51 protein-coding genes and 1 pseudogene (1 of these 52 only partly in view) are annotated in these 56,184 nt (G+C 73.9%); 33 read left to right on the top strand and 19 right to left on the bottom strand.

The features are described 5' to 3' along the window. Window positions 1–112: 112 nt before the first annotated feature. Window positions 113–2,230: an MMPL family transporter gene (locus AB0K00_RS41565; protein WP_363533013.1), complete on the bottom strand. Its 2,118-nt coding sequence runs from the start codon at window positions 2,228–2,230 to the stop codon at window positions 113–115. A 144-nt stretch (window positions 2,231–2,374) separates the two neighbouring features. Between AB0K00_RS41565 and AB0K00_RS41570 the strand changes: the two genes are divergently transcribed. Beyond that, window positions 2,375–3,730, top strand: a complete 1,356-nt coding sequence (locus AB0K00_RS41570; protein ID WP_363533016.1) for a sensor domain-containing protein — start codon at window positions 2,375–2,377, stop codon at window positions 3,728–3,730. Beyond that, window positions 3,682–4,326, top strand: a complete 645-nt coding sequence (locus AB0K00_RS41575; RefSeq protein WP_363533018.1) for a response regulator transcription factor — start codon at window positions 3,682–3,684, stop codon at window positions 4,324–4,326. Before AB0K00_RS41570 ends, AB0K00_RS41575 begins: the two co-directional genes overlap by 49 nt. Here the strand turns inward: AB0K00_RS41575 and AB0K00_RS41580 are convergent. Beyond that, window positions 4,307–5,212: an SDR family oxidoreductase gene (locus tag AB0K00_RS41580; RefSeq protein WP_363533021.1), complete on the bottom strand. Its 906-nt coding sequence runs from the start codon at window positions 5,210–5,212 to the stop codon at window positions 4,307–4,309. The genes AB0K00_RS41575 and AB0K00_RS41580 overlap by 20 nt on opposite strands. Before the next feature lie 84 nt (window positions 5,213–5,296). On the opposite strand from AB0K00_RS41580, the gene AB0K00_RS41585 reads away from it, so the two are divergent. Next, window positions 5,297–5,863 carry a TetR family transcriptional regulator gene (locus AB0K00_RS41585; RefSeq protein ID WP_363533024.1) on the top strand — a complete coding sequence of 189 codons (567 nt, stop codon included), beginning with the start codon at window positions 5,297–5,299 and terminating at the stop codon, window positions 5,861–5,863. 54 nt (window positions 5,864–5,917) lie between these two features. On the opposite strand, the gene AB0K00_RS41590 is transcribed toward AB0K00_RS41585, so the two are convergent. After that, on the bottom strand, window positions 5,918–6,766 hold the full coding sequence (locus tag AB0K00_RS41590; RefSeq protein WP_363533027.1) for a LysR family transcriptional regulator: 849 nt from the start codon (window positions 6,764–6,766) through the stop codon (window positions 5,918–5,920). 80 nt (window positions 6,767–6,846) lie between these two features. Here AB0K00_RS41590 and AB0K00_RS41595 point away from each other — a divergent pair, with 80 nt between their 5' ends. Then, window positions 6,847–7,581, top strand: coding sequence for an SDR family oxidoreductase (locus tag AB0K00_RS41595; RefSeq protein ID WP_363533030.1), 735 nt, complete (start codon window positions 6,847–6,849; stop codon window positions 7,579–7,581). Window positions 7,582–7,584: 3 nt separating this feature from the next. On the opposite strand, the gene AB0K00_RS41600 is transcribed toward AB0K00_RS41595, so the two are convergent. After that, window positions 7,585–8,496 carry an NAD-dependent epimerase/dehydratase family protein gene (locus AB0K00_RS41600; RefSeq protein WP_363533033.1) on the bottom strand — a complete coding sequence of 304 codons (912 nt, stop codon included), beginning with the start codon at window positions 8,494–8,496 and terminating at the stop codon, window positions 7,585–7,587. An 89-nt stretch (window positions 8,497–8,585) separates the two neighbouring features. Between AB0K00_RS41600 and AB0K00_RS41605 the strand changes: the two genes are divergently transcribed. The 12 genes and pseudogenes from AB0K00_RS41605 to AB0K00_RS41660 all read left to right on the top strand — a co-directional run bounded on the left by AB0K00_RS41605 (window position 8,586) and on the right by AB0K00_RS41660 (window position 16,329). Further along, the gene (locus AB0K00_RS41605; protein WP_363533036.1) at window positions 8,586–9,584 is read left to right on the top strand and encodes a hypothetical protein; all 999 of its coding nucleotides are present in this window, start codon (window positions 8,586–8,588) and stop codon (window positions 9,582–9,584) included. A gap of 69 nt (window positions 9,585–9,653) precedes the next feature. After that, window positions 9,654–10,727 (top strand): serine hydrolase domain-containing protein, encoded by a 1,074-nt coding sequence (locus AB0K00_RS41610; protein WP_363533039.1) that lies wholly within the window; start codon window positions 9,654–9,656, stop codon window positions 10,725–10,727. A 197-nt stretch (window positions 10,728–10,924) separates the two neighbouring features. Continuing rightward, entirely contained in the window at window positions 10,925–11,617 is a 693-nt protein-coding gene (locus tag AB0K00_RS41615) for a hypothetical protein (RefSeq protein WP_363533041.1), read from the top strand. A 5-nt stretch (window positions 11,618–11,622) separates the two neighbouring features. Further along, the gene (locus AB0K00_RS41620) at window positions 11,623–12,726 is read left to right on the top strand and encodes an SRPBCC family protein (RefSeq protein ID WP_363533044.1); all 1,104 of its coding nucleotides are present in this window, start codon (window positions 11,623–11,625) and stop codon (window positions 12,724–12,726) included. A gap of 56 nt (window positions 12,727–12,782) precedes the next feature. Next, window positions 12,783–13,193 (top strand): gas vesicle protein GvpJ, encoded by a 411-nt coding sequence (gene gvpJ / locus AB0K00_RS41625; RefSeq protein ID WP_363533047.1) that lies wholly within the window; start codon window positions 12,783–12,785, stop codon window positions 13,191–13,193. 1 nt (window position 13,194) lies between these two features. Beyond that, the gene (locus AB0K00_RS41630; RefSeq protein WP_363533050.1) at window positions 13,195–13,956 is read left to right on the top strand and encodes a GvpL/GvpF family gas vesicle protein; all 762 of its coding nucleotides are present in this window, start codon (window positions 13,195–13,197) and stop codon (window positions 13,954–13,956) included. A gap of 2 nt (window positions 13,957–13,958) precedes the next feature. Beyond that, window positions 13,959–14,228, top strand: coding sequence for a gas vesicle protein GvpG (locus AB0K00_RS41635; RefSeq protein ID WP_363533053.1), 270 nt, complete (start codon window positions 13,959–13,961; stop codon window positions 14,226–14,228). 10 nt (window positions 14,229–14,238) lie between these two features. Beyond that, window positions 14,239–14,670 carry a gas vesicle protein GvpO gene (gene gvpO / locus AB0K00_RS41640; protein ID WP_363533056.1) on the top strand — a complete coding sequence of 144 codons (432 nt, stop codon included), beginning with the start codon at window positions 14,239–14,241 and terminating at the stop codon, window positions 14,668–14,670. 1 nt (window position 14,671) lies between these two features. Continuing rightward, window positions 14,672–14,857, top strand: a pseudogene (gene gvpJ, locus AB0K00_RS41645) (gas vesicle protein GvpJ); the annotation flags it as partial. Between the two features lie 115 nt (window positions 14,858–14,972). Continuing rightward, a complete protein-coding gene (locus tag AB0K00_RS41650; protein WP_363533059.1) occupies window positions 14,973–15,752 on the top strand; it encodes a GvpL/GvpF family gas vesicle protein in 780 nt (259 codons plus the stop codon). 50 nt (window positions 15,753–15,802) lie between these two features. Continuing rightward, window positions 15,803–16,012, top strand: a complete 210-nt coding sequence (locus AB0K00_RS41655; RefSeq protein ID WP_363533062.1) for a gas vesicle protein — start codon at window positions 15,803–15,805, stop codon at window positions 16,010–16,012. After that, the gene (locus tag AB0K00_RS41660) at window positions 16,009–16,329 is read left to right on the top strand and encodes a gas vesicle protein K (protein WP_363533064.1); all 321 of its coding nucleotides are present in this window, start codon (window positions 16,009–16,011) and stop codon (window positions 16,327–16,329) included. Before AB0K00_RS41655 ends, AB0K00_RS41660 begins: the two co-directional genes overlap by 4 nt. 23 nt (window positions 16,330–16,352) lie before the next feature. Here the strand turns inward: AB0K00_RS41660 and AB0K00_RS41665 are convergent, their stop codons facing one another. Continuing rightward, complete coding sequence (locus tag AB0K00_RS41665) at window positions 16,353–17,240, bottom strand: NAD(P)H-binding protein (RefSeq protein ID WP_363533067.1); 888 nt, start codon at window positions 17,238–17,240, stop codon at window positions 16,353–16,355. Then, on the bottom strand, window positions 17,237–18,625 hold the full coding sequence (locus AB0K00_RS41670; protein WP_363533070.1) for an FAD-binding oxidoreductase: 1,389 nt from the start codon (window positions 18,623–18,625) through the stop codon (window positions 17,237–17,239). The genes AB0K00_RS41665 and AB0K00_RS41670 overlap by 4 nt, the downstream gene beginning before the upstream one ends. A 79-nt stretch (window positions 18,626–18,704) precedes the next feature. On the opposite strand from AB0K00_RS41670, the gene AB0K00_RS41675 reads away from it, so the two are divergent. Further along, window positions 18,705–20,429, top strand: a complete 1,725-nt coding sequence (locus AB0K00_RS41675; RefSeq protein ID WP_363533073.1) for an alpha/beta fold hydrolase — start codon at window positions 18,705–18,707, stop codon at window positions 20,427–20,429. 134 nt (window positions 20,430–20,563) lie between these two features. On the opposite strand, the gene AB0K00_RS41680 is transcribed toward AB0K00_RS41675, so the two are convergent. After that, window positions 20,564–20,890 carry a CU044_2847 family protein gene (locus AB0K00_RS41680; protein ID WP_363533076.1) on the bottom strand — a complete coding sequence of 109 codons (327 nt, stop codon included), beginning with the start codon at window positions 20,888–20,890 and terminating at the stop codon, window positions 20,564–20,566. Between the two features lie 248 nt (window positions 20,891–21,138). Between AB0K00_RS41680 and AB0K00_RS41685 the strand changes: the two genes are divergently transcribed. Both AB0K00_RS41685 and AB0K00_RS41690 read left to right on the top strand, forming a co-directional pair. Continuing rightward, a complete protein-coding gene (locus tag AB0K00_RS41685; protein ID WP_363533080.1) occupies window positions 21,139–24,210 on the top strand; it encodes a trypsin-like peptidase domain-containing protein in 3,072 nt (1,023 codons plus the stop codon). A gap of 50 nt (window positions 24,211–24,260) precedes the next feature. Beyond that, a complete protein-coding gene (locus AB0K00_RS41690) occupies window positions 24,261–27,404 on the top strand; it encodes a hypothetical protein (RefSeq protein WP_363533083.1) in 3,144 nt (1,047 codons plus the stop codon). 17 nt (window positions 27,405–27,421) lie between these two features. Here the strand turns inward: AB0K00_RS41690 and AB0K00_RS41695 are convergent, their stop codons facing one another. Next, on the bottom strand, window positions 27,422–28,471 hold the full coding sequence (locus AB0K00_RS41695; RefSeq protein WP_363533086.1) for an aldo/keto reductase: 1,050 nt from the start codon (window positions 28,469–28,471) through the stop codon (window positions 27,422–27,424). Between the two features lie 78 nt (window positions 28,472–28,549). Between AB0K00_RS41695 and AB0K00_RS41700 the strand changes: the two genes are divergently transcribed. Both AB0K00_RS41700 and AB0K00_RS41705 read left to right on the top strand, forming a co-directional pair. Further along, window positions 28,550–28,939, top strand: coding sequence for a MerR family transcriptional regulator (locus tag AB0K00_RS41700; RefSeq protein ID WP_363533089.1), 390 nt, complete (start codon window positions 28,550–28,552; stop codon window positions 28,937–28,939). Window positions 28,940–28,948: 9 nt separating this feature from the next. Next, window positions 28,949–29,446, top strand: a complete 498-nt coding sequence (locus AB0K00_RS41705; RefSeq protein WP_363533092.1) for a pyridoxamine 5'-phosphate oxidase family protein — start codon at window positions 28,949–28,951, stop codon at window positions 29,444–29,446. A 12-nt stretch (window positions 29,447–29,458) separates the two neighbouring features. Here the strand turns inward: AB0K00_RS41705 and AB0K00_RS41710 are convergent, their stop codons facing one another. Further along, on the bottom strand, window positions 29,459–30,058 hold the full coding sequence (locus AB0K00_RS41710; protein ID WP_363533094.1) for a hypothetical protein: 600 nt from the start codon (window positions 30,056–30,058) through the stop codon (window positions 29,459–29,461). A 183-nt stretch (window positions 30,059–30,241) separates the two neighbouring features. Between AB0K00_RS41710 and AB0K00_RS41715 the strand changes: the two genes are divergently transcribed. The 3 genes from AB0K00_RS41715 to AB0K00_RS41725 are packed head-to-tail and all read left to right on the top strand — an operon-like array spanning window position 30,242 to window position 32,869. Beyond that, window positions 30,242–30,859: a sigma-70 family RNA polymerase sigma factor gene (locus AB0K00_RS41715; RefSeq protein WP_363533200.1), complete on the top strand. Its 618-nt coding sequence runs from the start codon at window positions 30,242–30,244 to the stop codon at window positions 30,857–30,859. Continuing rightward, entirely contained in the window at window positions 30,856–31,317 is a 462-nt protein-coding gene (locus tag AB0K00_RS41720) for a hypothetical protein (protein ID WP_363533097.1), read from the top strand. The genes AB0K00_RS41715 and AB0K00_RS41720 overlap by 4 nt, the downstream gene beginning before the upstream one ends. A 25-nt stretch (window positions 31,318–31,342) precedes the next feature. Next, the gene (locus AB0K00_RS41725; protein ID WP_363533100.1) at window positions 31,343–32,869 is read left to right on the top strand and encodes a S8/S53 family peptidase; all 1,527 of its coding nucleotides are present in this window, start codon (window positions 31,343–31,345) and stop codon (window positions 32,867–32,869) included. 23 nt (window positions 32,870–32,892) lie between these two features. Here AB0K00_RS41725 and AB0K00_RS41730 read toward each other — a convergent pair whose 3' ends face one another. From AB0K00_RS41730 to AB0K00_RS41740, 3 genes are read right to left on the bottom strand one after another with little or no spacing between them, the layout of a single operon-like run. Next, a complete protein-coding gene (locus tag AB0K00_RS41730) occupies window positions 32,893–34,077 on the bottom strand; it encodes an RNA polymerase sigma factor (protein ID WP_363533103.1) in 1,185 nt (394 codons plus the stop codon). An 11-nt stretch (window positions 34,078–34,088) separates the two neighbouring features. Next, window positions 34,089–34,442: a YciI family protein gene (locus AB0K00_RS41735; protein WP_363533106.1), complete on the bottom strand. Its 354-nt coding sequence runs from the start codon at window positions 34,440–34,442 to the stop codon at window positions 34,089–34,091. 51 nt (window positions 34,443–34,493) lie between these two features. Then, a complete protein-coding gene (locus AB0K00_RS41740) occupies window positions 34,494–34,934 on the bottom strand; it encodes a DUF6069 family protein (protein ID WP_363533109.1) in 441 nt (146 codons plus the stop codon). A 388-nt stretch (window positions 34,935–35,322) separates the two neighbouring features. Here AB0K00_RS41740 and AB0K00_RS41745 point away from each other — a divergent pair, with 388 nt between their 5' ends. The 4 genes from AB0K00_RS41745 (at window position 35,323) to AB0K00_RS41760 (ending at window position 40,764) form a co-directional block, all read left to right on the top strand. Further along, complete coding sequence (locus AB0K00_RS41745) at window positions 35,323–36,921, top strand: TROVE domain-containing protein (protein ID WP_363533112.1); 1,599 nt, start codon at window positions 35,323–35,325, stop codon at window positions 36,919–36,921. A gap of 69 nt (window positions 36,922–36,990) precedes the next feature. Next, complete coding sequence (locus tag AB0K00_RS41750) at window positions 36,991–39,498, top strand: CHAT domain-containing protein (protein ID WP_363533114.1); 2,508 nt, start codon at window positions 36,991–36,993, stop codon at window positions 39,496–39,498. Window positions 39,499–39,586: 88 nt separating this feature from the next. After that, the gene (locus tag AB0K00_RS41755; RefSeq protein WP_363533117.1) at window positions 39,587–40,258 is read left to right on the top strand and encodes an FCD domain-containing protein; all 672 of its coding nucleotides are present in this window, start codon (window positions 39,587–39,589) and stop codon (window positions 40,256–40,258) included. A 62-nt stretch (window positions 40,259–40,320) separates the two neighbouring features. Beyond that, window positions 40,321–40,764, top strand: a complete 444-nt coding sequence (locus tag AB0K00_RS41760) for a DUF1622 domain-containing protein (RefSeq protein ID WP_363533119.1) — start codon at window positions 40,321–40,323, stop codon at window positions 40,762–40,764. Between the two features lie 10 nt (window positions 40,765–40,774). Here AB0K00_RS41760 and AB0K00_RS41765 read toward each other — a convergent pair whose 3' ends face one another. Beyond that, window positions 40,775–41,398, bottom strand: coding sequence for a helix-turn-helix domain-containing protein (locus AB0K00_RS41765; RefSeq protein WP_363533122.1), 624 nt, complete (start codon window positions 41,396–41,398; stop codon window positions 40,775–40,777). Between the two features lie 49 nt (window positions 41,399–41,447). Between AB0K00_RS41765 and AB0K00_RS41770 the strand changes: the two genes are divergently transcribed. The 4 genes from AB0K00_RS41770 to AB0K00_RS41785 all read left to right on the top strand — a co-directional run bounded on the left by AB0K00_RS41770 (window position 41,448) and on the right by AB0K00_RS41785 (window position 49,527). Beyond that, window positions 41,448–42,395 carry an NADP-dependent oxidoreductase gene (locus AB0K00_RS41770; protein WP_363533125.1) on the top strand — a complete coding sequence of 316 codons (948 nt, stop codon included), beginning with the start codon at window positions 41,448–41,450 and terminating at the stop codon, window positions 42,393–42,395. 345 nt (window positions 42,396–42,740) lie between these two features. Beyond that, window positions 42,741–43,805, top strand: coding sequence for a hypothetical protein (locus AB0K00_RS41775; RefSeq protein WP_363533127.1), 1,065 nt, complete (start codon window positions 42,741–42,743; stop codon window positions 43,803–43,805). Between the two features lie 98 nt (window positions 43,806–43,903). Beyond that, window positions 43,904–46,651: an AAA family ATPase gene (locus AB0K00_RS41780; protein WP_363533130.1), complete on the top strand. Its 2,748-nt coding sequence runs from the start codon at window positions 43,904–43,906 to the stop codon at window positions 46,649–46,651. A 50-nt stretch (window positions 46,652–46,701) separates the two neighbouring features. Further along, a complete protein-coding gene (locus AB0K00_RS41785) occupies window positions 46,702–49,527 on the top strand; it encodes a BTAD domain-containing putative transcriptional regulator (RefSeq protein WP_363533133.1) in 2,826 nt (941 codons plus the stop codon). Between the two features lies 1 nt (window position 49,528). Here the strand turns inward: AB0K00_RS41785 and AB0K00_RS41790 are convergent, their stop codons facing one another. From AB0K00_RS41790 to AB0K00_RS41810, 5 genes are all read right to left on the bottom strand, one after another. Further along, complete coding sequence (locus tag AB0K00_RS41790; RefSeq protein ID WP_363533136.1) at window positions 49,529–50,311, bottom strand: oxidoreductase; 783 nt, start codon at window positions 50,309–50,311, stop codon at window positions 49,529–49,531. An 11-nt stretch (window positions 50,312–50,322) separates the two neighbouring features. Then, window positions 50,323–51,120, bottom strand: coding sequence for an alpha/beta hydrolase (locus tag AB0K00_RS41795; RefSeq protein ID WP_363533139.1), 798 nt, complete (start codon window positions 51,118–51,120; stop codon window positions 50,323–50,325). 9 nt (window positions 51,121–51,129) lie between these two features. Beyond that, window positions 51,130–52,095: an alpha/beta hydrolase gene (locus tag AB0K00_RS41800; RefSeq protein ID WP_363533142.1), complete on the bottom strand. Its 966-nt coding sequence runs from the start codon at window positions 52,093–52,095 to the stop codon at window positions 51,130–51,132. Then, complete coding sequence (locus AB0K00_RS41805) at window positions 52,085–52,882, bottom strand: alpha/beta hydrolase (protein ID WP_363533145.1); 798 nt, start codon at window positions 52,880–52,882, stop codon at window positions 52,085–52,087. The genes AB0K00_RS41800 and AB0K00_RS41805 overlap by 11 nt, the downstream gene beginning before the upstream one ends. A gap of 151 nt (window positions 52,883–53,033) precedes the next feature. Beyond that, entirely contained in the window at window positions 53,034–53,456 is a 423-nt protein-coding gene (locus tag AB0K00_RS41810) for a hypothetical protein (protein WP_363533148.1), read from the bottom strand. An 87-nt stretch (window positions 53,457–53,543) separates the two neighbouring features. Here AB0K00_RS41810 and AB0K00_RS41815 point away from each other — a divergent pair, with 87 nt between their 5' ends. Then, window positions 53,544–54,116 (top strand): TetR/AcrR family transcriptional regulator, encoded by a 573-nt coding sequence (locus tag AB0K00_RS41815; protein ID WP_363533151.1) that lies wholly within the window; start codon window positions 53,544–53,546, stop codon window positions 54,114–54,116. Window positions 54,117–54,123: 7 nt separating this feature from the next. Here the strand turns inward: AB0K00_RS41815 and AB0K00_RS41820 are convergent, their stop codons facing one another. Then, window positions 54,124–56,184 carry the 3' portion of an EAL domain-containing protein gene (locus AB0K00_RS41820; protein ID WP_363533154.1) on the bottom strand. It continues 360 nt past the right edge of the window, so the window shows 2,061 of its 2,421 coding nt (coding positions 361–2,421); the start codon falls outside the window, past its right edge; its stop codon occupies window positions 54,124–54,126.

A 56,184-nucleotide genomic window follows, 5' to 3' on the forward strand; every position in this document is an offset into this window, starting at 1 on the left:
AACCATCTCACCGGGCGCGCCTAATCCCCCGCCTGGGGGACCTGGGCGGCGGGGCGGGGTTTGCTTCACCCCGCGCCGCGCGGCGTCACCCGGCGGAAAACCTGCTGTGCGGTCACCTGACCGTGGCGACCCGTTCCGTTTCCGCGGGGACCTCGGGGTGGGACACGGCGCGCGACAGCCGGCCCGGCCACCACGCGGCCCGTCCGATGTGGACGGCCAGGGCCGGGACCAGCAGGCTGCGCACCAGCAGCGTGTCGACCAGCACCCCGGCGGTCACGATGACGCCGATCTGCATCGACGGCACCATCGGCAGGACGGTCAGCGCCGCGAACGTGGCCGCGAGGACCACCCCCGCGCTGGTGATGACGCCGCCGGTCACGGTCAGCGCGTGCAGCACGCCCTCGCGGTGACCGAGCTGGGCGGCCTCCTCCCGGGCCCTGGTCATCAGGAAGATCGTGTAGTCGACGCCGAGGGCCACGATGAACAGGAACGTCTGCAGCGGCACCGCGCTCCACAGCCGCGGGTGACCCATGGCGTCCAGGAGGAACCCGGCCGCGCCGAGCGCCGCAGCGTAGGACAGCACGACGCTGGCCAGCAGCACCAGCGGCGCGACGAGCGCCCGCAGCAGACCCATCAGGACCACCAGGATGACGGCCAGCACGAGGGGGATGACGACGAGGTTGTCGCGGCTGGTGACCGCGTCGCCGTCGACCTCGAACGCGGTGTCGCCACCGACGAGCGCCTGCGAGTCCGGCACGCCGCGCACCGCGTCGCGGAGGCGTTGCAGCGCCTGCTGGGCGGCGGGGCCGGTCGGTTCGGAGGTGAAGGTGGCCTCGATGCGCACCCACCGCCCGTCCGCGGAGCGTTGCGGCTCGCCGACGGTCGCCACCCCGTCGACCGTGCGGGCCGCGTCGGCGACGGGCGTGGCGGTGCCGGCGGTGGCGATGACGAAGGCCGGGGCGAGGGTGCCGCCGGGGTAGTGCCGCTCGATGAGCCGCTGCCCGGTGACCGTGCCGACCTCCTTGGTGAACGTCTCGTCGCCGGGCAGGCCGACGCTGAGGTTGGTGACGCCGAAGGTGAGCGCGGCGAGGACGGCGGCGGTCGCGAGCCAGACGGTGCGCGGGCGGCTGCCGACGAGGCGGGCGATGCGGGCCCACACCCCGTGGTCGGCGGCGACGTCCTGCCCCTCGATGCCCGGGGTGTACCGGGGGACGAACGGCCAGAACACCCACCGGCCGAACAGCACCAGTACCGCGGGCAGCAGCGTCGTCATCGCGGTGAACGTCGCCACGACAGCGATCGCGCCGACGGGGCCGAGGCCATGCGTGGCGGGCTGGTCGGCGGCGAGCAGGCACAGCAGGCCGATCGCGACGGTCGCCGCCGACGCGCAGATCGCCGGGAACGAGCGGCGCAACGCGATCGCCATCGCCTCGTGCCGGTCCTCGTGGCGGCGCAGTTCTTCACGGTACCGGGCGACGATGAGCAGCGCGTAGTCGACGCCGACGCCGATCGACAGGATCGTCAGGATGTTCTGGCTCTGCAGGTCGACGGCCAGCCCGGTGTGCTTGGCGAGCAGGTAGACGATGCCACCGGCGACCTGGCTCGCGACCGCCGCGGTGAGCAGCGGGATCAGCCACAGCACGGGGCTGCGGTACGTCAGCAGCAGCAGAATGGCGACGGCCGCGACGGTCGCCAGCAGCAGGGTGATGTCGAGCCCGGCGAACGCGTCGTTGAGGTCGTCCTCGGCGCCCGCCGAGCCGGTCAGCGCCGTCCGCAGCCCGTCAGGGGTCTGCGCGGCGAGCCGGTCCTTGACGGGGCCGACGGCCGCCGCCTGCTCGTCGTCGTCGCCGGCGAGCTGGAACGACAGCAGCAGCGCCTTGCCGTCCGCGGCGGGCACCGGCGCCGGGACCGTCCCGCCGGCGGCGTGGGCGGCGAACGCGGCGCGGTCGGCGTCGACCTTCGCCCGGTCGGCGTCGGTGAGCCCTGATTCACGCACGTACACGGCGACCGCGACGAGCGCGTCCGGCTCGGGGAACGCGGCCTCCGCCCGCGCCGCGGCCCGGCTGGCCTCCGCACCGGCGGGCAGCGACCCGAGGCTGTCGTTGTTCTGCACGTCGCTGAGCTTGAGCGCGAGCGGGCCCATCACGGCGGCGATGACAACCCACAGGGCCAGCATCGCCAGTTTGGTACGGCGGCCGGACGGCAGCCCGGACAGTCGGTGCCTGGACATCGCGTGTTCCTCCCTGGAACGGTGATGTGGTCGATGCCTTCGATCCAACGCAACCCGGGCGCAAGGGGCAGGAGTGTCATGTCCCGAACCGTGGTGGTGCTATCACCACCGCCGTGACGGCCCGGCGCGGGTGAGAATGGGTCCGTGGCCCAACCGAATCCGCTCCCGGCGTGGCTGCCGGAGCCCGTGCGTTCAGCGCTGATCCCGGTGCTGACCCCGGCGGTGCGCGCGTGGCTGTCGCGCGGGCTGCTCGCCGGGCTGCGTGGCGTGCTGCTGGCGGTCGGCACGCTGTCGACGAACATCACCCTGTTCGTGCTGTTCGTGGTGTCGGTCGTGCTGAGCGTCGCCGGCGTCGGCATCTTCCTGGTGCCCCTGGCCGCCCTCGGGGTCCGCGCGGTCGCCGACCTCGACCGGCGGCTGCTGTCGCAGTGGACCGGGGTCGCGATCCCGAGCCCGTACCGGGAACGCCCCGAACACCTCGGCATCTGGGGCCTGTACCGGTGGGTGGTCACCGACCCGGCCACCTGGCGTGACCTGGCCTGGCTGGTGCTGTCCATCCAGTTCGTGGGGCCGTTGCTGATCGTGCCCGCCGCCCTGGTCGCCTACGGCGTCGAAGGCATCCTCGGCGTGCCGGTGCTGCTGCACTTCGTGCTCGACTGGTACGGCTACGGCGTCTTCTGGCCCATGGACAACGTCGCCAAGGCGCTGCTGAGCTGGCCGCAGGCCGCCGTGATCCTGCCCGCCGGGCTGACGCTCGCGCCGCACGCCCTGCGCTGGTATGCGCTGTTCACCCGGTGGCTGCTGGCACCGACCCGGGCGGCCGGGCTCGCGCAGCGGGTGGACCGGCTCACCCGTACCAGGACGGAGACCGTCGACGCACAGGCCACCGAGCTGCGGCGGATCGAACGCGACCTGCACGACGGCGCCCAGGCGCGGCTCGTCGCGGTCAGCATGAAGATCGGGCTCGCCGAGGAGCTCATGGCCCGCGACCCGGAGGCGGCGCTGCGGCTGATGGCGCAGGCCCGCGAGCACAGCGGCCTCGCCCTGGCCGAGCTGCGCGACCTGGTCCGCGGCATCCACCCGCCGGTGCTCGCCGAACGCGGCCTCGACGGCGCAGTGCGGGCCCTCGCGCTGACCGTGCCGCTGCCCGTCGACGTCGACATCGACCTGCCCGGCCGGCCCCTGGCGCCGGTGGAGTCCGCGGCGTACTTCGCCGTCGCCGAGGCCGTCACCAACACCGCGAAACACGCGCACGCGACGCACGTGTGGATCCGGTTGGCGTATCAGCAGGACCGCCTGGTCATCGTCGTGCGCGACGACGGCCGCGGCGGCGCCGACCCGGCCGCGGGTGGCGGCCTGCGGGGGATCGAACGACGCCTCGCCGCGTTTGATGGCACCATGTCCGTGGCCAGTCCGCCCGGCGGACCCACCACCGTGACGATGGAGCTGCCGTGCGCGTTGTCATCGCCGAGGACCTCGCCCTCCTCCGGGACGGCCTGATCCACATCCTGCAGGCGTTCGACTTCGAGGTCGTGGCGTCCGTCGACAACGGCCCGGCGCTGCTGCCGGCCCTGCTCGGCCACCGGCCCGACGTGGCCGTCGTCGACGTCCGGCTGCCACCCACGTTCACCGACGAGGGCCTGCAGGCCGCGATCGCCGCCCGCGCCGAGGTCCCCGGCCTGCCGGTCCTGGTGCTGTCCCAGCACGTCGAGCAGCTCTACGCCCGGGAGCTCCTCGCGGCCGGCGTCGGCGGCATCGGCTACCTGCTCAAGGACCGCGTCTCCCACGTCGGCCAGTTCATCGACGCGGTCCGCCGCGTCGCCGACGGCGGCACCGTCATGGACCCCGAGGTCATCGCGCTGCTGCTGGCCCGGCGCCCCGGCGCCGGCCCGCTCGACGCGCTCACCGCCCGCGAACGCGAGGTCCTCGGCCTCATGGCGGAGGGGCGCTCCAACGCCGCGATCGCCGGCCGGCTGTTCGTGTCGGAGAAGGCCGTCAGCAAACACATCAACAGCATCTTCAGCAAGCTCGGCCTGCCCCCGTCCAGCGACGACAACCGCCGCGTGATGGCCGTCCTCACCTACCTGGATCAGTGACGCCGAAGTAGTGGCCGGCGTCGAGGTCGGCGATGAGACCCGGCCGCGTGGGCTGCCAGCCGAGCAGGTCCCGGGTCACTGAGCTGGACGCGCGGCCGTCCGTACCGAAGAACCGCCCCATCCACCCGAAGTGCTCCGCGGCCTTGTCGGCGGGGACGGAGACGACCGGCAGGTCCAGCCCGCGCCCGATCGCCTCGGCTATCGCCCGCGTCGGCACGCCCTCCTCGGCGGTGGCGTGCAGCGCCGCACCGGCCGGCGCTCCGTCCACGGCGAGCCGCACCAGGCCCGCGGCGTCGAGGCGGTGCACCGCCGACCACTGGTTGTCGCCGTCGCCGATGTACGCCGAGCAGCCCCGCTCCCGTGCGATGCCGACCAGGACGGCGACGAAGCCGTGGTCGCCGGCGCCGTGGACGGTGGGTGCGAAGCGCACCGACGACACCCGGACCCCGCGCTCGGCGAACGCCATCGCCGCCTGGACGCCGGCGATCCGCGGGTGCAGGGCCGGGTCGGGCAGGTCCGCCTCGGTCGCGACCCGCCCGGACGTGAGCCCGAGCACCCCGGAGGCGACCACGAACGGCCGGCCGGTGCCCTCCAGCTGCTCGCCGAGCGCGGTGACCGCGGCCAGCTCGGTGCGCGCCGCCGCCTCCATGCGGGTGAAGTCATGGCTGTATCCGAGATGGACCACGCCGTCGGCCTCGGCCGCGCCACCGCGCAGGCTGTCGAGGTCGTCCAGGTCGCCGCGCCGCACGTCGGCGCCGAGCGCGGCGACCCGCGCCGCGGCCGCGTCGGACCGGGCCAGGCCGAGCACCTGATGCCCGGCGTCGAGCAGTTCGGGGACGACGGCGGAGCCGATCCAGCCGGATGCCCCGGTGACGAAGATGCGCATGCGGTACTCCCACAGTTGATGTCACTTGATGACATGGCGACGGTACCAGATGATGTCACGAAGTGACATGACTAGACTCGTGCCGTGGTGCGGTGGGAGGCAGACGCGGGCGGCCGGCTCCGCGAGGCGGCGATGCAGCTCTACGTCGAGCGCGGCTTCGAGCAGACGACCGTGGCCGAGATCGCCGCCCGGGCCGGGCTCACCGCCAGGACGTTCTTCCGCCACTTCGCTGACAAGCGCGAGGTGCTCTTCGCCGGCTCGGCCGACCTGGAGGCACACCTGGTGCAGGCCCTCGAGGCGGCCCCGCACCCCGCCACCCCGATGCAGGCCGTCGCGGCCGCCCTGGACGCCGCCGCCACCGCGCTCGGGCAGCACCACGAGCGGTCCCGGCTGCGCCAGTCGGTCATCAACGCCAACCCGGACCTGCGCGAACGCGAACTCATCAAGCTGGCGTCCCTGGGCGCCGCGCTCAGCGACGCCCTGCGCCGCCGCGGCGTCCCCGACCCGGACGCGAGCCTGGCCGCCGAGGCGGGCATCGTCGTGCTGCGGATCGCGTTCGAACGCTGGCTCAGCGACCCGCCCGGCCCCGACCTGTCAGCCCACATGCACGCCGCCCTCGACCGCCTGAAGACCGTCACCACCGACGACTGACCGCCCGGCGTGTCGACGCCTGACGGGCGGGTTGCACCGAGAACGCGTTCGGCGCTACAGGCGGGTGGCGGCGCGGACCAGGCCGGCGAGGGCGCGGGAGCGGCTGTGCGGCGGCCAGGCGATCACCGTCGTCACCGGCGGCGCGTCCAGGACCGGCACGGCGGTGAGGTCGCGGCGCAGGTGGGTGCGGCACGAGTCCGGCAGGATCGCCGTCGCCCGGCGCAGCGCGATCAGCTGGAACAGCTGCACGTTGTCGCGGACCTCCGGGCCCGGGCCCTCCGGGTAGGTGCCGTCGCGGCACGGCCAGCGGGGCAGCGGCAGGTCCGGCAGCGCGGCGACGTCGGCGGTCAGCAGGCTGGTCCGGGTGGTCAGCGGGTGCCCGGACGGCAGGACCGCGACCTGTCCCTCCGTGGACAGCTCCTCGACGTCGAACCCGGACGTCGAGTCGAACGGCCGGTGCAGCAGCGCCACGTCGGCGCGCCCGTCGCGCAGCAGTGGTTCCTGCTCGCCGATGCCGCACAGCACGACGTCGACGGTGACCGCGCCGGGTTCCGCGGCGTACGCATCGAGCAGCTTCGCCAGCAGCTCGCTGGACGCGCCGGCCTTGGTGACGAGGACCAGCCCGGGCTCGCCGGTCGCGGCGAGGGCGGCGCGGCGGGTCCGGCGGTCGGCGGCGTCGACCGCGTCGAGGGCGGCGCGGCCCTCCCGCAGCAGCACCGACCCTGCCTCCGTCAGCGTCACCGAGCGGCTGGTGCGGGCCAGCAGCTCGACCCCGAGCCGCCGCTCCAGCTGGCGGATCGCCCGCGACAGCGGCGGCTGCGCGATGCCGAGCCGTTTCGCGGCCCGCCCGAAGTGCAGCTCCTCGGCGACCGCGACGAAATACCGCAGCTCCCGCGTCTCCATGCCCGAAACGATACCCGGCGGGTATCGCCGGCCACCCAGACGGTGTTGGTCCGCCCGGGGGCCGCGGACAGGATCGGGGCATGAGCGAATCGAAGATCGCGCTGGTGACCGGCGCGAACAAGGGGATCGGATACGAGATCGCGGCCGGCCTGGGCGCCCTCGGCTGGAGCGTCGGCGTCGGCGCCCGCGACGAGCAGCGCCGGGAGGCGGCCGTGGAGAAGCTGCGGGCCGCCGGCGTCGACGCGTTCGGCGTGCCGCTGGACGTCACCGACGACGCGAGCGTGAGCGCCGCCGCCCAGCAGATCGAGCGGTACGCGGGACGCCTCGACGCACTCGTCAACAACGCCGGCGTGACCGGTGGCATGCCGCAGTCGCCCACCACCGTCGGCATCGACACCATGCGCACGGCGGTGGAGACCAACGTCTTCGGCGTCATCCGGGTCACCAACGCGCTGCTGCCGCTCCTGCGCCGCGCCCCGTCGCCGCGGATCGTGAACATGTCCAGCGGCGTCGGCTCCCTCGCCCGGCAGACCGACCCGTCCGCGTCGGAGGGCACGGTCGGCCCGCTGTCCGCCGCCTACTCGCCGTCCAAGACGTTCCTCAACGCCGTCACCGTCCAGTACGCCAAGGAACTGCGCGGCACGAACATCCTGATCAACGCGGCCTGCCCCGGTTACGTCGCGACCGACCTCAACGGCTTCCGCGGCTACCGCACCCCGGAGCAGGGCGCGGCCGTGGCGATCCGGCTCGCGACCCTGCCCGACGACGGCCCGACCGGCTCGTTCTTCGAGGACGCCGGGGTGGTGCCCTGGTAGCGCTCAGCCCTGGGCGAACGTCTCGCTGACCGCGGCGCCGAGGGGACGGCCGGTGGTCGGCTCGATGAACAGCTCGGCCAGCAGCAGGTCCGCGATGTGGCTCGGGTTGACCCCCGACTCCTTGCGCCCGAGGGCCTGCAGCGCACCGCCGAGCCGCGTCGAGGCGCGCACCGCGGCGGCGGGCATCCGGCGTACCCGCCGGGTCCGCCCGACCGCCGCCGCGATGCGCGCCAGCATCTCGTCCCACGTGAGGTTCTCGTCGGCGACGGGGATGTCCTCGCCGCTGGCGCTGTCGAGCGCGTCGACCGCGACCATGGCCACGCTGCGCGCCGACACCGCCGCCGACCCGCCGATCGGCGCGAGCAGCGGCGACCGCGACCTCGCCCACCGGTCCAGCGGCCCGGCCCAGTTCGGCAACCGGTCACCGGCCCGCCCGAACACGAACGGCAACTCGAGCACGGCGACCGGCAGCCCGGCACCGGCCGCCGTGCGTGCCTCCTGCGCCTGTTCGACCCGGCAGCGGATGTACGTGTGCCGCTCCGTGAGCCGCAGCTTCGGGTGCAGCCGGTCGTAGTACGTGTAGTAGGAACCCATGACGACCCCGCGGGTCAACCCTTCGAGGCGGGCCGCCGTGAACAGCCGCACCACCGGCTCGACCAGGTCGTCCCGGAACACCGGGTAGATCGGCTTGCGCAGCGCCTGCTGCTCGTCGGTGCGGGCGGCGTACACCACCCCGTCATGCCCGGCGAGCAACTGTCGCAACCCGTCGACGTCGGCCTTCTCCAGGTCGAGCAGGTGATCGATGCCCGGCTGGGCGGTCCGCGCCGTCGCGGTCGCCTCATGCCCCCGCTCCCGCAGCACCTCGACGACGTGCGCCCCGATCAGACCACTGCCACCCACCACAAGAATTCTCACGCCGCATCGTCCACATTGGAACCACCCCTTTGTCAAGGCACGATTCAACCGGCCACGGCGGCGGCGACGGGACCGCCTAGGATCAGCCGATGTCTGTGCGCCGGGTGCTGCGGTGGTTGCGACGCCTGGTCGCGGTCGTTGTCAGCCTGTGCGCGCTGGTCGGGGCGGTCCGGCTGGTCGTGCCCGCGACGGCGGGCCCGACCGGTGAGCCTCCCGGGGTCCGGCGGCAGCTGGCGTTCCTGCGGGCGGCGCTGGACGACGGTGCCGCCGACGCGGCGCAGGAGCTGTACCCGGAGGGGTACTTCTTCCTGCCCGCGTTGTACGGGTTGACCTGGGTGGAGCTCGGCCAGCGGGCACCGGCGGGCGACCGGGCCACGGCGCTGCGGGAGGCGCGGTGGGCGTGGCAGCACCTGGACTCGCCGGCCGGGCGCGCCCCGTTCAGTGCGGACCTGTCCCCGCCGTACGGCGTCTTCTACCGGGGGTGGAGCAACTGGCTGCTCGGCGGGCTGCTGAGCCTGCAACCGGTGGGGCAGCGCGATCCCGGCGAGCTGGACCGGTTCGCCGCCGACTCGGGCGCGCTCGGCCGGGCCTTCGACGAATCCGCGTCGCCATACCTGACGGCGTACCCGGGCCAGGCGTGGCCGGTGGACTCGACGGTTGCGGTGGCGTCGCTGCGGCTGCACGAGACGCTGTTGCCGCCGGCGTTCACCGGGACCGTGCGGCGGTGGCTCGGTGGGGTACGCGAGCGGCTCGACCCACGCACGGGGCTGCTGCCGCACCGCGTCGATCCGGAGACCGGCGCACCCGTGGAAGTGGCCAGGGGCCTGCTGCCGATCGGTGACGCGTTTCTGGCCTGGTCGAAGACCGCCCGGCCATGGGTCGCCGCGACCCCGTCGGTGCCGCCGGCGGGAATCCGGTGGTGGTGGCGGATGCCCCTGCTGTCGCTGCTCGTGCTCCTCGGGGCCGTGGCGTGGTTGCCCGCAACCGTGCGCCGTCACAGGCGCCGGCCGGCCGCGGTCGGTGGCGCGGGTGGGCCGGCGACGGTCGGGCCGGGCGTGACCGTCGAGCCGACCGGTCGCAAGGACTGACTGTTCCCACCGTCCCTGTGACGACGCTGACGTGGTCTGGGCTGCGCGCACCGGACCAGAATGACGGGCATGACTGAAGCACGGGGGCACGTTGCTGCAGGGTTCGAGGCGGTCCGCGAGGAGTTCGCCGCCTTCCTCGCCGACGAGCCGGCCGGGACCGGTTCCCAACTCGCGGTCTACCACCACGGTGTGCAGGTCGTCGACCTCTGGGGCGACGACACCGACGGCGACGCGCTGACCGGCGTCTACTCCGTGACCAAGGGCGCCGCGCACCTCGTCGCCGCGCTGCTGGCTCAGGAGGGCGTGCTGGACCTGGACGCGCAGGCGCGGAGCCTGCCGTTCCCGCTCACCGTGCGCGAACTGCTCGGGCACCGCTCCGGGCTGATCGGCGTCGACGGAGGCTTCACCATCGCCGAGGCGGCGGACGACGAGGTCGTCGCGGCCCGGCTCGCCGGCCAGAGGCCGTTCTGGGAGCCGGGCACCGCCTACGGGTATCACGCCGTGACGATGGGGGCGCTGCTGGACGCGGAGCTGCGCGTGGTCACCGGCCGGTCGGTGCGGCAGTGGTACGCGGAGCGGCTGCGGGAGCCGTACGGGCTCGAACTGTGGCTGGGGCTGCCCGAGGCGCTGGAGCCACGGTTCCGCCCGCTCCTGCCGGCGCTGGGACCGGGGTTCACGCCGGACCCGGCGTCGCTGCTGGCGATCGCGTTCAACACCTCGTTCGACCTGCTCGACTTCGGCAACAGCCGGCAGGTCCGCGCGCTCGGCCAGGCGTCCGCGGGCGGGGTCGGCAACGCCCGCGGCGTCGCCAGGATGTATGCGGCGGCCATCGGCCCCCTCGACGGGCGGCCGGCGCTGCTGCGCGAAGACACGATCACGCAGTTCGCCACGCCGTACTCGCTCGGCGTGGACCTGGTCACCGATCAGGCCGAGCATTTCGCGCTCGGCTTCGAGAACCTGCCGGCCGACCATCCGTATCTCGGGCGGCGCAGCATCGGGCACACCGGCGCGACCGGCTCGCTCGGCTGGGCCGACGCGGACGCCGGGGTGGCGTATGGCTATGTGCGGCGCCGGTTCGGTTATCCAGGCCCGGAGAACCAGCGCCTCGGCGCGGCCGTCCTCGCCGCCGCGGCAGCGTCCTGAAGGACGCAGAACCGTCCTGAAATAGGGATGTGGCTTCCGCCGGAGATCTGTTTCGTGGCTGGCACGCCGGGTAGGCGAGCGACTCCCGAGGAAGTTCTGTCCTGCCACGGATGCGGTCCACAACCCCACCGGCGACAGTGCTGTTCGGTTGCCGGACGGGCGCCTGGGCGCGATGGTCGTGGCGGAAGCGAGGAATCATGAACTGCAGAACACAGGTCATTGTCGCTGCCGGGATCGGTTACCTGCTGGGACGGCAGCGCAAGTTGCGCTGGGGGCTGACGTTGGCGGCTGCGGCCGCGGCCGGCCGGATCAGCGGGCCGGGCGACATTCTGCAACGCGGCGTGAAGGCATTGGCGTCGTCGCCCGGGCTGGGCGGGCTCACCGGCCTCGGTGCCCCGCTGGTCGCGGCAGGAAAGGACGCCGCCAAGGCCGCAGTCACCGGCCAGATCGACTCGGTGACCGGCCGGCTGCGCGACCGGGCCGAGGGACTGCGCCGCCCCGGAGGCAGGCGGAAGGAACCGGACGAGCAGCCCGACGAGGAGCCCGACGAGCGCCGGCGCAGGCCCCCGGCGACGCGGCGCGACGACGAGCGCCCGCCGGAACGGCCCCGCCGCAGGCCCCGCGCGGCCCGCGAGGAGCGCGACGACGTGTACGAGGAGGAGGCGGAGCCCTCCCGCCGCCGGCCGCCGGCTGCGGAGCGCGACGACGAGGATCGTGACGAGAGGCGCGACGTGTCGGCGCGCGACGAGGCAGACGACGAGGCAGACGACGAGCCGGACGACGAGGAGTACGACGAGCCGCCGGAGGAGGAAGCCGCATCGCTGTCAGGCGTGGGGCGGTCCCGTCCGGACGTCGGGTCGCGCTCGCCCGTCCACCGGCGAGGGAGGTAGCCGCCATGACCACGCACGCGCAGGATCGCGCCACCGGCATCGGAGGGAAGCTGGCCCAGCTCCTCCGCGAGGGCGTCGGTGGCCTTGCCAGTGCCGCCGGTGAGCGGGTGTCGGCCACGGTGGGCAAGAAGGTCGGCTCGGTGACGGAGCGGCTGACGCAGTACACCGAGGGCGGCGGCAGCCCGGGCCTCAAGGCGGCGGCGACCGGCGCGAAGAAGATGGCCGAGGGCGATTCGCCGGCGAAGGCGATGGCCGGCGGCGGGTTCGCCGGCATCAAGGAGAAGGTGAAGGGGCTCTTCGGCAAGGGCGGCGGCAAAGGCGCGGACAAGAACTTCAACCGCAAGGTCACCAACATCGTGGAGACGATCGACGTCGGCGTCCCGATCCGCGTCGCCTACAACCAGTGGACGCAGTTCGAGGACTTCCCGAGCTTCACGAAGAAGGTCGAGAGCGTCAAACGCGAAAGTGACGAGAAGAGCAGCTGGAAGGCGCAGGTCTGGTGGTCGCACCGCAGCTGGGAGGCGACCATCGTCCAGCAGGTGCCGGACTCCTGCATCATATGGCGTTCCAAGGGGCAGAAGGGCCGCGTCGACGGCACGGTGACGTTCCACGAGCTGGCTCCCGAGCTGACCCGCATCCTGGTCGTCCTCGAGTACCACCCACAGGGCCTGTTCGAGCAGACCGGCAATCTGTGGCGGGCGCAAGGACGCCGGGCCCGGCTGGAGATCAAGCATTTCCGCCGGCACGTCATGACCCGCACGATCCTGAAGCCGGACGAGGTCGAGGGTTGGCGCGGTGAGATCCGCGACGGCGAGGTCGTCAAGGACCACGAGACGGCCCTTGAAGAAGAGGAGCAGGCGCAACACCGCGACGAGCCGGCCGAGGACGCCGGTGACGACAACGGTGACGAGACGCCGGACGAGGCGGACGAACCAGAGCCCGACGAGGAAGACGAGGAAGCGGAACCGGACGCGGAAGCGGAACCAGAGCCGGACGCAGAAGCGGAGCCCGACGACAAGCCGCAGCGAGACCGGCGGCCGCCGGCGCGACCGCGGCAGGCGTCGCAACGGACGAACCGGCCCGCGGGGCGGGCACGCGAAGACGCGTAGCCGGCCAGCCGGCCAACCGGCCGGCGGCGGCTCGGTAGCAAGCGAGGGGTGAGGCCATGACCACGGCTGTGCAGCAGGCAGGCGGCGCGGTCGACCGTCCGTCGTCGAGTTCGCTCGCCGACGTCGTCGACACGATCCTCGACAAGGGGCTGGTGATCGACGCGTACGTGCGGGTCTCGCTGGTCGGCATCGAACTGCTGACCATCGACGCGCGGATCGTGGTGGCGAGCGTCGACACATACCTGCGGTTCGCGGAGGCGGTGAACCGGCTGGACATCTCGCAGGAAAAGGCGGGCCTGCCCGAACTCGTGGGCGACGTGGAACAGGGCGGCGCCAAGCACAAGACGAAGGGCGCCGTCCAGGGCGTACTGGAGGCCGCCGGGGACACCGTGCAGGACCTGGTCGGCGACCGCCGGGAACCCGAACGGGTCCCCCGCCGCCGGCACCGGGACGAGGAGGTGGACTGAGATGGCGACCGCGACCGCCGGGGTCTACATGTTCGGCATCGTGCCGGCCGATGTGGACCTGGACCCCGAGGCCCGTGGCATCGGCGACGATCCCGCGCCGGTGCAGCTCGTGCGCCACGGCGACATCGCCGCGATGGTGAGCGAGATCAACGTCGACCGTCCGCTCGGCAGGCCGCAGGACCTGCTGGCCCATGAGCGGCTCCTGGACGCCACGGTGGCCGAGGTACCGGTGCTCCCGATCCGGTTCGGCGCGATCCTGACCGGCACGGACGCGGTCGTCGACGAACTGCTGGCACCCAACCACGACGAGCTGCTGGCCGCGCTGCGGGATCTCGACGGCAAGGCGCAGTACGTCGTGAAGAGCCGCTACGTCGAAGCGGCGGTGCTCGGCGAGATCCTTGCCGAACAGCCGGAGGCGGGACGCCTGCGCGAGGCGATCCGCGGCACGTCGCCGGACGCGACCCGCGCCGAACGCGTCCGGCTCGGCGAGCTCATCACCCGTGGCATCGAGGCGAAGCGGGAGGCGGACATCCGCAAGCTGGTTGCGGTGTGCGAGCCGTTCAGCGACGCGATGGACGTGCGCGAGCCGGCGCACGAGCTCGACGCCGCGAACGTGGCCGTGCTCGCGGAAACCGCCAGGGAGAAGGAGTTCGTGCGGGCGCTGGACGACCTGGCAGAGGAGTGGGACGGCCGGGTCACGATCCGTCTCCTGGGTCCGCTGGCGCCGTACGACTTCGTCACGGACCTCAGACCGGAGGCGTAGCCGTGGGCCTGATCAGCGGAATCCTGACCCTGCCGCTCGCGCCGGTGCGCGTGGTGTTCTGGCTCGGCGACGTGCTGCGCGAGCAGGCCGAGCACCAGCTGTACGACCCGGGCGTGATCCGGCGTCAGCTCGAGGACCTGGAGGACGCCCGCGCTGCGGGCCGGGTCGGCGAGGAGGAGGCCGACCGCCAGGAGCAGGAGCTGCTCGACCGGCTGTTCCGGTCGCCGACCGCCGCGAGCCGACCGGCGCCGGGTGCGGATGGAGGCGGTTGAGGTGCCGGCCGTGCGCAGAGCCCACCACCCACGTTCCGACCAGGCGTACGACGACGAGGCCTATGAGCGCCTGGCCGACCGCCTGGAGGAACGCGGGGACGAACCCAGGGACGAACGGGGGGACGAACGGGGGGACGAACGCAGGGAACAACGCAGGGACCAACGTAGACGGGAAACGCTGCCGCCGGTCGACATCGCCAAGACCGCCATGCGGCGGGTCACCGAACTCACCGGCCGGCAACCGTCGGGGGTCACGCGACTGGAGCCGGCCGACGACGGCTGGGCGGTCGAGGCCGAGGTCGTCGAGGACCGCCGGATCCCGTCGTCCGGCGACATCCTGGCCGTCTACCGGATCGGGCTGCGGCCGGACGGGTCACTGGTGTCGCTGCGCCGGGTCCGGCGGTACCCGCGCGGCAAGGCCGACAGCGGCGAGGTGACATGACATGAGCATCACGCGACAGTCGTCCCTGCCCCAGAGCTCCGCCGGCCACGAGCCGGCGAACCTCGGCGACATCCTCGAACGGGTGCTCGACCGGGGCATCGTGATCGTCGGCGACATCCGGGTGAGCCTGCTCGACATCGAACTGCTCACGATCAAGCTGCGGCTGGTGATCGCGTCCGTCGACACGGCCCGGCAGATGGGCATCGACTGGTGGGAGCACGACCCGTGGCTGTCGTCGTCCGCGCGGGCGGAGCTGCCGCAGGGTGCCCACCCGGATGGGCGCGAGCTGGAGACCGGCGAGCATGGCTGATCCCCCCGGCGTGTGGCTGCACGCCGTGACCCGCGACCCGCCTCCGGCCGGCCTTGCCGGACTCACCGGCGTGGGCGGTCAGCCGGTGCGCGCCGTCGAGGCCGCCGGCCTGGTCGCCGTCGTGAGCTCCGTGGACCTCGACGAGTTCGGCGCGGAGCCGATGCGGCACAACCTTGAGGACCTGGCCTGGCTGGAGTCGGTGGCGCGGGCGCATCACGCCGTCGTCGACGCCGCCGGCCGCCATGGGAGCGCCGTCCCGGCCCAGCTGGGCACGGTGTACCGGGACGACTCGCGGGTGCGGACCGTGCTGAGCGAGCGACGCGACGACTTCACCGCGGTGCTGCACCGGGTCGCCGGGCGCGATGAGTGGGGCGTCAAGGCGTTCGCCGCCGATGCGGCACCGCTGCCCGAGCCGGCGGGGCAGCCGGTCGGCGGTGGCCCCGGAGCGGCGTACCTGCGCCGGCGGCGCGCCGAGCTCGGCGCCGCCGAACGGCAACGGCAGGCCGCGCTGGACAGCGCCGAGGAGGTGCACGCGGCGCTCACCGAACACGCCGAGCGGGCCCGCCGGCACCCGCCGCAGGACCGCAGCCTCTCCGGCCGGCGGGACGTGATGGTGCTCAACGGCGCGTATCTGGTCGGCGCGGCGGACGCGGACCAGTTCGCCGCCGCCGTCGCGGCGCTGACCGGCCGGCTTCCCGCGCTCCGCCTGCAGCTGACGGGGCCGTGGCCGCCGTACTCGTTCGTCGCCGTGGACGAGGAGCCGCCGCCATGACACCCAGGAGCACCATGACACCCGGGAACACCGTGACATCCAGGGACACCGTGACATCCAGGGACACCGCGATGCCGGTGTCCGCGGCGGTCGCGCCCGACCGGCTGGCCCTGGTCGACCTCCTCGACCGGGTGCTCGCGACCGGTGTCGTCATCAGCGGCGAGGTGACGCTGTCGATCGCCGACGTCGACCTGGTGACCATCTCACTGCGGGCGCTGGTGTCCTCGGTGGGCACCCTCAGCGAGGACGCTCCGCCATGAGCACCCCCGAGGACCGCACGGGACCGGCGCCGCCGGCCAGGCCCAGGCAACGGATCGAGGTCGACCGGGACAAGCTCGAACGCGGCTTCGCCGGCCTCGTCCTCACGATCGTCGAGCTGTTGCGCCAGTTGATGGAACGGCAGGCGCTGCGCAGGGTCGACGTGGGCGACCTCACCGACGAGCAGATCGAGCAGATCGGCATCACGCTGATGGCGCTCGAGGACCAGATGGCCGAGTTGTGCGAGCACTTCGGCGTGTCCCCCGAGGACCTCAACATCGACCTCGGCCCGCTCGGCCCGCTGCTGCCCCGCCGCTGAAGCGCTGCCCCGCCGGCGGTGCGTTACCCCGGCTGGCCGGTCGGCACCGCCGCAGGGGTGAACGCGGCGGCGAAGTCGCGGGCGAAGCCGGTGATGTCGCGGGCCGGATGGCCCGTGATCCGCTCGACGTCGTCGGTGGCGGACTCGAAGCCGCCGGCACGGATGACACCGAAGACACCGGCCAGGTGGATGGCGAGCCAGTCCGGCAGGCCCGCACCCTCGAAGCGCGGCCGCGCCTCCTCCTCGGTGAGGTCGACCGAGCGGACCGGATGACCGGTCGCGTCCGCGAGCGCCGCCGCGACATCCGCGAACGTGATCGGCGCCGGGCCCGTGAGCTCGTACGTGCGCCCCGCGTGCCCCTCGCCGAGCAGCGTGACCGCCGCGACCGCGGCCACGTCGCGGATGTCGATCATCGCGATCCGGCGGCCGGCGGTTGGCCCGTGCAGCATGCCGGTGTGCGCGACGCCGCCGGCGACCATGAGCAGGTTGGCCATGAAGAACGCGGGCCGCAGCAGCACCGAAGGGACCTCCGAGCGGCGCAGGTGCGCGTCGATCTCGCCGTGCCAGCGGAAGACGTGCAGCGGCGACGCGGGGTCGGCGTGCATCGCGGAGAGCCGCACGATCCGCTCGACACCCACCTCGGTGGCGGCGTCGATCACCGCGGTCTCGTGCACGACCTTGCGCGGGCCGTCCGCGGCGCTGACGTACACGCGGTCGACCCCGATCAGCGCGCGCCGCAGCGACGCCGGATCGTCGAAGTCGCCCAGGGCGAGCTCGACGTCGCCGAGTTTCGCCGCGGCCGCCCGCGGGTCACGGACGAAGGCTCGCACCTGCGCCCCGCGGCCCCGCAGTTCATGGACGACGTTGGCGCCGACGGTACCGGTGGCGCCGGTGACAAGGATGCGGCTCATGGGGTTGCCTTTCGATCGGGTGCCGGTGGGATGTTGTGACCGAGGTGGAAGACGTTGGCGGGGTCCCAGGCGCGTTTGACGGCGGCCAGGCGGGCGTAGTTGTCGGCGGTGAACGCGGTGCGGGTCTTCGTGTGGTCCGTCAGCAGCGTGAGGAAGGAACCGCCGGTCGCGTGCTGGCGCAGCCGGCCGACCAGGCGGTCGAGGGTCGCGTCGGCGGCGGAACGGTCGGGGGACAGGTACGGGGCGACGGCCATGACCGAGAACGGCACGTCGCGGTGGCCGGCGGGACCGGCATCCGGGCCGGGCTCGGCCATCGCGCCGCCCCAGTGCCGCACCTCGACGAACGCGAGCGGGGAGTCCGCGGCGCCGGCCTCGACGACGGCGTGCAGCACGTCGTCCGGGAGGGCGCGGAACAGCTCGATCTCCTGCCGGTTGGCCATCGGTGGCGCGTCCGGGCCGTTCGTGGCGTCGCTGGCGGCCGGGAACGGGCGCATCCCGAACGCGTCGACCAGCGGCGGGCCGGCGGCCGCGAGGAGCGGGGCGAGGACCCGGTCGCCGTCGTCGCCGTGGTGGAACGCCCGGATCGCCAGGACCCGCCGGCCCCGCAGCGGCTCGGGGATCAGCGGCGACGGTGGCAGGCGGATCAGCAGGACCGCCGTGTTCATGGCCGCGGGCTCGTCGAGGGCCCAGTCCCGGTAGGCGGCGAGCGTGTCGAACGCGCGCTCCAGCGGGTAGAAGGACATGCCGGAGTACACGCGCGGCACCTGGTGCAGCCGGAACTCCAGCGACGTGACGACGCCGAAGTTGCCGCCGCCGCCGCGCAACGCCCAGAACAGGTCGGGGTGCTGCCGTGCGGTCGCGGTCAGCGCGACCCCGTCCGCGGTCACGACGTCCGCGCTCACGACGCTGTCGGCGGCGAACCCGAAGGTCCGCGACAGCCATGACTGCCCGCCGCCGAGGGTGTACCCGGTCACCCCCACCGTGCTGCAGCGGCCCGCGAGCCCGGCGAGGCCGAACCGGGCGGCGGCGCGGTTCACGTCCGCCCATACCGCGCCCGGGCCGACGCGGGCGACCCGGCGATGCGGGTCGATCTCGACGCTGTTCAGCGCGGTCGTCTTGAGCAGCAGCGCGCCGTCGGCGGGGACGACGGCGCCGTGGCCGGTCGCCTGCACCGCGAGCGGCAGGTCGTGCTCCCGGGCGGCCAGCACCGCCGTCCGCACGTCGGCGGCGGTCGCGGCGGCCGCGACGAGCGCCGGATGGGACTCGAACGTCCGATGCCAACCGAGCCGGTGCTCGTCGTACCCGGCGTCGCCCGGCCGGAAGAGCGCGCCGCTGAACCGGCGCTCCAGACCCGCGCCGGCGAGCCCGATGTCGTACTTCGTCATGCGGCCGAAGCTATGCGGCACGCCGCCGGGGACGGATGTGGTGTGGATGTGGTCCGGCTGTGGTCCTACGCTGGGCACCGTGATCGTGCGGGTGCTGGGGACGGCGGGCGTCCACGTCCCGACCGGTTCGACGCCCCGGCTGGAGCGTAAGGCACGTGAGCTGCTGAGCGTCCTGACTGTCCGCGCCCCGGCCGCGGTCACCCTCGACGAGCTCGCCCGGCTGCTCTGGGACGACCCGCCGCCCTCGGCGGTCAAGACGCTGCGCGCCCACCTGTCCCGCATCCGGGCCGCGCTCCAGGCCGCCGGCCCCGGCGCCGACGTCGAGCGGGTCGGCCGCGACGGGTACCGGCTGGCGCTCGCGCCCTCGTCCGCGCAGTCCGACGTCGGGCTCGTCGCCGCCGCGCGGATCCGGGCCCGCCTCCTGCTCGCCGACGGCCGCCCGGATGGCGCCGCCGCCGTGCTGGCCGAGGCCCGCGCACTGTGGCGCGGCGAGCCCGAGCTGCCGGACACGGTCGCGGCGGCGGCGCTGCGGCAGGGCTGGCGCCAGGAGCGGCGGCTCCTCGTGCAGGAGCACCTCGGCTGCCTCGCGGCCGGCGCCGACCCCGGCTCGGCCCTCGGCGAGCTGGAGCAGCTCACCGCCGCCGACCCCCTCGATGAGCCGATGTGGGTGCACTATGTGCACGCCCTGCACCGGGCCGGCCGGCAGACCGAGGCGCTGCGGGCTGTCGCCGCCGCCCGCGCCGCGCTCGTCGAGGTCGGCCTGGATCCGTCGCCCGCACTGCGCGACGCCCAGGCCGCCGTGCTGCGCCCGTCCCCGTCGCCTGCCGCTGTTCCGCCCGTCCCCGCCGCACCCGCTTTCGCCGCACCCGCGACTGCCGCGCTTGTCCCCGCTGCGCCTGTCCCCGCTTCGTCCGCGCCCGCCGCGCCCGTCGGCTCCCCGTCCGGTGCTCTGGCGGTGACCGCTGTGACGGTGCGGTATGCCACCGGCGACGACGGCTCGACCGCCTACACCCGGCTGTCCGACCGCGGACCCGACCTCGTCCTGCTCAACCCGGCGATGCTCACCATCGACGGCCTCCTCGACAACCCGCACCCCCGCGCGGCGCTGGCCGCCCTCGCCGAACACGCCGCCGTCGTCTGCCTCGACCGGCGCGGCATCGGCCTGTCCGACCCCCTCGACCCGAGCCGGCCGCCGCTGGAGCAGTGGGTGGCCGACGTACGCCGGGTCCTCGACGCCCTCGCGATCGGCAGGGCCGACCTGTTCGCCAACTTCGACACCGGGCTCATCGCGATCGAGTTCGCCGCCCGCCACCCCGAGCGCGTGCGTTCGCTGGTGCTGGCGCAGTGCTTCCCGCGGTACACCCGCGGCGCCGGCTACCCGTTCGGGCTGGACCCCGGCACGACCGAGACACTGATCCGCGACACCGTCTCGCCCGCCGACCCGGCGCAGGCCGTGGACTCCGTCGCGCAGGCCGCCCCGAGCCGCGCCGCCGACGAGGACTTCCGGCAGTGGTGGAACCGCATCGGCCGGCGCGCCGCCAGCCCCGCGGTCGCCACCGCCATCCGCGCCGTCGCCACCGGCACCGACCTGCGGCACCGCCTGAGCGCCGTGACCGCGCCGACCCTCGTGCTGCACCGCCGCAACTGCCTCAACGTCGACGCCGGCCACGCCTCGCACCTGGCCGCGAACCTGCCGGACGCGCACCTGCGGACCGTGCCCGGCACCGATGCGCTGTGGTTCACCGACTCAGGTGACCTGCTGCGCCACGCCATCGACTTCCTCACCGCCCCAGCGGCCCGATGAACGTGTGCCGGGGCGTCCGCCGCCGCCATCCTCACGCATTCGAACGCATTTCCGGCGGCGCCGAGCGGAAATCATCGAGCATCTATATAGAATGCGGCGGGCGGCTACCCGCGGAACGCGGGTGACACAGTCTGCTACTGGGCCACGTCGTAGCTGATCAGGATGCGCATGGTGGCTTCCCCGGAGGCTTCGGCAACGAACACGCTGCCCTTGCCCGAGAACTTCAGGCCGAATTCCACCTCCACGCGGGAAGGGTGCCGGGAGCTTTGGGCCAGCTGATCGATGGTCGCGGCAACGGAGGTGGCGATCTCCGTGATCGCGGTGCGGGCGTGTTCGTAGGAGTCCGCCACCGCCCGCGCCGCGTCCCCGACGCGTGAGGTGGGCTCACTGCCGGCCACCTGGGACGTCTCCACCAGAACCTCGACGTCGCCGAACCGAATCGGCATCACTCGACCAGCCATGCCGAACACAATCGCACACCGGATTCACGGTCGCCATCATTCGGAGCCGGCCGGCAACCTGAACGCCCGGCCGTACATCGGTCGACAACTGGGCACAGGTCGATGGATCACTGCCACTGACCCGCACCTGCTGGCATGATGACGGCTATGCGCGGTCGCTCGGCTCCAATGCGGATCGGTGTCGGGAAATCGCTCGAACGGCGCGGCCGACGCCTGCGGGGGCGGGTCGGCGACGCGCAGCCGGCGACATGAGCGACATGCCTGCGCTGGATCATCTGGGCCGGATCGTCGACGCCGGCGGCGCCTCCGTGGGGACCTGCTTCCAGGTCGGCAGCGGCGTGCTGGTCACCGCCTGGCATGTGCTGTGTGACCTGGACGCCGAGACCCTCGGCGCCACGGTCGGGGTCGGGCGGTTGACCGGCGGCCTGACGGTGCCGGCCACCGTCGTGCGGGTCGATCCGATCAACGATCTTGCCGTACTGCGGTGCGAGCTGCCCCTCGCCGCCTCGGTCGACGGCCTCCGGGAGACCGGCAGCGTCGGCACCGGCACGGACGTCGTCGTCTCGGGTGTGGCCGAGGTGGACGACCCGGACCATGAGGTCAGATACCTCGAACGCGTGTCAGGGCAGTGGGGAGGCCAACTGGCGCGTGACGGCACCGTGCTGGGCCATCTGAAAAGCCGGGACGTGGTGCCGGGCATGAGTGGCGCCCCGGTGACCCTGCCCGGGGGCACGCAGGTGGTCGGGGTGGTGTCGGCCAGGTACAACAGCACGACTGGATGGCTGCGCGATTCGGTGTGGATTGCTCGCACCGAGGACCTGGTGCCCCTGCTGGCCGGCGTGCTTGACCGTGCCCGCCCACTGGCCGAACGCCTGCCGCCCGGTGTGACGGAACTGCTGTACAGGATGCGGGAGACGCTCAACGAGCTGCCGTACGCACCCGCTGGGTACGGCAGGATCCCGCTCCTGGAGGTCTACGTCAGCCAGTCCGTGGCCGAGCCGGCGGCGCAGCGGCGGCCCCGGCTGGAGGAGTTCGATGACCTCGAGCAGCTGCAGCTCGAACGCGAGCAGTCGCAGGTCGAGAAGGAGCGGCTGGCGCTGCTGGTCCAGCCATTCGACGAGGTGTTCGGCCAGCACCAACACCTGGTCGTGCAGGGCGACGGCGGTATGGGCAAGACGACGCTGGTCAACCGCCTGGTGCTCCGCCTCGTCGACGCCGTGCTCGATGACGGTGCCGATGGCGGCGCCGACGGCCGTGGCATGGGCGATGCAACACTGGAGCTCACCATCCCGGTGCTCCTGCCCGCCAGGACACTGGCCGCGCAACCCGAGAGCACCTGGCCGGCCATGCTGCGCACGGCCGTGCAGAGCGAATACGGCCCGTTCGACAGCGACCTGCCCGAGGCGATCTTCGCGGCGCCGGTGGCCGGGTGCCGCTGGCGCATCGTGGTGGACGCCCTGGACGAGATCCCCGACCCGGCCAGCCGCCAACGGCTCCTGGTGACGCTCGCGGCGAAGATGGTCGGCACCGGCGGACCATCCCACTTCCTCGTCACCAGCAGGCCGCTGCACCCGGGGGAGATCGCCAGGGTGCAGAAGCCCGGCGTCGGCTGCTACGACCTGCAGCGCTTCGACGAGGACGCGCTGGCGGCGTTCGCCAAAGCATGGCTGGGCGACACGGCCGCCGCGGGGCGGTTCCTCACCGCGGTGCGCCTGGCCAGGCTGGAGGACATCCTGCAAGTACCGCTGCTGGCCACGGTGGCGGTGCAGGTGTACCTCGCGTCGCCGGACCGGCAGCTGCCGCCCAGCCATTACCAGCTCTACCAGCGCTACATCACGCTGTCCGTCGCGCGCCGCGAGGAGTACGCCCAGCAGGTGCTGGCCCAGCTGCCGGCCACGGCCGACGGGAACCGGCTGCGGGACTGGCTCGCCGGGCACCGGTGGGAGCTGCTGGAACACCTGGCCAAGGCATACACCACCAGTGAACGGCAGCTGCTTCCGGCCGCAGAGCAGTACCTGCGCGGCGGCGTCCCCCACCTGGACGAACTGCCGGCGAACTGGGAGACGGTGCTGGTGCACTGGCTGGCCCAGACCGGCATCGTCAACCCCGGGCGCCGGCAGCTGCGGTTCACCCACCTCATCTTCGCCGAGCATCTCGCGGCGACCGCTGACGCGCGGGCCTTGCCACCGTTCTTCGACGCCGACCGGCCGGAGTTCGCCGAGCTGCTCACGTCCGGCCGGCTCGGTGTCGAGGGGGCCATCCGGACCCTGCTGTACTACCTGCACCTGCACGAGCACGATCCCTCGACCCTCGACCGGCTCCAGCAGGGTGCCCGGGAGGACCGCCGGCTGGCCGGTCAGCTCGTCGCCAAGGGCGCACCCTGCACCGACGACCAGCTCAAGGCACATGTCGAACAGATCGAGGACGACGCGCTGGCCAGCGGTCTGCTCGATCCGGACGCGGTGTCCGCGCTCATCAGCTCCCCATGGGTGCGCTCGCGGCTGATGGGGCTGTTGACGGGCCCCACCGTCGCGCTGGACAGCAGGATCGGTCTGATCGACCTGCTGCACGAGCACAGCGCGGAAGCCAAGCGTTTCGGCACCACCCTGCTGCGGCAGGAGGTGCCCTCGGCGTTTCCGTTCTCCGTGCGCCGCCGCGGCGCCATGGTGCTGTCCCGGCTCGGCGCCGAGCAGCGCGACCTGGCCGCCAAGGTGCTGCACGAACTGACGTCCAACGCCGCCGCGGACGATGACGACCGGCTGCAGGCCGCGGAGGACCTGGCCAGGCTCGGCACCCGGCACCGCGACCTGGCCGTGGCGGCGCTGCACGCGCTTGCCGGAGACGCCATGGTCGCCGCCCACAAGCGACGGGGCGCCGCCTATGCCCTCGTCAAGTTCGGTGGCGCAGCGCGGGACAGCGCCGCGGCCGCCCTGCACGCCCTGGCCGCCGACCCCAACTCGGACGCCGACGAGCGCCGGCAGGCTGCCGAGGACCTCGCGCGGCTCGGTGGCGCCCACCGGCAGCAGGGCACCCGGGACCTGATCGCCGTAGCGGCGGACCCTGCCGTCGGCGCCGGCGACCGGGCCATGACACTCGCGGCACTCGCCGCCTTCGACCCGACCGGCCAGGACCGGGCGGCTGAGGAGCTGCACGAGTTTGCGGCCGACCGACGGCCGACGCCTTCGAGCGGTGCGATGCGGCCGAGGCCCTCACCCGACTGGGCGCCGGACACCGCGACCAGGCCGCCGCCGACCTGCTCACCATCGCCGCCGACCCGCTCGTCGACATCCAGGCCAGGCTCCAGGCGATCACGAGCCTGACCAAGCTCGGCGACGGGCGTCAGGCGCAGGCAGTTGCGGCCGCCATCGACGTGGCCGCCACGCCTGACAACAATGCGCACCTGCGCACGTCAGTGTTCGACGACCTGGCGAAGCCCGGGGCCGAGCACGGACGCGACATCGGCACCACGCTCCACGCGATAGCCAGTGACCCCACCGTCAACGCCTTCGATCGTCAGTCTGCCGCACAACTGGCGGCTCGACTCGGCCCGCAGCAGTGCGAGCAGGCCGCCACCGACCTCGAGAACATCATCCTCGATCCCGCCGTGGGCATGCTGATCCGATCGTGGGCCACGCAGACGCTGGCCAAGCTGGGCAAACCATGGACCGAGCGGACCGCCGCGCAGCTGCAGGCGCTGCTGCGGCAACGGTGGATCTCGGACGAGGACCTGTTGGTGACGACGACCGCGCTCGCCTCGCTGCGACCGGGTGGCGTCGAGCTGGCCGCCACCGTCCTGCAGGGCATCGCCGGCACGGGACCGGCGGAGTCCTGGCTCCGGTGGGAGATCGCCAACCAGCTCGCCGACCTCGGCCGGTCCTGGATCGGCCACTCGATGGACATCCGCGCGACCTGCGTCACCGATCCGAACGGGGATGAGTATCTCCCGCTCCAGGCGGCACAGGAGCTGATCGCCACCGGCGGGCACCGCGGTCACGAGGTCGCCGGGATGCTGGGCTGGCTGGTGACCCGCCGGGAGGTGGACGACGGAAGGGCCCTCGACGCAGCCGGGGAACTGGCCGGCAGGACAGGCATCTCCCGGGAGCGAGCGGTGGCCGCCCTGGAACTCATCGCCATCGACCCCGGCCGGCCGGAGTCATCGCGCCGGCAGGCCGCCCACCGGCTGCTGCAACTCGGCGTCGACAGGTCAGACACATTGGCGACGATCGCCGCCGACCCGCTGGCCGACGACGACGAGCGGCTGTCCTCGATCGAGCTGCTCATCAGGCTCCGCCCCGACACCTGCGCCGAGGTCGTCGCACCGCTGTGCGCACTGGCCGTCGGGCCGGCCACCGGCGTCGACGTGCGCCGCCGCGCGGTCAGGCTCCTGGCACGCCTGCGCCCGGTCGACCGCACCGCCGCCGGCACGCGACTGCGTGCCGTGGTTGCCGCCGAACCGGCCGGGAGTCCGGCAGCCGCCTTCGGGCAGGTCGCCCTCGCCACGCTCGACCCGGGCCTGCTGGCATCGGCCGCCACAGCGCTTCGAGGACTGCTCAAACACCCCGAGGTCGACGCCGACGACCGCCTCCAGGCGGCCGAGCTGCTCCTGCGGATGGGCCCGGAGCACCGCGCTCCGGTCGCCGACGCGCTGGAAGCCATCGCCCTCGGCCCGGAGGGCAACGGACTGCGGGGGCGGCGCGCCGCACAGGCGCTGGCCGGCCTCGGCCCGGACCACCGCACCACGGCAGCGGACCTGCTGCGTGCACACAGCGCCGACCCTGCAGCATCGGAATGGAACCGCAGAAGGGCGGCGCTGGCGCTGGCCGGCCTCGGGACCGAGCACCACGAGGCGGCCGCGACGCTGCTGCACCGCATCGTCGTCGACGCGACCCTGCTGCCGGAGGAGCGCGCCCGGGCGGCCAAGGCAATGATCGTCTTCGCGCCGCAGTATCTGCCCATGGTCGTCGAGGACCTGCGCCGCATCGCCACCGACGAGGCCTGCAGCGCGGCCGACCGGCTGACCGCGGCACGTGAGATGGCGAAGTTGGGCGGCGACGCCAGAGCGGCCGCCGCGGCCCTCGTCGAGCAGCAGGCCACGGATGCCGCCGCGGATCCCATGGCGCGTTGCAACGCCGCGGAATATCTCGTCAACCTTGGCCTGCCGGCCCGACCGGCCGCGATCCGCGCCCTGCGGGCGTTGGCCGCGGAGCGGCGGTTCGATGTGCGATACCGGACCCGGGCGGCCGTTGAGCTCGCCGGTCTCGGGCCGCACGCCCGGGCCGGAGCCTTGAGCATCCTGCGCGAGTTCGCCGCCGAGGAGGCACAACCGCCGCTGCAACCGGTGCATCAGGCGCTCGTCACCGCGACGATCGCCGAGATCGACGACGAGCACGTGTCCACCGCGGTGGACACGTTGACCGAGGCGGCCACGGACCGAAACACTGCACCGTGGCAACGGCTCGTGGCGATCTCGATCCTGACCCACGTCGGGCGGCACCAGCACGACCGGAGCGCCCGGCTGTGGCATCAGGCCGCCACCGGCACGCCGGCGCGGGGTTGGGAACGCCGGATCGCCGCCGAGCAGCTGGCCCGGTTCGGCCCGAGCCACCGGCTGCGGGCCCTGGAGGTGCTGGTCGACATCGCCGGTGATCCTGCGGTCGACCCGTGGGAGCGCGTCGAGGCCCTGACCGCACTGGTCCGGTTCGATCCCCGGCGTTGCGACGACACGCGAGCCCACCTCGCGGCGATCGCCGACGACCCTGACGTGTCGGCCACCGAGCGGTGCGCGGCGGCGAGGGCCGCGGCCGGGCTCGGGCCGGCCGGCCGGACGCTGGCAGCCGACGCGCTCCGGCGGGTCGTGCAGGACGGACGCCTGCGCTTCGTCGACCGGATGTGGGCCGCCACCGACTTCGCCGCAACACAGCGTGACGCGCGGGCCGGCGGCGCGTTGATGCGGCCGCTCGTCGAGGAGTTCGCGGCCGATCCGACCAAGCACGCGCGCGCCCTCAACGCACTGTGCGACATCGACTGGCGATACGAACCGGCAGCAAGGACGGCGCTGTTGCACCTCGTCCATGACACCGGCGCCGCCACGGCAGACCGCCGTCGCGGCGCGGCCGCGCTGGCCGAATGGGGCAGCCCCGAGGCGAAGGTCGCGGCCGGGGTGCTGCTGAGCCTGGCCAAGGGTGACGCGACCCAGGACCCCGGCGGCGAGGTCGAGCAGGCCCTGGCGTACGCGGAGCTGGCAACGTTGCGGCCCGAACACCGGCATGCGGCAGCGGAGGCCCTGGCTCGGCTGCCCAGGACCGGCCTGACGTCCCTGCAGCGATGCGATGTCGCCGAAGGGCTCGCCGAGTTGCGGCCCGCGGGCCGGCGGCACGACCTCGAATCGCTGTGCGCCGAGGCGACCGACCCCGCGATCCTGCCACCAGAACGGTTGTACGCCGCGCAGACCCTCGGGCGGCTCGCATCGGTGACCGGCCGGGTCACCGGACTGCAGTTCCTGCTCAACGGGTAGGCCGTGGCAGTCCGCGATCAGGCCGCGGCGCGGTCGGCCGTGCGGCGGCGGCGCAGCGTCGCGTCGGTGAGCGCCGGCGGGCGCCAGGCGCCGTCCGCCCGGTACAGGTCGGTCCCCGGCGGCACGATCTCGTCGATCCGGTCCAGGGCGGTGTCGTCCAGGGTCAGGGTGGCGCCCTTCAGCGCGGCGTCGAGCTGGGCCATGGTGCGGGGCCCGGTGATGACCGAGGTGACCGCCGGGTGGGCGATCGGGAACGCCAGCGCCAGCTCCGGCAGCGTGCAGCCGAGGTCCGCGGCGAGCTCGACGAGCTGCTCGACCACGTCGAGCTTGCGCGCGTTCTCCTCCAGCGCCGGGTCGAACCGGGCCGGGGTGAGCGCGGCGCGGCCGGTCGACAGGTCCACCGGCTGCCCCTTGCGGTAGCGGCCGGTCAGGAACCCCGATGCCAGGGGGCTCCAGGTCAGCACGCCCATGCCGTACCGTTCGGCGACCGGCAGGAGGTCCTTCTCGATGCCTCGGGCCAGCAGCGAGTACGGCGGCTGCTCCGTGCGGAACCGGTGCAGCGCGCGGCGCTCGGCGACGTGGTGCGCCTCGACGATCTGCTCGGCCGGGAAGGTGGAGCAGCCGAACGCGCGGATCTTGCCCTGCCGCTCCAGGTCGGTGAGCACGGACAGGGTCTCCTCGACGTCGGTGCTCGCGTCGGGGCGGTGCACCTGGTACAGGTCGATCCAGTCGGTCCCGAGCCGGCGCAGGCTGTCCTCGATCTCGCGCACGATCCAGCGCCGCGAGTTGCCGCCCCGGTTCGGCCCTTCACCCATCGGGAAGTGCACCTTGGTGGCCAGCACCACGTCGTCGCGGCGGCCCCGCAGCGCCTTGCCGACGATCTGCTCGGACTCGCCCGCGGAGTACATGTCGGCGGTGTCCACGAAGTTGATGCCCTGATCGAGGGCGGCGTGGATGATGCGGACGCAGTCGTCGTGATCCGGGTTGCCCACCGCGCCGAACATCATCGTGCCGAGGCAGTGGGTGCTCACCTGAATGCCGGTGCGCCCGAGGGTGCGGAACCGCATGCTGCTCCTTCCGGAAGGGCTGTCTGCTGCACCATAGGAGCTAGAGTCGGCTCTAGGTCAACTTGTACGATGTGCGGCATGTCCGACATTGAGCGACGGTTGAGCATCGGCGAGGTCGCCGAACGCACCGGCCTGAGCGTGCACGCGCTGCGCTTCTACGAGCGGGAAGGGCTGCTCGCCACCCCGATCCGGCGTGACCCCGCCGGGCGGCGCGTCTACGACGAGGACGACGTCGACTGGCTCACCGTCTGCGTGATCCTGCGCGGCTCCGCGATGCCACTGCCGCAGATCCGCCGCTACACCGAACTCGTCCGCGGCGGCGAGGGCAACGAGGCGGAACGGCTCGACCTGCTGCGGGAGCACCGGCAGCGGGTCCTCGACCAGATGGACCAGCTGCGTAAGTGCCTCGACCTGGTCAACTACAAGGTCGGCGTCTACGAGGACATCCTGGACGAGCGCGCGGCGTAGCGTTGCCACATGACGACGTGGAAGGAGCTCACCGAGCTCGCACCGACCATCGCGGCCGTCTTCGCGCGCCGCCACGCGGCGACCGGCAAGCTCTGCATGCTCGCCACGATCCGCGCCGACGGCTTTCCGCGGATCAGCCCGATGGAGCCCGTGATCTTCGAGGACCAGCTGTGGATCATGGGGATGCCGGACACCGCCAAGTTCCGTGACCTGGCCCGCGACCCGCGCTTCTGCCTGCACACCGCCACGGTCGACACCTACCTCGCCGACGGTGACGCGAAGCTGTGGGGCGTCGTTGCCGACGTCCGCGACGAGGACGTCCACCGGCGGTTCGCCGAGGCGCTGTTCGCGGAGTCCGGCATGGACCTGCGCGACAAGCTGCCCTTCGACCACCTGTACGCCGCGGACCTGACCGGCGCGTCCTCGATCGCCCTCCTGGGCGGCGACCGCCTCGAGATCACCATCTGGAAGCCCGGCGAACCCGAGCGCGTGGTCCAGAAGCACTGAGGCCGGCGGCGGTCAGTCGCGCTCCCCGGCCGGGGCGCCGTGCCACCGCCAGCGCTCGGGGCGCCCGAGCCCGGGCAGGTCCAGCCGTCCGGTGGCCCACAGCAGCGCGGTCCACGGGTCCAGGTCGTCGAGCGGGGCCGGCGTGTCGGGGAACAGCCGGGTGAGCACCCGCGCGCAGACGTCGGCCGGCCCGGCGAGCTTCAGGCCGAGGCCCTCGGCGATGTCATGGCCGTGCACGAGCGCCTCAACGCAACCCATGGCGGCGAAGCCTTCAGGGTCCGCCATACCGGTCGGGTGGTAGGCGCGGACGTGCGCGGGTGCGACGCGGACCGCGGCGACGAGGATGCCGCCGCCGGCGACGACGAACTCCAGGACCTCGGCGGCGGTGGCGTCGGCGTCGGCGTTGGCCAGGAAACGCACGTAGCGGGTGGCCGGCCGGGCGACCAGCTGGGCGGCGTAGGACAGCAGGACGTCACCGGCGTGCTCGGCGGTGTGCCAGCAGTCCCATTCGAGGGAGCCCGCGCGGGTCGACCAGTCCCGGTCGGTGGCCGGCGCCAGCGCGGTGGCCACCGCGGCGAGTGCTGAGTCCAGGTCGTCGGCCGTGACGGTCATCGTGCCTCCGGGGGGTTCGGTCTTCGCCGGCCGCCCGACCTGCTTCCACAGCCGCGCGGGGGCGGCCCGGCGGCCGCCCTGGCGCGGTGATGACGGCGACCCGGTGACCGCCGCGGAAAGTCGATGAATTCTTTTTGCAAAGTCATGTATCAGGCAGTGGGCGCCCGTACACCTATGTGCGTGATGCAACGTGACGCCCCCGCACGGGGGGCTCCGCTGACCGCCGGTGACGACGCGATCTGGGACACGGCCGCCCAGGAGTTCGCCGACTGGCGGGACAACGGTGACAACGACGCGCTGAACCGGCTCGTCCGGTTGCTGACGCCGGTGCTCTGGCAGATCGTCCGGGCGTACGGGGTGAGTCGGCCGGAGGCGGAGGACGTCGTCCAGACGACCTGGCTGGCCGTCATGGGCAAGGCGGACACGGTCCGGGAGCCGCACGCCGTGGGCCGGTGGATCACCACCGTCGCCCGGCGGGAGGCGTGGCGGGTGTCCCGGCACGGGCGGCGGGAGCGGCCCGCGGACCTGTCGGCGGTCGACGGCGAGATCGACCCGGCCCCGGACCCGGCTGTGGAGGTCGCCCTGCACAGCAGCCTCGCCGGGCTCTGGCGGCACGTGGCGGAGCTGCCCGAGCGGTGCCGGCGGCTGCTGCGGGTGATCGCCTTCGCCGAGCGGCCGGACTACGCGACGCTGTCCGCCGAGATGGACATGCCGGTCGGTGCGATCGGCCCGACCCGGGGCCGGTGCCTGGAGAAGCTGCGCCGCAGTCTTGACGGCGATCCGGAATGGAGCGACCGATGAGTGCTGACGAGGTGGTGCTGGCGGCGATGCGGGCCATGTGGGAGGCCGCCGACCCGTGCCCGGTGGACCTGACCGAGCGGGTGCTGTTCCGGTTGAGCCTGGAGCGGCTGGACGTCGAGGTGATGGCGATCCAGACGGCGCTGTCCGGGGCGGGCGCGCGCGGCACGGAGATGACCAACACGATCATCTTCGAGTCGCAGTCGCTGGCGCTGACCATCGCGGTGTCCGAGGCACGGATGCGGCAACGCCGCCGCATCGACGGCTGGATCAGTCCGTCAGCAGCACTGCGGGTGCAACTCCACGGCGCCGACGGCGTGCTGGAGGAGACCGCCGACGAGGACGGCCGGTTCGCGTTCCCCGACGTGTCCGGCGGCCTCGTGCACTTCACGGTCGAGCCGACGGCGGGGGCCGCGGTCCGGCTCGACCATCCGGTGGCGACACCGGCCATTGCGATCTGACCTCGTACGAGTCTGGAGACCACACATGTCGATGCCTCCACCGGACGAACCGGCGCACGGCCACGACTACGACCCGGTCATGCCGGGTCCGGAGATCCTGTCCCGGTACGGTGCCCGGCTGCTCGATCCGGCCACCGCGCCACTGTTCGAAGGGCAGCACATCCGCCCGACCGTCTACCTGGCCGACCGGCTGCTGGTCACGACCGCACCACCGGCGAACTGGCCGCGGGAGGACGACGAGTGGCGCCCCGCCGTCCTCGACTGGCTCTGCGCCGCCGCCGACGACCTCGGTCTGTGCGTCAACGCCGGCAACACCGACGACGCGGCCACCTCCTTCACGGTGCGGCTCGAGCGGAAGGCCGGCGGCGACCCGGTCGCCGTCGACGCGTGGAAGGTGCTGCAGGGGGCCCGGCGGCGCGCCGACCCGGATCCGAGCTCGGACGGCCCCGGCTACCCGCGGCTGCCCGGCGTCGAGCTGGACCACCTGATGTCGATCCAGCCGTACCGTCCGGCCCCGTACGACTCGCCGCACCCGTACGACTCCCCGCACCCGTACGGCGCGTCGCCGTACGCCGACCTCGCCTACAGCGGGCCGCGGCCGGTCGCGCTCGTGCTGGACCTGCCGGAGACGGCCGCCCCGAGGACTGGGTCGCCGGGCCACTGCGCGCCCGTCGTGGCCGTCGTCGACACCGGCTGCGGCGTGCACGGATGGCTGAGCAAGGTGCGGTTGACGCAGCTGCAGAAGCCCGCCGGCACCGGGCCGAAGGCCGGCACCGCGCCGGGGGAGTACCGGGGTGCCGTGAACCGGCCGCTGGACGGGCTGCGTGACCCGCTCGCCGGGCACGGCACGTTCATCTGCGGGCTGGTGCGGCAGGCGTGCCCCGAGGCGGACATCATCGCGATCCCGGTGATCGAGCCCGACGGCACGATCCCGCAGAGCAACCTCGTCGCCGCGATCGACCAGCTCACCGCGATGGTCAAGGCCGGCGACCCGGTCGACGTCGTGTCGGTGTCGATGGGCCACTACCACGAGGATCCCGCGTCCATCGCCGACACCGCCGCCCTGTACACGTCGCTGCAGGCGTTGACCCAGCTCGGCGTCATCGTGGTCATGTCGGCCGGGAACGACTGCACCGCGCGGGAGAGCTACCCGGCGGCGCTCGCCGAGGCCGGCAAGTACACCTGGAACGTCGTGCCGGTGGTGAGCGTCGGCGCGCTCAACCCGGACGGCAGGACGGTGGCGATGTTCAGCAACACCGGCAAGTGGGTCACCACGTGGGAGCGCGGCGCCGCGCTGGTCAGTGCCATGCCGGAGGACTTCCAGCACAGCCTGCAGGCGACCGCGCGCACCAGGGACGACGCGGCCAACAAGGACCGCGCCAGCGTCGACCCGGACGACTTCACCGGCGGGTTCGCGATCGGCTCGGGCACCTCGTTCGCCACACCGGTCGTCGCCGGCCGGATCGCGCGGCGACTCCTTGCGCTCGGCGCCCTGGACCTGGGCAAGTCCGAGCTGCGGCGGGAAGCGGTCCGGCAGGTTGTCAACCGCTGACGGGGGCCGGCAGGGCCGCCGCCTCAGCGATCCAGCTGCGCGCGGCGGCCCTGCAGGAACGTCCGCTCGGTGTCGTTGCCGGCCAGGGCGACGGCCTCGTCATACGCGGCGCGGGCCTCGCCGGTCCGGCCGAGCCGGGCCAGCAGGTCGGCTCGCGTCGCCGGCAGCAGGTGGTAGCCCGGCAGGTCGATGTCCTCGATGGTGGCCAGTGCCAGGGCCGGGCCGTGCACCTCGGCGACGGCGACGGCCCGGTTGAGCGCGACCACCGGGGTCGGGGTGTGTGCCAGGAGCTGGTCGTAGAGCGCCAGCACCTGGGACCAGTCGGTGGCGGGCCCATCGGTGTGCACGGCGTTGATGGCGGCCTGGATCTGGTACGGGCCGGGCTGGTTGCGGCGCAGGCAGCGGCGGACCAGGGCGTGGCCTTCGGCGATCAGCTCACGGTTCCACAGCGACCGGTCCTGTTCGGCGAGGGTCACCAGCTCGCCGGCCGGGCCGACCCGGGCCGGGCGGCGGGCCTCGACGAGCACCAGCAGCGCGAGCAGCCCGAGCACCTCGGGCTCGTCGGGCATCAGGCCGGCCAGTTCCCTGGCCAGGCGGATGGCCTCCAGGCACAGGTCGGTGCGCACCAGCTCCCCGGCCGTGGACGCGTAACCCTCGTTGAAGATCAGGTAGAGCACGGTCAGCACCGGTGGGAGCCGGGCGGGCAGTTCGGCGGCACCGGGCACCCGGTAGGGGATGCCGGCGTCGCGGATCTTCTTCTTGGCGCGCACGATGCGCTGCGCGACGGTCGCCTCGGGGACGAAGTACGCCCGCGCGATCTCGGGCACTTCGAGCCCACCCAGCAGCCGCAGCGTGAGCGCCGTCTGCGCCAGCGGGGCAAGCGCCGGGTGGCAGCAGGTGAAGATCAGCCGCAGCTGGTCGTCGCGCACGGGTCCCACCTCCTCTGGCTCGTCGGGTTGATGCAGGAGCAGTGCCTGGGCGTGCCGGGCCTCGCGGGTGGACTCCCGGCGCAGCCGGTCGATGGCCCGGTTGCGGGCGGTGGTCACGATCCACGCGCCGGGGTTGGGCGGTGGGGTGTCCCACTTCTGCAGCGCCACCGCGAACGCGTCCTGGACCGCCTCTTCGGCGATGCCGATGTCGCCGAGGAGGCGGGTCAAGGTGGCCACGCAGCGCCCGTATTCGGCCCGGTAGATGTCTTCGATGTCCATGACGGGCGGTCTCAGGCGGGCTCGTCCTCGAAGGGCCGCACCTCGACGGGCCCCATACAGGCCTCCGAGCACTTCTCGGCCCAGACGAGCGCCTCGTCGAGGTCGGCGCAGCGGATCACCCAGAACCCGCCGAGTTGTTCCTTGGTCTCGGTGTACGGCCCGTCGGTCATCGTGGTGTTGCCGGTCCCGGCGTGCACGACGGTGGCGGTGTCCGGTGACAGCAGGCCGCCGCCGAAGACCCAGGCACCGGCGCTGCGCAGTTCGGTGTTGACCCGGTCGACCTGGTCGAACGCGGCCTGCATGGCATCGCCCGAGGGCATCGGGACGTCGTAGTCGTGGTGCACGGCCAGCATGTACTGCTTCATGAGCGGCTCCTGATCTGTGGCAGGCGGGGATCTGTGGCAGGCGGGCGGGAGTCAGGCGGACAGCCGTCGCGCGACGGCGGGGATGACGATGGCCGCGGCGACCAGGTGCGTCACCATCAGCAGGACCTTGGTCGTGGACGCGGCGTCCGCGATGACGTCCGGCACCAGCGACAGCACCGTCAGGGCCACGGTCGTGCGGACGAACGTGCGGCGCGGCCGCCGGGCGAAACGGCCCAGCAGCGCGGCGAGCACCAGTCCGACCAGCGACAACATCGCGGTCAGCGTAGCGAACCCGGCGACCGGGATGGGCTCGCCCGCCATGTCGAGGCTGATACCGGCGGCGTGTCCGGCGGCCGCGACGGCGGCGATGGCGACGGAGGCCGCGGCCGTGGCGGCGACACCGGCGAGCAGCATCGAGCGGATCGGGAAGGCGGTGTCCGAGCCGGCGCTGCGGGAGGTGGGGGTGGTGGTGGGGTTGGTGGTGGTGGTCATGACGGGCCTCCGTTGCGGTGCGGACCGGCCCTGCGCCGGTCTCTCACCAGGGCTACGAACGCGGGCCGCGGCAATCGACACGCCGGCCGAACTTCCTGCCAAGATTTTTCCGGCGGCGTTCGCGCGGATAAATTCGCTTGTGCGGTCCTCGGCGATCCGCGTAGGTTGTCGGAGCGCTTCCCGGTGCGAAGGTGACGGTTCCTTCCTTCGAAAAAAAGCCCGTCACCGTTCTGGTCTCGGGAATGCGCCCAACGACACCGCACGGCGGTGCGCAGATCCTCAGGTGGAGGTTCGACCCCTCCAAACGTCCCGGCGGACATGTAGCCAGTCAGCGCCCAGGGGCATGGTGCGGCCGCACCTCGGTATTCGACCGTGGCACGGGGGATCGATGGCCAGGTTCAACTTCAAACTGCGCGAAAACCGGCACGAAGCGGCGGACTACGACGTCGAGGTCGTTGCCGAGCAGGGCCGCCTGCGATACCAGATCGTCCTGGCCCAGCCGGTCACGGCCGAGGGGGCGCGCGGATTCGTCCGCGAGCCGAAGGCCGAGCTGTTCCTGCTGGCCGTGTCCAACATGGTCGGCGAGCACACGTTCTACGAGGCCGCGGCGGACCGCGACGGTCGGTTCCGCGCGCTGGTCGCCGAGGTCGCGGTCGCCGACCCGGACTGGTTCGGCCGGTTCGTGCCGTGGCTGCGCACCGGCGCGATGCTGCGTTCGGCGTCGGTGGTCGCCGCGCTGGAAGGCGCCCGCGCGCAGGTCGCCGCGGGCATCCCGGGCTCCCGCGCGGTGGTGGGTGCGGCGCTGCAGCGCGCCGACGAGCCGGGCGAGGCACTGGCCTACTGGCTGGGCCGTTACGGCCGGTCGCTGCCGAAGCCGGTCAAGCGCGGCATCGCCGACGCGGCGGTGCGGCTGTATCACCAGCGCAGCATGCTCAAGTACGACACCGACGGCAGGGCGGTCCGGTTCGGCGACGTCATCGAGCTGACCCACCCGGTGGCGCGCGACGAGCGGCAGGGCGAGCTCTTCCGGCACGCGCTGAACCGGCGGCACCGCCGCGACGGCCTGCCACCGGCGTCGCTGCCCATGCTGGCCGCGCGGTCGGCGCTGATGGCGGTGCCGGTGCAGCAGCGGCGCGCGATCACCGACCCGGCGGCGCTGGGCGCGGCCGGGATGACGTGGGAGGCCCTCGCCGGGTGGCGGCAGGACGTGATGGACGCCGCCGCGTGGGAATCGGTCATCCCGACGATGGGCTACTTCGCGCTGCTGCGCAACCTTCGCAACTTCGACCAGGCCGGCGTCAGCGACGAGGTCGCCGCGACGGTGGCGGCGAGGCTTGCGGACCCGCACGAGGTCGCCACGTCGCGGGTGCTGCCGATGCGCTACCTGTCCGCGTACAACGCCGCGCCGAGCCTGCGGTGGTCGTATCCGCTGGAGCTGGCGCTGCAGCACGCCCTGGCGAACGTGCCCGCACTCGACGGGCGGACGCTGATCCTGATCGACACATCCGGATCGATGAACAGCACGTTCAGCAAGGACGGCACACTTCGCTGCTGGGACGCCGCCGCCGTGTTCGGCCTGGCGCTGGCCGCCCGCGCGGAAGACGCGACGGTCGTGTCCTTCGCGAGCGTCAGCAAGGTGTTCCCGCCCGTGGCCGGGGAGTCGGTGCTGGCCGGGGTGCGCCGGTTCAGGGACGGCGGCTGGTTCCTCAACTCCGGGACCGCGACGGAGCAGGCGCTGCGCCAGCACTACGACGGTCACGACCGGGTCGTGATCCTCACCGACGAGCAGGCGCGCGCGCACCGCTCGGCGGACGCGCTGGATCCGGTGCCGGAGCAGGTGCCCTTGTACACCTGGAACCTGGCCGGCTACCGGATCTCGTATGCGGCGGCGGGGCGGCACCGGTACACCTTCGGCGGCCTGTCCGACGGGGCGTTCGCCATGATCCCCCTGATCGAGACCGGCGACGACGGCCGCTGGCCCTTCTGAGATCGTGCTGAGATCGTGGCGCGGGATAACCCGCTGCCTGCGACCCGCCGCGGGGCGCACAATGAACCCATGGGCGCGGCGACCGCTACGGAACTGCACCAGCAGGCACAGCGCGAGGCCGAGCGGGGGCGCCGGGCCGCCGCATATGTGCTGCTGCAGCGCGCGCTCACCCGCGACCCCGATCCGGTGCGCCGGGCGCACATCCTGATCAGCCTGGCGTATCACGAGGCGGAGCGGCGGCGGCTCATGGACGGCCTCGCCCTGCTCGACGAGGCGGACTCCCTGCCGGACCTGCCGGCCGGGCTGCGCGCCTTGACCGCCAGCCAGCGCGGGCTGCTGTACCAGCGCGCCGGCGAGCTCAACCGCGCCGCCTCCTGCTACGACCTCGCCCTCGGCCTGTTCAGCGAGGCCGAGCCGCAGGACATGTGCCGCAACCTGCTCAACCGGGGCCTGGTCAACATGCAGCGCGGCCGCAACCGGGCCGCCCGTTCCGACTTCGCGCGCTGCGCGGACATCGCCGCCCGGCACGGCCTGGACCTGCTCGCCGCCAAGGCCTCGCACAACCTGGGCTACCTGCACATGCTCGCCGGTGACCTGCCGACCGCGCTGCGCACCATGGACGGGGTGGCGCCGGTGCTGATGACCCAGTCGCCGCTGCACGCGGGCGTCTACCACTTCGACCGGTCCCAGGCGCTGCTCGCCGCCGGGCTGTTCCGGGAGGCCGACGAGGAGCTGCGCACGGCCGCGACCCTGTTCCAGGCGGCCCGGTCCACCCACGACCTCGCGGTCGCGGAGCTCGGGCAGGCGCAGCTGGCGCTGCTGGACGAGCGGTGGGCCGACGCGGGTGCGGCCGCGGACCGGGCCCGCCGCCGGTTCGCCGGCCGCGGCACCGCGTGCTGGGCGATGCTCGCCGGGCACGTCGCCATCGCCGCCAGGGTCGGTTCCGGCTCCCACCGGGCGGCCACCGCCCAGGCGGTCCGGCTCGCCGACCGGCTGCAGGGCGCCGGGCTGCACGACGAGGCGCGCCGCAGCCGGCTGACCGCGGCGCTCGCCGCCCTCGCCGGTGCCGGGACGGGCCGGGTCGCCCGGGCGCGCCGGGCCGCCGGCCAGGCGATCGAACTGCGGGCGCGGGACCCGATCGCGACCAGGCTTCAGGCACGCACGGTCCGGGCGGCGCTCGCCGACGCGGCCGGCAACCCGGGCGACGCCGACCGTGAACGGCGCGGCGCGATGGCCGACGTCCACCGGTACCAGGCCTCCTTCGGCAGCCTCGACCTGCAGACCGCGATCGGCAGCCACGCCCACCGCATCGCCGAGGACGGCCTCGCCCGGGCACTGTCGACCGGCCGGCCGGCGACCGTGTTCGGCTGGGCGGAGCGGGCCAGGGCACTGTCCGCGCGGCTGCCGCCCGTGCTGCCACCGGACAACGACGAGGCGGCGGACCTGCTGGAGGAGCTGCGGCAGGCCCGGCGGGACCTGCGTGAACACCTGCTCGCCGGGCGGGCGGACACCCGGCTGCGGGTCCGCTGCGCGCAGCTGGAGCAACTCGTCCGGCAGCGGTCCTGGTACACGCCGGGGCCGGCCCAGACACTCGCGCCGGCGCCGCTGCCACGGCTGCGGGAGCGGCTCGGCGCGTCGTCGGCGACGTTCGTCGCACACCTCACCGCGGGCGACCGGCTGTGCGCCCTGGTCGTCACGGCCCGCCACCAGGCGGTCGTCGACCTCGGCAGCGCCGAGCCGGTGCTGGAGACGCAGCGCCGGCTGCGCCGCGACCTGGATCTGCTGGCCCTGGACACCGTGCCGAAGGAGGTGCGCGCGACGATCCGGGCCAGCAGCCGCTCGGCGCTCGCCCGCCTCGACGCCGCGCTGTGGCAGCCGTTGCGTGCCGCACTCCTGGACGGGCCCGTGCTCCTCGCGCCGTCGGCGCAGCTTGCGGCGGCGCCGTGGACGCTGATGGCGACGCTGCGCGGGCGGGCGGTCGCGGTGGTGCCGTCGGTGACGGCGTGGCTCGCGGCGCACGAACGGCCCCCGATGCCACCCGCGCCCACCGTCGCGTTCGCCGCCGGGCCGGACCTGGCCCGGGCCGGTGAGGAGATCCGGCTGCTGGCGCGGGTGTGGTCGCTGCCGGACACCGCGGTGACGACCACCGCGGACGTGCGGGCGGCGGCGGCCCGGGTGGACATCCTGCACGTCGTGGCGCACGGCGCGCACGAGCCGGACAACCCGCTGTTCTCGCACCTGCTCCTCGGCGACGGGCCGCTGTTCGGCCACGAGTTCGAGCGGCTCGCCAAGCTGCCGCACCACGTCGTGCTGTCCGCCTGCGAGCTGGGCCTCACCGGCGCGCGACCGGCCGACGAGACGCTCGGCATGACGGTCGCGATCCTGCACGCCGGCGCCCACAGCGTGGTCGCGGGGGTCGCGCTGGTGTCCGACGCGATCGCCTGCCGGGTCGCCGCCGCCCATCACGGCGGGCTGCGGCGTGGCCTGCCGCCCGCGGCCGCCCTCGCCGGCGCGATCGGCGCGCTCGACCCCGACGACGACCCGCCGCCGCTGGTCTGCTTCGGCGCCGGCTGGTGAGCCGCCGCCGGCGTCCACATCGGACGCAAGCCGGCATTTCCCGGCTTCGGCACATCGACGGGCGTCCGGCGTCGTACGCTCTGGAGTCATGGCAGGTACCCCTGCGTATCAGGTTCTCGCCGCCAACCTCCGGCGCGAGATCCTCACCGGCGTGCGGCGGCCCGGCGACCGCCTGACCGAGGAGGAACTCGGCTCGGCGACCGGGCTGGGCCGCTCCACGATCCGCGAAGCGTTGCGGCTGCTGAGCAGCGAACGGATGATCACGACGAGCCGGGGCACCGGCGGCGGCAGCTTCGTCGCGGAGCCCGACTCCGACACGATCGCCGGCGTCCTTGCCGACGGCGTCGGGCGGCTGGTCGCCTGCGGTGCGATGTCCTTGCCGGACCTGTTCGAGGTGCGCCGGATGATCGAGGTGCCCGCCGCCGGTCTGGCGGCCACCTGCCGCACACCCGCGCACCTGGAGCAGCTCGCCGCGGCGATGTTCCGGCCGGACACCGACGGCCTGGCGCACAAGGTCGCCGTGCACGCGCAGTTCCACTGTGCCGTGGCCGCCGCGAGCGGCAACCGGCTGCTGTACGTCGTGGCCCGTCCCCTGTACCGGTTCTCGCCCGAGCACCTGCAGCACCCGCCGTCACCGGCCATGTGGCACCAGATCGACGCCGACCACCGGGCACTGCTGGAGGCGATCAGCGACCGTGCCCCCGACCGGGCGATGGCCCTCGCGGCCGAGCACGTCGACCGGCTCACGCTGGACGGCTGAACCCCGGCGGGCGGTCGCCGGCCGGGGTACGTTCAGCTTGATCAACGGCGGGAGAAGCACACGTGACGTTCACGGAACTGATGGAGCGCGCGGCGCAGGGATTCGACGCCCTGGGCGCCGGCGTGCTGGTGGTCGGGCTGCTGTGGTCGATCGGGCTGGCCGTGCTGACCTGGCGGTCGACCGGCGGGCGCCGGGCGTATCAGGCGCTGCGGGAGAGCTTCGGCGGCGTGCTGCTGCTCAGCCTCGAGGTGCTGGTCGCCGCGGACCTGATCCGCACCGTCGCCGTCGCGCCGACCACGCAGAACGTCGCGGTGCTCGGCCTCATCGTGCTCATCCGGACGTTCCTGAGCTTCTCGCTGCAGGTGGAGATCGACGGCGCCCTGCCGTGGCGGCGCGCGCTCACCAGCGGCGTGGCGACCGTCGCCCGGGCCACCACCGCGGCCCGCGACGCCGGCCGCCCACCGGCCACGTCGACGGACCCGGCACGGTCGCCCGACGGGGACTGACCCCGGCGCGTCAGCGTGCCGACAGCGGCAGGCGGACGGCCGGAGGGAGCGGCGCCCGGACCGGGTCGGCCTGGAACGACTGGAGCATCAGGGCCGCGAAGCGGCGCGAGGCCGCCACCCGCACCGCGGGTGAGTCGGCGCGGATGCCGTCGTTCGCCATCAGCGCGAGGATGATGTCCTCCAGGACGAAGTCCGCCCGCAGGCCGCCGCTCTCCTTCGCCCGCCGGACGAGCTCGAGCAGCAGGCGCAGCGTGCGGTCGCGGTCCGCGGTGAAGTAGTCGGCCACCGCCGGCTGCGAGGTGAAGGCGCGGGAGAACCCGCGGTCCAGGGCGTGCACCTCCATCAGCCGCTCGATCACCAGGCAGAACCCGCGCCACGGGTCGGCCGCAGCGAGACCCTCCTGGACGACGGACGAGCACAGTGCCAGCTGCTCGGCGAAGGCCTCGGCCAGCAGCACCTCCTTGGTCGGGAAGCGCCGGTAGACGGTGGCGACGCCGACCTGCGCGCGCCGGGCGATCTCCCGCATCGGCACGTCGAGGCCGTCGGTGGCGAAGGCGACGCGGGCGGCCGCGAGGATGCGTTCGCGGTTGTCGCGGGCGTCGGAGCGCAGGGTCTGCATCACTTGGGCCGTCACCGCTCTCACTTTAGCCAAACGGACGGGGTGTTCCGTTACGGTCCGGGACATGAGAGCTGTGCAGTTCAGCGAGTACGGCCCGCCCGGCGTGGTGCACGTCGCCGAGGTCGAGGAGCCACACGCCGGGCCGGGATCGATCCGCATCGCCGTGCGGGCGTCCGGGTTCTCGGTCGGGGAGACCTACCTGCGTTCCGGGATGCTGCGCGACGTGATGCCCACGACGTTCCCCTACCGGACCGGGTTCGACGCCGCGGGCGTGGTGGACGAGGTCGGCGCCGGCGTCACGGGCGTCAGCGTCGGCGCCGCCGTGTTCGGCATGACCGGCATGACCACGCGGGGCGCCAACGCCGAGTACGCGGTCCTGGCCGCCTGGGCGCCGAAACCGGCCGGGTGGAGCTGGCCGGAGGCGGGTGGCGCCGCCGGCAGCGTCGAGACGGGCACCCGGGTCCTGGACCGGCTCGGGGTCGGCGCCGGGCAGACCGTGCTCGTGCAGGGCGCGGCCGGTGGGGTCGGCGCGGTCGCCGTCCAGCTCGCGATCGCCCGGGGCGCCACCGTCATCGGCACCGCCGGCGAGCACAACCAGGACTTCCTGCGCTCGATCGGCGCGACGCCGACCACGTACGGCGCCGGCCTGGTCGAACGGGTCCGCGCGCTGGCACCCGGCGGGGTGGACGCGGTCTTCGACTGTGCCCGAGGGGCGCTGCCCGACCTGATCGCCATCGCCGGGGACCCGGCGCGCGTGGTGACGATCGCCGACTTCGCCGCGGCGGCCCACGGCGTGCACATGTCCCACGGCGCTCCGGCCGGCGACACCGGCACGGCCATCGGCGCCGCCGACCCCCTCGCGGTGCACGGCCTCGGCATCGCGGTCGGGCTCGCCGGGCAGGGCCGGCTGCGGATACCGGTCGCCGCGGTGTTCCCGTTCGCCGAGGCCGCCGCCGCGCACGAGCTGGGCGAGGGCCGCCACGCACCCGGGAGGATCATCCTGGTGCCCTGATCAGTGTCCTGCGTGGTGCCCGCGCCGACTGCCGGTTCGCCGACGGGCGACCACCTGAGTCCCCAGATCACCGCAGGTCACGGCCCGCTGTGACCGACGATTCCGATGATCGTTGACCAGCGGCGACACGGGGAAGCGCATGCGATGGAATCGGGGGATCAGTGCCGCTCTCGCGGTGCTGATGGTGGTGGCGTCGAGCGGCTGCGGCGACGAGCACGGCGAGCCCGGGCGGGGCAAACCGGCGCAGCTGCGGTTCACCGTCGACCCGGGGCTGGCACGGCCGGACGACCACGCGAAACAGTCGAGCTGCCGAAGGAGCTGGCCGGCCCGTCCACCATCAGCCTGGTGTCGATCCGCGCCGAGGACGCCGACCCGGCCGAGCTGCCGGAGCGGCTGCGGGAGCTGACCGGCGACGGAGGCGGCGAGTTCACGGCCTCCAGCGACAGCGCGCTGCGGCTGCTGACCGTCGCGGCGCAGGAGAGCGCGGCGGGCCTGGACGTCGACCTGGACTTCCTGGTCGAGTCCGCCGGCCAGGCCGACGACTACTTCGACCGGGTCCTGCGCGACACGGCGGCCGGCGACGGCGGCGACGCCAACGCGTTCACCTGGCAGTCCATGATGGACGGTGGGGACCAGGACACGGGGGTGGCGGAGGCCTGGCGGCGGCTCGCGCTCACCGGCCGGGTGCTGCCGCCGTTCGAGCCGGTGGTGCCGGTGGTCGTCATCGACGACGGGTTCGTCCGCGACGCCGACCTGCCCGACGTCGAAGCGGTGTCGGTGCGCTTCGACGCGGACGGCCGGACCCCGCAGAACGTGCGGCCGTGCAGCGGCGGCGGGTCCTGCCCGTTTCACGGCAACGCCGTCTCGCGGGTGCTGGCCGCCCGGCCGAACAACGCGACCGGGGTCGCCGGGACCGGAGGCCTGGTCGTCGACCTCACCGTCATGCCGCTCGGCGACGTGCTCAACGCGATGTTCGGACGCAGGTCGAGCGGCTGCTGCTGGACACCGCCCACAAGGGCAGCCCGGACACCACCGTGCCCCGCTGGGTGGGCGCCGACGCGGCCGTCGCCCGCGCGCTCGGCGACCGCGACTGTGCCTACGGCGCGGTCCGGATCGACCAGCCGACCGAGGGGGCGCGGCTGGTCGGGGTCACCGACATCTCCGAGGCCATCGTGGCGCTGCTGCTGTCCGCGACCGCCACCGACGGCCACGGCCGGCCGGCCGCCGAGCTGCGCTGGTCGTTCACCGCCCGCCACGCTGCCGTACGTCGGTAACAACGTCCAGGCCAGGATCACGGTTCCCCGGTGCGTCTCGCCCGACGTGAAGGTCACCGTGGTCGCCGTGGACACCGACGGCAACCAGTTCGCCACCGACAGTGTCACCGTGAAGGTGGGCACGGTGCCTTGCTGAGCGCCATGGTGCAGCCCACACGCCCGGGGGGTCCGCTGGTGATCGTGACGCTCTAGGCTCCTGGTGACACGGCGGCGATGTGGACGGTGACGTTCGGTATGGCAGGTGACTTCCTGTACGGACGTGACGCCGAGCTGCAGCGCCTGGACACCCTCGTGCGCGGGGTCCGCGACCGGGGCGGCGCCCTCGTGGTGCGCGGCGAGCCCGGCATCGGCAAGTCGCGGCTGCTGGCGGAGGCCCGCCGGATCGCGGCCGCCGAGGGGATGCTGGTCCTGGTCACCATCGGCGTCGAGGCCGAGTCGAGGGTGCCGTTCGCCGGCCTGCACAAGCTCCTGCAGCCCGTCCTCACCCGGGCGCAGGCGCTGCCGGGGCCGCAGCGCGATGCGATGCTCGGGGCGTTCGGCATGGCCAGCGCCGCGACCCCGGACCTGTTCCTCATCGCGCTCGCCGTGCTCAACCTGGTGGCGGACGCCGCGACCGAGCCCGCCGCGCTGCTGGTCGTGGAGGACGCGCACTGGCTCGACCCGGCCAGCGCCGAGGTCCTCGGCTTCGTCGCGCGGCGCCTCGAAGCGGACCCGGTGGTGCTGCTGGCGGCGGTGCGCGACGGGTTCCCCACGTCGTTCGGGGCGGACCTGCCGGAGCTGCGCCTGGCCCGGCTCGACGAGGGCGCCGCCGCGGCGCTGCTCGACGCCCGCGCCACCGGGCTGGCGGCCGGGGCCCGGCGGCAGCTGCTGCAGGACGCCGCCGGCAACCCCCTTGCCCTGGTCGAGCTGTCGGGCATGGCCGACCGGGCGGGACGGGCCGGGCCGGAACCGGGGCGGCCGCTGACGGACCGGCTGGAGGAGGCGTTCGCGGCCCGGGTGTCGAGGCTGCCCGCGGCGACCCGGACGCTGCTGCTGGTCGCCGCGACCAACGACGGCGACGCGCTGTCGGAGACCCTCGCGGCTGCCACCGCCGTCGCCGGCGGCGCCGTCACGACCGACGACCTGTCGCCGGCCATCGCGGCGTCCCTGCTCGACGTGGACGGCCCACGGCTGGTGTTCCGGCACCCGCTGATGCGTTCGGCGATCCTCCAGCGGGCCGGCCTCGCGCAGCGGCACGCGGCGCACGCCGCCCTCGCGGAGCTGCTCGCCGACCAGCCGGACCGCGGCATCTGGCACCGCGCCGCGGCCAGCCACGGGCCGGACGAGGCGGTGGCCGCCGGCCTCGAGGCGGTGGCCACGGTGGCCCGCAGCCGGGGCGCGACGATGCTGGCTCTGTCGGCGCTGGAACGCGCCGCGCAGCTGACCGGCGACCCGGCCCGCCGCGCCGCACGGCTGCTGCGGGCCGCCGAGGCCGCGGTCGAGCTCGGCCGGCACGACGTCGTGCAACGCCTCGTCCACGACGCCCGGGAGCTGGAGCTGTCGTCACGGCAGCGGGCGCAGTTGCTGTGGATCGAGGCGAGCTTCGGCGGTGGCCTGCGCGACGAGCACCGCCGCCCCGGCGCGATCGCCGACATCGCCGGGCAGGTCGCCGGCGAGGGCCACGTGGACGTCGCGCTGCGGCTGCTCAACGGCGCCGCGCTGCGCTCCTTCTGGACCGAGGCGGACCCACCGGCCCGCGACCGCATCGTCAGCGTCGCCGAAGGACTCCCGATCGCCGCCGACGACCCGGATCTCCTGGCGATCCTCGCGTTCGCGGCGCCGATCGAGCGCGGCGCCGCCGTCATCGACAGCCTCCAGCGCAGCGCCGCAGGGGCGGGCGGTGACGCCGAGGCGCTCCGGCTGGTCGGCAGCGCCGCGGTGCTGGTGGGCGCGTTCGACCTGGCCGAGGCGTGCTGCGCGGCGTCGCTGCCGGACCTGCGGGCGCAGGGCCGGCTCGGCCTGCTGGCCCGCGCGCTGGGCGCGCAGGCGTGGAGTGCCGGCCACCTCGCCGACCTCAACGTCGGCATCCCCGCGGCCGAGGAGTGCACCCGGCTGGCGCGGGAGACCTCACAGCCGCTGTTCGTCGGGATCGGCCAGGCCACCACCGCGGTCCTGGCCGCGCTGCGCGGCGACGAGGACGCCGCGCGGTCCCACGCCGCCGCGGCCGAGCAGATCGCCATGTCCGGCATGGTCCGGCCGGTGCTCGCCACCGCGCAGCTGGCCCGCGGGCTCGCCGCCCTCGGCGCGGGGCGCTACGCCGACGCCTACGAGCACCTGCGCCGGATGCACGACCCGGCCGACCCGTCGTTCCACCCGGCGCTGCGGTGCTTCGCCCTGTCGGAGCTCGCCGACGCCGCGATCCACAGCGGACAGCACGCGGCCGTCGCCGGCATCGTCGCGCAGATGGAGGTGTTCGCGCGGCAGACGCCGTCGCCCGCCCTGCACGGCGGTCTGCGGCACGCCCGCGCGGTCCTCGCCGCCGACGACGAGGCCGAGGCGCTGTTCCAGGCCGCCCTGCGGGTCGGCGTCGGGCGCTGGCCGTTCACCCGGGCCCGCGCGCAGTTCGCCTACGGGCAGTGGCTGCGCCGGCAACGCCGCATCGCCGACTCGCGGGTGCAGCTGCGGACCGCCCGCGACACGTTCGACACGCTCGGCACCGTCCCGTGGAGCGACCTGGCCCGGCAGGAGCTGCGCGCCGCCGGCGAGACGAGCCGCCGCCAGAGCGTCGAGGCCCGGGACCGGCTGACCGCGCAGGAGCTGCAGATCGCCCAGATGGCGGCGGAGGGCATGACGAACCGGGAGATCGGCGAGCGGCTGTACCTGTCGCACCGCACCGTCAGCTCGCACCTGCACCGCATCTTCCCCAAGCTGGAGATCACTTCCCGTTCCCAGCTCGGCGGGCTCGTCCGCAGCCGGACCGGGCACGGCGTCGAGGCGCGATGACCGTCACGTGACGCTCGCGGCGGCGGTCGCCGGCGCCCTACCGTGCGGCCATGGCCAACATGTGGTTCGCGGTCCTGGGTCCCGTCCAGGTCTGGCGGTCCGGCGTCGAGGTCGGCGTCGGTGCACCGCAGCAGCGGGCCGTCCTCGCGGTGCTGCTGAGTCGGGCCGGGCACCCGGTCGCCGTGACCGAGATCGTCGACGTCCTGTGGGGCGCGAACCCGCCGACGACCGCCGTCAACGCGATCCACCGCAGCGTCGGGGTGCTCCGCCGGGCCCTGGAACCCGGGTTGACGGCCCGTGACACCGGCCGCTGGCTGGTGCGGGCCGGCGGCGGCTACCGGCTCGACGTCGACGCCGACACCGTCGACCTGCTCCACTTCCGGGCGTTGCTGGGCCGGGCCCGCGCGGACGCCTCGGTGCCGCTGTTCCGGCAGGCCCTGGACCTGTGGCAGGGCCCCGCCGCCGGGACGGTCGCCGCGGAGATCCGAGGCCGGCCGGTGTTCACCGCACTGGACCGCGAATACGAGGCGGCCGCGCGGGAGGCCGCCGACGCCGCCCTCGCCGCGGGCGAACCGGGCACGGTGCTGCGTGCCGTGGAACTGGCCGCCGACCGGACCCCGCTGGACGAGGCGCTGCAAGCGCGGCTGATGCTCCTGCTCGCCGGGGCCGGTCAGCAGGCCGCGGCGCTGCGCCGGTACGACACAGTCCGGGCCCGGCTGTCCGACGACCTCGGCATCGACCCCGGCCCCGAGCTCGCCGCCGCCTGGGACCGGGTGCTGCGCCGGCCCGCCCGGCCGGCCGTGGCGCCGGCCCCGAGGCGGCAGCCGTCGCGGCGGGTCGCGCAACTGCCGCTGGACCCGTCGTCGTTCACCGGCCGCGGACCGGAGCTGGCCGAGGCCCTGCAACTCCTCGACGACGCCGCCGCGGCCCGGCCGACGGTCGTGATCGGCGCGATCAGCGGCATGGCCGGCATCGGCAAGACCACCCTGGCGGTGCACTGGGCGCACCGCGTCGCCGACCGGTACCCCGACGGCCAGCTGTACCTCAACCTGCGCGGGTTCGGGCCGAGCGGCCAGGTGATGGACCCGGCCGAGGCAGCGGTCCGGCTCCTCGAGGCGCTGGGCGTGCCACCGCACCGGATCCCGGCGAGCCTGGACGCCCGTGCCGCGCTGTACCGCAGCGAGCTGGCCGGCCGCCGCATGCTGGTGCTGCTCGACAATGCCCGCGACACCGCCCAGGTGCGCCCGCTGCTGCCCGGCGCGGCCGGCTGCCTGGTGCTGGTGACGAGCCGCGACCGGCTGGCCGGCCTCATCGCGTCCGACGGCGCCCGGCCGATCACCCTCGGGCCGCTGTCCACCGGCGAGTCCCGGCAGCTGCTGGTCCGCCGGCTCGGCGCCGCGCGGGTCGGCGCCGACCGGGACGCGGTCGAGGAGATCCTCGGCCGGTGCGCCGGGCTGCCGCTCGCCCTGGCGATCGTCGCCGCCCGCGCCGCCACGCATCCGCAGCTGCCGATGCGGGAGCTGGCCGCCGAGCTCCGCGACGAGAGCGGCCGCCTCGACACGCTCACCACCGGCGACCCCGACAGCGACGTGCGGGCGGTGTTCTCCTGGTCGTACCGTGCGCTCGACGACGCCGCGGCGAGGCTGTTCCGGCTGCTCGGGCTGCATCCCGGCGCCGACATCCCGGTCGCCGCCGCGGCGAGTCTCGCCGGTCTCAGCCCGGGCCGGGTCCGCCCGCTGCTCGGCGAGCTGGTCCGCACCGGCCTCATCGCCGAGTACACGCCGGGCCGGTTCGCGTTCCACGACCTGCTGCGCTCCTACGCCGCCGATCTCGTCAACGCCGCCGAGCCCGACGCGGAGCGCCTCGCCGCCGGGGCCAGGCTGCTGGATCACTACCTGCACACCGCGCACCGGGCGGCGCTGCTGCTCGCGCCGGGCCGCGACCCGATCACGCTCGCGGCACCCTCGCCGGGCACCACCCCCGAGCCGCTGACCGGCCACGGCCGGGCCCTGGCCTGGCTGACCGCCGAGTACCGGGTGCTGCAGGCGTTCATCGCCCGGCTCGCCGGCGCCGGTGCCGACACCCACACATGGCAGCTGGCGTGGACGCTGGACACCTTCCAGCGCCGCCAGGGACACGTCCACGACCAGGTCGCCAACCGCACGACCGCGCTCGCCGCGGCGCAGCGGCTCGCCGACCCGGCGGTGCTGGCCGACGCGCACCGCGACCTCGGCCACGCCCTGATCGGCGTGGACCGCCGGGAGGAGGCGCGCACCCACTTCACCTACGCCATCGACGGCTACGCCGACCTCGGCGACCTCGTCGGCCAGGCCCACGTCGAGCGCGGCGTCGGCTCCTCCTACGAACGCGGCGGCCAGTACGACAAGGCGCTGCTGCACTGCCTGCGGGCCGAGGAGCTCTACCGCGCCGCCGGCAACCGCACGGGGCTGGCCAAGACGCTCAACGAGACCGGGTTCCTGCACGCCAAGCTCGGCGAGTTCCGGCTCGCGCTGCCCCGCTGCGAGCAGGCCCTGGCGCTGTTCCGCGCGCTCGGCGACCGGCACGGCGAGGCCGCCTGCCTGGACAGCCTCGCGGCGGTCCACGACGGGCTGCACGACCGGCCGCAGGCCATCAGCCACTACCAGCAGTCCGTGGACCTGTGGGTCCAGGTCGGCGACCGGTGCGAGGAGGCCGCGACCCTGATCAACCTGGGCGACGCGCACCACGGCGCCGGCGACATCGACGCGGCCGGCGTCGCCTGGCGGTCCGCGCTGGACATCCTGCGCGACCTCGACCGCCCCCAGGTCGAAGAGGTCGAGGCGAGACTGGACGGGCTGTCGGGTGCCCCGGCGGCGCGCCGGGGCACCCGGGCCTGACCTACAGCGTGCTGATCAGCCCGCCGTCGACGGCGAAGTCGGCGCCGGTGACGTTTGCGGTGCGGTCGCTGGCCAGCAGCAGCACCAGGTCGGCCACCTCCTGCGGCCGGGTGAACCGGCCGGTGACCGACTCGCCGGCGGCCCGGTCGGCGACCGCGGCGGGGTCGCCGCCGCCCAGCGACCGTGCGATGGTCGCAGCGACCCCGTCGTCGCCGAGCCACAGCCCCGTGCTCACCGGCCCCGGGCTGACCGTGTTGACCCGCACCCCGCGCCCGCCGACCTCCTTCGACAGCGACTTGGAGAAGCTGGCGAGGGCGGCCTTGGCGGCGCTGTAGTCGATGACGAGCGGGTCGGGCAGCGCGGCGTTGACCGAACCGACCGTGACGATGCTGCCCGCGCCGCGCTCCAGCAGGTGCGGCAGCGCGGCGCGGGTCGTGCGGACCGCGGCGAGGAAGTTGACCGTCAGGGTCGACAGCCACTCCTCGTCGGTGACGGACAGGAACCCGGCGGTCCGCGGCCGCACCGCACCGACGTTGTTGACCAGGATGTCGAGGCCGCCGAACGCCGACACCGCGGCGTCGATCAGCCGGGCCGGGCCGTCCGGGGTGGTGAGATCCACCTCGACGACCAGGACCCCGGCCAGTTCGGCGAGCTCCGGGCCGGTGGTGCGGGCGCCGACGACGACGTTGACGCCCTCCCCGGCGAGGGCCTGGGTGACGGCCAGGCCGATGCCCTTGCTGCCGCCGGTGACGACGGCGGTCCGGCCGGACAGGTGCAGATCCACGACGGTTCCTCTCAGCTGGTGGCGCGCGCGGCGGACTCGATGACCGTGGTCACCGCGTCCGGCTTCGACACCATCGACAGGTGCGACGCCTTGACCTTGGTGATCTTGCTCTTGGCCCGGTCGGCCATCTGCTGCTGCAGCGCCGGAGGCAGGATGGCGTCAGCGGTGCCCAGCACATACCAGCTCGGCAGGACCTTCCAGGCGACCGGCCCGGACGGCTCCACCAGCGCGCCGAACGTGATCGGCCGTTGCGCGGCGGCGAGCTCCGCCGCGGTGGCGGCGGGCAGGTCGGCGGCGAACACCTGCGAGTATACGGCCGTCTTGATGTACAGGTCGGCATCTCCGGCAGGAGCACCCGGGTATTGCACGAAGTCGAACAGGGCGGTCGGGTCGCCGCCGCCGTTCTGCAGGCCGAGCAGCGTCTCGCCCTGATCCGGCACGAACGCGTCGACGTAGACCAGCGCGGCGACATCGGGGTCGGACAGGCCGGCGTTGCTGATGACCGCGCCGCCGTAGGAGTGACCGACGAGGATGACCGGTCCGGTGGTGCGCTGCTGCAGGAACGCGGCGAGGTACGCGGCGTCGGAGCTCAGCCCCCGCAACGGGTTGGGCGCGGCGAGGACGGTGTAGCCGTCGTGCTGCAGGCGGCTGTTGACCTTCTCCCAGCTCGACGCGTCCGCCCAGGCGCCGTGGACCAGCACGATCGTGGGTTTCGTGCGCTGCGGGTGGCCGACCGCCGGGGCGGCCAGCCCCAGGGCCGCGCCGACCACCGCGACGGTGACGACGACGGATCGGGAAAGCTTGGACATGAGGGCTCCTCAGTGCAGACCGGTGGACAGGAACGCGACGGCCTGGGCGATGGCCGCCTCGGCGGCGCGGGTGCCGCGCAATGCGTTGAGCGCGACGAAGTCGTGGATGACGCCCTGGTAGCGCACCGCGGTCACGGGCACGCCCGCCACCCGCAGCTTGTTGGCGTAGGCCTCACCCTCGTCGCGCAGCACGTCCGCCTCGGCGACGATGACCAGCGCCGGCGGCAGCCCGGTGAGCTGGTCGACGGTGGCCCGCAGCGGCGACGCCGTGATGTCGGCCCGCTGCCGCGGGTCGGTGGTGTACTGGTCCCAGAACCACTTCATGGCGTCGCGGCGCAGGAAGTAGCCCTCGGCGAACTCGTGGTAGGAGCCGGTGTCGAACGCGGCGTCGGTGACCGGGTAGAACAGCACCTGCCGCACGAAGGTCACCCCGCCGCGCTGCTTCGCCAGCAACGTCGCCGCCGCGGCCAGGTTGCCGCCGACGGAGTCCCCGGCGATCGCGATCCGGCCGGCATCCAGGCCGTGCCCGGCCCCGGACGCGGCGACCCACTCGGCGACCGCGTACACCTCTTCGAGCGCGGTCGGGTAGACCGCCTCCGGCGAACGGCTGTAGTCGGGGAAGACCACGGCCGCGCCCGTGCCCACCGCCAGCTCCCGCACCAGGCGGTCGTGGCTGCCGGGGCCGCCGAACACCCAGCCGAGCCCGTGCACGTACAGGATCACCGGCAGCGGGCCGGTCGCGCCGGGCGGTGCCACGATGCGGACCCGCACCTGCCCGGTGGGGCCGCCGGTGACGACCAGGTCGGTCACGTCGGCGGCGGGCAGGAACGGCGGGTTCGCCTGCACCTCGGCGACGACCCGCCGGCCCTCTGCCGGGTCCAGCTCGTAGAGAAACGGCGGATCGGCGTTGTCGTCGGCGAACTGGCGGGCGGCCGCCTCCAGTACCACGGCCGCCCGGGTCACCTCAGAGTCCATGCCGCTGCAGCCATGCCAGGCTCTCGTCGGCGACCTCCCGCCAGCCTCGGTCGATCGTGAGCGAGTGCGCCCGGTCGGGGAAGTCCTGGATGTCCGTGACGGCGTGGGAGTGGCGGTACTGCTTCAGCGTGGCCCGGGTCACCGACTCCGGCACCGTGTGGTCGCGGCCGCCGGTGATGAGCAGCAGCGGCCCGCGCAGCTCGTTGGCGGTGTCGACCTTCGCCGGTGAGTGCGGGTCGAAGTTCGCCGCGGCCGCCTCGAACAGCGGCTTGCCCGGCGCCGGGACGGCCCAGCGGTCGAACAGCTCCTGCGACTCCTCCTCGGACACGGCGTTGCCGAACGCGAACCGGAACTGCTCCGCCGTCAGCGACACCGCCCGGTGCTTGTTCGCCGGGTTCTTGAACACCGGCAGCGTGGCCCGCAGCGCCGACAGCGGCAGCGGCAGGACGCCCTTGATCTGCGCGGCGTCGATGGCGACCGCGGCCGCCGCGAGGTCCTGCCCGAGCAGCTTCTGCGCGATCATTCCGCCGAACGAGTGGCCGATCAGGATCGGCTTGGCCGGCAGGTCCGCGATGACCTTCGCGTAGTGCGCCACGACGTCGTCGATGCCGTGGTCGGCGACGGCCTCGGGATGCTCCCGGGCCTCGGCGACGGTGGCCGGCTCGCCCGGCCAGCCCGGCGCGACCGGCGCGTAGCCGGCCTCGCGGAACAGGTCTTCCCACGGCTGCCAGGACGAGGCGTGCAGCCACAGTCCGTGGATGAACACGACGGGCGTCGGAGTACTCATCGGCTGTCTCCCTCAGGTGTACGGTGCCGTCATCGCCGGCCCGCACGCACCGTAGGGCGCCGCTTGTGGGCAAACAGTGGATGGAAACTTGTCAGACCCGCGGCCGGCGGGCCGCGGGCCGACTGTTCACATGGTGGTCATGTCGTGGTCGTCAGCGCGCCGCCGCGGTGATCGCGGCGACGAGGTCGTCGCCGGTGTAGGCGCGGCCGGCGATGCCCCAGCCGCCGTCGGGGGCGTTGAAGATGGTCACCCAGGTGTTTGCCGGCTCGTGCTCCGGCACGGCGCAGGACTGGACGATGTCGGTCGCGGCCGTGATGAAGGCCGCGCGCAGTTCGACGCTGCCGAGGGCGATGTTCGGGATCTCCAGCTTCACCACGACGAGGGGGCGGTTGGCCCCGCCGGCGTACACGTCGCCCGGCTCGACGACGGTCACGTGGCCGCCGACGATCGGGGTGAAGAAGCTGTTGCCGGTGGCGCCGCTGATCTCGATGACCGCCCTGCTCAGCAGCGGAAGCACCCGCTGCCGGCCGGTCGTGGTCAGGACGCCGTGCGGTGCGGTGACGGTGATGGGCATGCCGCTCCTCCAGGAACTAGTACGTACATCCTAGCGAGTCGAACTATGGGCTAGGATGACCGTACGAGTCAAGAGAGGAGCGGCGCCGTGCCGAACGACACGCGCAACCGGATGGTCGAGGCGGCCGTGGGCGCCCTGCGCCGCAACGGCGTGGCCGGCATGTCGTTCACCGAGATCCTCACGGCGAGCGGTGCCGCGCGCGGCGCGATCTACCACCACTTCCCCGGCGGCAAGACCCAGCTGGTCGCCGAGGCGGCCGCGCTGAACGGCCGGGAGGTCCGGGCCCGGCTGGAGCACCTGCCCGGCACCGACCCGCGGCAGGTGGTCGAGGACTTCCTGGCGCTGGTCCGTCCGGTGGTGATCGAGTCGAGCACCGGCAGCGGTTGCGCGGTGGCCGCCGTCGCGGTCGGCTACGACGCCGCGACCGACCAGATCCCACACGAGGCGTCGGCCGCCGCGTTCGCCTCGTGGGTCGACGCGCTCGCCGACCGGCTGACGTCGGCCGGCCTGGACCGCGACGACGCGGGCGACCTCGCCACGACACTGATCACCCTGCTGGAAGGCGCCCACGTGCTGTGCCGCGCGGCGGGCTCGGTCGAACCCTTCGACCGGGTGTGCCGCACCGCCAAGACCCTGCTCGACGGCCGCTACCCGGGCTGAGGCCGGTTCACGCCGCCGCGGGTTGCCGGGACTGGCGGAGCGCGAGCGCGTCAGGCAGCATCGGGCGGGCGTAGTGGTACCCCTGGGCGTAGCGGTAGCCGAGGCGCTGCAGCTCGGCGGCCTGCTCCGCGGTCTCCACGCCCTCGGCGACGGCGCGCAGGTGCAGGCCGTTGCTGATGTCGATGAGGGCGGCGGCGATGACCGCGTGCTCGCCGCCGTGGGTGACGGTGTCGACGAACGACTTGTCGACCTTCAGCAGGTCCACCGGGCAGGTGCGCAGCAGCCCGAGCGACGAGTGGCCGGTGCCGAAGTCGTCGAGGGCCACGGTCACCCCGAGGGCCTTGAGGGCGTGCAGCTCGTCGACGGCGGCGCCGCCGTCGAACACCGCGGTCTCGGTGACCTCGACGGTCAGGTGCCGGGCCGGCAGGCAGGTGCGGCGCAGGATCGCGGCGACGTCGGCGGCGAACCCGGCCTCGCGCAGCTGCCGGGCCGAGACGTTCACGCTGACGGTCTCCGGTGCGGCCGCGCCGAGCTCCCGGCGCCACCGCACGGCCTGCGCGCACGCCTCGGCCAGGATCCAGCCGCCGAGCGGGACGATGAGACCCGTGCGCTCGGCGGCGGGGATGAACTCGACCGGCGGGATCGGGCCACGCTCCGGGTGGTTCCAGCGGATGAGCGCCTCCACGCCGTAGAGACTGCCGTCGACGATGTCGACGATCGGCTGGTACACCAGGTGCAGCTGACCGGTGTCCAGCGCGGTGCGCAGGTCGGCGGCGACCCTGGCCTGCTCGGCGCCGCGCTGGTCCATGGCGCACGTGTAGACGCGGAAGCGGCCCTTGCCCTGGTTCTTCGCCTCGTACATCGCCACGTCGGCGCGGCGCAGCAGCTCCGCCGCGGTGTCGGCGGGGCGGGCCGCGGCCAGGCCGATGCTGGCCTCCACGACGAGGTCGTGCCCGGCGCAGCGCAGCGGCTGGCGCAGCGACGTGGCGATGGCGGTCAGGGTCCGCTCGTGCGCCGCCTGGTCGGTGCCGTGCAGCAGCAGCGCGTACTCGTCGCCGCCGAGCCGGGCGACGGTGCTGCCGGCCGGCACCCGCGCGACGAGGACCGCCGCGACCGCCTGCAGCAGCGCGTCGCCGACGGCGTGGCCGAGCTCGTCGTTGATGCCCTTGAAGTTGTCCAGGTCGATGACCGCGACGCTGACCCCGGCACCGTCGCGGGCCTCGTCGGCGTGCAGCGCCGCGGTCGTGGCGTCGCCGAACACGGTGCGGTTCGCCAGTCCCGTGAGCCCGTCGTGGCTGGCCTGGTGCGCGAGTTGGCGTTGGTACGTGTGCAGGTCGCGCACCCGGGAGTCGAGCTGCTCCACCAGCCGGGCGTTGTCCTGCAGCCGGGCGTCGAGCTGCTGGAGCAGGGCCGCGTTGTCGCGCAGCGCGATGATCTGCCGGGCGGCGACGAGCACGGTGACGGTGATCGCGCCGGCCGCGACGACGACGTTGTCGGGGGAGCCCTGGATCGAGGACAGCAGCAGCAGCCCGCCGGTGGCGACGACCGCGGCGTACGGCATGACGCTCAGCCGCCGCCCCGGCGGCCGGTCGGGGGCGGGTGCGGCGCCCGCGGCCCGCAGCTGCCGGTCCGCGGCCAGGCACAGCACCAGACACGTCGCCGGCAGGATCAGGTGCGCGGTGTTGAGGTGCGGGCGGGACGCCAGCAACGGCGCGAGCGACCCGCCGCCCGCGCCGACGGCGCCGCTGAGCGCGAGCAGGTGCAGCGCCCGCCGGTCGATCGGGCCGGTGCCGGAGAACGCGACCTTGACGAACGCGAAGACGCAGATGAAGCCGCCACCGACGACGGACAACGCGGACCACGTGTCCCCGGCGCTGCCCGCGAACCACGTCTCCCACCGCGGGTACACCAGGTGCCAGGAGAACGTCAGCGTGGTGACGATGACGGTGGCGATGTCCAGGCCGAACCGCGTCCAGGCGCCGCCGGTGCGGCGGGTGCCGGGGATGCGCAGCAGGCCGATCATCATGACCAGCAGCCCGCTGAGGTAGATGGCCGAGGTCACCCCGCT

The sequence above is a fragment of the Dactylosporangium sp. NPDC049525 genome (genome assembly GCF_040676755.1).
GTDB lineage: Bacteria > Actinomycetota > Actinomycetes > Mycobacteriales > Micromonosporaceae > Dactylosporangium.

What these genes read in the sequence shown, in the direction of transcription:
- AB0K00_RS41565 (WP_363533013.1), bottom strand. Translation starts at nt 2,230, where the DNA reads ATGTCCAGGCACCGACTGTCCGGGCTGCCGTCCGGCCGCCGTACCAAA.
- AB0K00_RS41580 (WP_363533021.1), bottom strand. Translation starts at nt 5,212, where the DNA reads ATGCGCATCTTCGTCACCGGGGCATCCGGCTGGATCGGCTCCGCCGTC.
- AB0K00_RS41590 (WP_363533027.1), bottom strand. Translation starts at nt 6,766, where the DNA reads ATGGAGACGCGGGAGCTGCGGTATTTCGTCGCGGTCGCCGAGGAGCTG.
- AB0K00_RS41595 (WP_363533030.1), top strand. Translation starts at nt 6,847, where the DNA reads ATGAGCGAATCGAAGATCGCGCTGGTGACCGGCGCGAACAAGGGGATC.
- AB0K00_RS41605 (WP_363533036.1), top strand. Translation starts at nt 8,586, where the DNA reads ATGTCTGTGCGCCGGGTGCTGCGGTGGTTGCGACGCCTGGTCGCGGTC.
- AB0K00_RS41610 (WP_363533039.1), top strand. Translation starts at nt 9,654, where the DNA reads ATGACTGAAGCACGGGGGCACGTTGCTGCAGGGTTCGAGGCGGTCCGC.
- AB0K00_RS41615 (WP_363533041.1), top strand. Translation starts at nt 10,925, where the DNA reads ATGAACTGCAGAACACAGGTCATTGTCGCTGCCGGGATCGGTTACCTG.
- AB0K00_RS41620 (WP_363533044.1), top strand. Translation starts at nt 11,623, where the DNA reads ATGACCACGCACGCGCAGGATCGCGCCACCGGCATCGGAGGGAAGCTG.
- gvpJ (WP_363533047.1), top strand. Translation starts at nt 12,783, where the DNA reads ATGACCACGGCTGTGCAGCAGGCAGGCGGCGCGGTCGACCGTCCGTCG.
- AB0K00_RS41630 (WP_363533050.1), top strand. Translation starts at nt 13,195, where the DNA reads ATGGCGACCGCGACCGCCGGGGTCTACATGTTCGGCATCGTGCCGGCC.
- AB0K00_RS41650 (WP_363533059.1), top strand. Translation starts at nt 14,973, where the DNA reads ATGGCTGATCCCCCCGGCGTGTGGCTGCACGCCGTGACCCGCGACCCG.
- AB0K00_RS41660 (WP_363533064.1), top strand. Translation starts at nt 16,009, where the DNA reads ATGAGCACCCCCGAGGACCGCACGGGACCGGCGCCGCCGGCCAGGCCC.
- AB0K00_RS41665 (WP_363533067.1), bottom strand. Translation starts at nt 17,240, where the DNA reads ATGAGCCGCATCCTTGTCACCGGCGCCACCGGTACCGTCGGCGCCAAC.
- AB0K00_RS41670 (WP_363533070.1), bottom strand. Translation starts at nt 18,625, where the DNA reads ATGACGAAGTACGACATCGGGCTCGCCGGCGCGGGTCTGGAGCGCCGG.
- AB0K00_RS41680 (WP_363533076.1), bottom strand. Translation starts at nt 20,890, where the DNA reads ATGGCTGGTCGAGTGATGCCGATTCGGTTCGGCGACGTCGAGGTTCTG.
- AB0K00_RS41685 (WP_363533080.1), top strand. Translation starts at nt 21,139, where the DNA reads ATGAGCGACATGCCTGCGCTGGATCATCTGGGCCGGATCGTCGACGCC.
- AB0K00_RS41695 (WP_363533086.1), bottom strand. Translation starts at nt 28,471, where the DNA reads ATGCGGTTCCGCACCCTCGGGCGCACCGGCATTCAGGTGAGCACCCAC.
- AB0K00_RS41700 (WP_363533089.1), top strand. Translation starts at nt 28,550, where the DNA reads ATGTCCGACATTGAGCGACGGTTGAGCATCGGCGAGGTCGCCGAACGC.
- AB0K00_RS41705 (WP_363533092.1), top strand. Translation starts at nt 28,949, where the DNA reads ATGACGACGTGGAAGGAGCTCACCGAGCTCGCACCGACCATCGCGGCC.
- AB0K00_RS41710 (WP_363533094.1), bottom strand. Translation starts at nt 30,058, where the DNA reads ATGACCGTCACGGCCGACGACCTGGACTCAGCACTCGCCGCGGTGGCC.
- AB0K00_RS41715 (WP_363533200.1), top strand. Translation starts at nt 30,242, where the DNA reads ATGCAACGTGACGCCCCCGCACGGGGGGCTCCGCTGACCGCCGGTGAC.
- AB0K00_RS41720 (WP_363533097.1), top strand. Translation starts at nt 30,856, where the DNA reads ATGAGTGCTGACGAGGTGGTGCTGGCGGCGATGCGGGCCATGTGGGAG.
- AB0K00_RS41725 (WP_363533100.1), top strand. Translation starts at nt 31,343, where the DNA reads ATGTCGATGCCTCCACCGGACGAACCGGCGCACGGCCACGACTACGAC.
- AB0K00_RS41730 (WP_363533103.1), bottom strand. Translation starts at nt 34,077, where the DNA reads ATGGACATCGAAGACATCTACCGGGCCGAATACGGGCGCTGCGTGGCC.
- AB0K00_RS41735 (WP_363533106.1), bottom strand. Translation starts at nt 34,442, where the DNA reads ATGAAGCAGTACATGCTGGCCGTGCACCACGACTACGACGTCCCGATG.
- AB0K00_RS41740 (WP_363533109.1), bottom strand. Translation starts at nt 34,934, where the DNA reads ATGACCACCACCACCAACCCCACCACCACCCCCACCTCCCGCAGCGCC.
- AB0K00_RS41745 (WP_363533112.1), top strand. Translation starts at nt 35,323, where the DNA reads ATGGCCAGGTTCAACTTCAAACTGCGCGAAAACCGGCACGAAGCGGCG.
- AB0K00_RS41750 (WP_363533114.1), top strand. Translation starts at nt 36,991, where the DNA reads ATGGGCGCGGCGACCGCTACGGAACTGCACCAGCAGGCACAGCGCGAG.
- AB0K00_RS41755 (WP_363533117.1), top strand. Translation starts at nt 39,587, where the DNA reads ATGGCAGGTACCCCTGCGTATCAGGTTCTCGCCGCCAACCTCCGGCGC.
- AB0K00_RS41770 (WP_363533125.1), top strand. Translation starts at nt 41,448, where the DNA reads ATGAGAGCTGTGCAGTTCAGCGAGTACGGCCCGCCCGGCGTGGTGCAC.
- AB0K00_RS41780 (WP_363533130.1), top strand. Translation starts at nt 43,904, where the DNA reads ATGGCAGGTGACTTCCTGTACGGACGTGACGCCGAGCTGCAGCGCCTG.
- AB0K00_RS41785 (WP_363533133.1), top strand. Translation starts at nt 46,702, where the DNA reads ATGGCCAACATGTGGTTCGCGGTCCTGGGTCCCGTCCAGGTCTGGCGG.
- AB0K00_RS41795 (WP_363533139.1), bottom strand. Translation starts at nt 51,120, where the DNA reads ATGTCCAAGCTTTCCCGATCCGTCGTCGTCACCGTCGCGGTGGTCGGC.
- AB0K00_RS41800 (WP_363533142.1), bottom strand. Translation starts at nt 52,095, where the DNA reads ATGGACTCTGAGGTGACCCGGGCGGCCGTGGTACTGGAGGCGGCCGCC.
- AB0K00_RS41805 (WP_363533145.1), bottom strand. Translation starts at nt 52,882, where the DNA reads ATGAGTACTCCGACGCCCGTCGTGTTCATCCACGGACTGTGGCTGCAC.
- AB0K00_RS41810 (WP_363533148.1), bottom strand. Translation starts at nt 53,456, where the DNA reads ATGCCCATCACCGTCACCGCACCGCACGGCGTCCTGACCACGACCGGC.